General features: G+C 34.2%; 40 protein-coding genes. 21 read left to right on the top strand and 19 right to left on the bottom strand.

Annotated elements, in window-relative coordinates:
• From ACWVCY_RS00440 to ACWVCY_RS00415, 6 genes are all read right to left on the bottom strand, one after another.
• Positions 1-686, bottom strand: a 686-nt coding sequence (locus tag ACWVCY_RS00440) for a right-handed parallel beta-helix repeat-containing protein (protein WP_455139341.1), incomplete at its 3' end; no start/stop codon positions are given.
• A 293-nt stretch (positions 687-979) separates the two neighbouring features.
• Entirely contained in the window at positions 980-2,578 is a 1,599-nt protein-coding gene (locus tag ACWVCY_RS00435; protein WP_455139339.1) for an integrin alpha, read from the bottom strand.
• A gap of 89 nt (positions 2,579-2,667) precedes the next feature.
• On the bottom strand, positions 2,668-4,188 hold the full coding sequence (locus ACWVCY_RS00430; RefSeq protein WP_455139337.1) for a hypothetical protein: 1,521 nt from the start codon (positions 4,186-4,188) through the stop codon (positions 2,668-2,670).
• On the bottom strand, positions 4,178-4,654 hold the full coding sequence (locus ACWVCY_RS00425; RefSeq protein WP_455139335.1) for a hypothetical protein: 477 nt from the start codon (positions 4,652-4,654) through the stop codon (positions 4,178-4,180). The genes ACWVCY_RS00430 and ACWVCY_RS00425 overlap by 11 nt, the downstream gene beginning before the upstream one ends.
• A gap of 258 nt (positions 4,655-4,912) precedes the next feature.
• Entirely contained in the window at positions 4,913-5,440 is a 528-nt protein-coding gene (locus ACWVCY_RS00420; protein ID WP_455139333.1) for an NUDIX domain-containing protein, read from the bottom strand.
• A 5-nt stretch (positions 5,441-5,445) separates the two neighbouring features.
• Positions 5,446-6,102 (bottom strand): methyltransferase family protein, encoded by a 657-nt coding sequence (locus ACWVCY_RS00415; RefSeq protein WP_455139331.1) that lies wholly within the window; start codon positions 6,100-6,102, stop codon positions 5,446-5,448.
• A 143-nt stretch (positions 6,103-6,245) separates the two neighbouring features.
• On the opposite strand from ACWVCY_RS00415, the gene ACWVCY_RS00410 reads away from it, so the two are divergent.
• The 7 genes from ACWVCY_RS00410 (at position 6,246) to ACWVCY_RS00380 (ending at position 12,823) form a co-directional block, all read left to right on the top strand.
• A complete protein-coding gene (locus ACWVCY_RS00410; protein ID WP_455139329.1) occupies positions 6,246-6,647 on the top strand; it encodes a DUF3795 domain-containing protein in 402 nt (133 codons plus the stop codon).
• Positions 6,648-6,775: 128 nt separating this feature from the next.
• Positions 6,776-7,726, top strand: a complete 951-nt coding sequence (locus ACWVCY_RS00405) for a UbiA family prenyltransferase (protein WP_455139327.1) — start codon at positions 6,776-6,778, stop codon at positions 7,724-7,726.
• Positions 7,727-8,459: 733 nt separating this feature from the next.
• Entirely contained in the window at positions 8,460-9,134 is a 675-nt protein-coding gene (locus tag ACWVCY_RS00400; protein ID WP_455139325.1) for a DUF4386 domain-containing protein, read from the top strand.
• A gap of 35 nt (positions 9,135-9,169) precedes the next feature.
• A complete protein-coding gene (locus ACWVCY_RS00395) occupies positions 9,170-10,180 on the top strand; it encodes an NAD(P)-dependent alcohol dehydrogenase (RefSeq protein ID WP_455139323.1) in 1,011 nt (336 codons plus the stop codon).
• A gap of 34 nt (positions 10,181-10,214) precedes the next feature.
• On the top strand, positions 10,215-10,562 hold the full coding sequence (locus tag ACWVCY_RS00390; protein WP_455139347.1) for a DUF6326 family protein: 348 nt from the start codon (positions 10,215-10,217) through the stop codon (positions 10,560-10,562).
• 58 nt (positions 10,563-10,620) lie between these two features.
• Positions 10,621-10,827 carry a zinc-binding dehydrogenase gene (locus ACWVCY_RS00385; protein ID WP_455139321.1) on the top strand — a complete coding sequence of 69 codons (207 nt, stop codon included), beginning with the start codon at positions 10,621-10,623 and terminating at the stop codon, positions 10,825-10,827.
• 82 nt (positions 10,828-10,909) lie between these two features.
• The gene (locus ACWVCY_RS00380; protein ID WP_455139319.1) at positions 10,910-12,823 is read left to right on the top strand and encodes a diacylglycerol/lipid kinase family protein; all 1,914 of its coding nucleotides are present in this window, start codon (positions 10,910-10,912) and stop codon (positions 12,821-12,823) included.
• Between the two features lie 154 nt (positions 12,824-12,977).
• Here ACWVCY_RS00380 and ACWVCY_RS00375 read toward each other — a convergent pair whose 3' ends face one another.
• Positions 12,978-13,964, bottom strand: coding sequence for an amidohydrolase family protein (locus ACWVCY_RS00375; RefSeq protein ID WP_455139317.1), 987 nt, complete (start codon positions 13,962-13,964; stop codon positions 12,978-12,980).
• Positions 13,965-13,997: 33 nt separating this feature from the next.
• Positions 13,998-14,474, bottom strand: a complete 477-nt coding sequence (locus tag ACWVCY_RS00370) for a flavodoxin family protein (protein ID WP_455139315.1) — start codon at positions 14,472-14,474, stop codon at positions 13,998-14,000.
• A 527-nt stretch (positions 14,475-15,001) separates the two neighbouring features.
• On the opposite strand from ACWVCY_RS00370, the gene ACWVCY_RS00365 reads away from it, so the two are divergent.
• Positions 15,002-15,424 (top strand): DUF6265 family protein, encoded by a 423-nt coding sequence (locus tag ACWVCY_RS00365; protein ID WP_455139313.1) that lies wholly within the window; start codon positions 15,002-15,004, stop codon positions 15,422-15,424.
• A 185-nt stretch (positions 15,425-15,609) separates the two neighbouring features.
• Here the strand turns inward: ACWVCY_RS00365 and ACWVCY_RS00360 are convergent, their stop codons facing one another.
• The 4 genes from ACWVCY_RS00360 to ACWVCY_RS00345 are packed head-to-tail and all read right to left on the bottom strand — an operon-like array spanning position 15,610 to position 18,790.
• Positions 15,610-16,374, bottom strand: coding sequence for a sulfurtransferase TusA family protein (locus tag ACWVCY_RS00360; RefSeq protein WP_455139311.1), 765 nt, complete (start codon positions 16,372-16,374; stop codon positions 15,610-15,612).
• A gap of 13 nt (positions 16,375-16,387) precedes the next feature.
• Complete coding sequence (locus tag ACWVCY_RS00355; protein ID WP_455139309.1) at positions 16,388-17,128, bottom strand: sulfurtransferase TusA family protein; 741 nt, start codon at positions 17,126-17,128, stop codon at positions 16,388-16,390.
• A gap of 32 nt (positions 17,129-17,160) precedes the next feature.
• Positions 17,161-18,177: an NAD(P)-dependent alcohol dehydrogenase gene (locus ACWVCY_RS00350; RefSeq protein WP_455139345.1), complete on the bottom strand. Its 1,017-nt coding sequence runs from the start codon at positions 18,175-18,177 to the stop codon at positions 17,161-17,163.
• Between the two features lie 52 nt (positions 18,178-18,229).
• Entirely contained in the window at positions 18,230-18,790 is a 561-nt protein-coding gene (locus tag ACWVCY_RS00345) for a hypothetical protein (protein ID WP_455139307.1), read from the bottom strand.
• Positions 18,791-19,232: 442 nt separating this feature from the next.
• Here ACWVCY_RS00345 and ACWVCY_RS00340 point away from each other — a divergent pair, with 442 nt between their 5' ends.
• Both ACWVCY_RS00340 and ACWVCY_RS00335 read left to right on the top strand, forming a co-directional pair.
• On the top strand, positions 19,233-19,844 hold the full coding sequence (locus tag ACWVCY_RS00340) for a DUF4386 domain-containing protein (RefSeq protein ID WP_455139305.1): 612 nt from the start codon (positions 19,233-19,235) through the stop codon (positions 19,842-19,844).
• A 104-nt stretch (positions 19,845-19,948) separates the two neighbouring features.
• Positions 19,949-20,887 (top strand): NAD(P)-dependent alcohol dehydrogenase, encoded by a 939-nt coding sequence (locus ACWVCY_RS00335; protein ID WP_455139343.1) that lies wholly within the window; start codon positions 19,949-19,951, stop codon positions 20,885-20,887.
• On the opposite strand, the gene ACWVCY_RS00330 is transcribed toward ACWVCY_RS00335, so the two are convergent.
• Positions 20,884-22,038, bottom strand: coding sequence for a hypothetical protein (locus ACWVCY_RS00330; protein ID WP_455139303.1), 1,155 nt, complete (start codon positions 22,036-22,038; stop codon positions 20,884-20,886). The two genes, ACWVCY_RS00335 and ACWVCY_RS00330, sit on opposite strands and share 4 nt — an antisense overlap.
• Before the next feature lie 163 nt (positions 22,039-22,201).
• Here ACWVCY_RS00330 and ACWVCY_RS00325 point away from each other — a divergent pair, with 163 nt between their 5' ends.
• Positions 22,202-23,605, top strand: a complete 1,404-nt coding sequence (locus tag ACWVCY_RS00325) for a condensation domain-containing protein (RefSeq protein ID WP_455139301.1) — start codon at positions 22,202-22,204, stop codon at positions 23,603-23,605.
• A gap of 95 nt (positions 23,606-23,700) precedes the next feature.
• On the opposite strand, the gene ACWVCY_RS00320 is transcribed toward ACWVCY_RS00325, so the two are convergent.
• Positions 23,701-25,035: a neutral/alkaline non-lysosomal ceramidase N-terminal domain-containing protein gene (locus ACWVCY_RS00320; RefSeq protein ID WP_455139299.1), complete on the bottom strand. Its 1,335-nt coding sequence runs from the start codon at positions 25,033-25,035 to the stop codon at positions 23,701-23,703.
• 15 nt (positions 25,036-25,050) lie between these two features.
• Positions 25,051-25,677, bottom strand: a complete 627-nt coding sequence (locus ACWVCY_RS00315) for a glucose-6-phosphate isomerase family protein (RefSeq protein ID WP_455139297.1) — start codon at positions 25,675-25,677, stop codon at positions 25,051-25,053.
• Between the two features lie 425 nt (positions 25,678-26,102).
• On the opposite strand from ACWVCY_RS00315, the gene ACWVCY_RS00310 reads away from it, so the two are divergent.
• Positions 26,103-26,435, top strand: a complete 333-nt coding sequence (locus ACWVCY_RS00310; RefSeq protein ID WP_455139295.1) for a tRNA-binding protein — start codon at positions 26,103-26,105, stop codon at positions 26,433-26,435.
• Between the two features lie 50 nt (positions 26,436-26,485).
• Here the strand turns inward: ACWVCY_RS00310 and ACWVCY_RS00305 are convergent, their stop codons facing one another.
• A complete protein-coding gene (locus ACWVCY_RS00305; protein WP_455139293.1) occupies positions 26,486-27,025 on the bottom strand; it encodes a CbrC family protein in 540 nt (179 codons plus the stop codon).
• Between the two features lie 309 nt (positions 27,026-27,334).
• Here ACWVCY_RS00305 and ACWVCY_RS00300 point away from each other — a divergent pair, with 309 nt between their 5' ends.
• From ACWVCY_RS00300 to ACWVCY_RS00270, 7 genes are all read left to right on the top strand, one after another.
• The gene (locus tag ACWVCY_RS00300) at positions 27,335-27,727 is read left to right on the top strand and encodes a hypothetical protein (RefSeq protein WP_455139291.1); all 393 of its coding nucleotides are present in this window, start codon (positions 27,335-27,337) and stop codon (positions 27,725-27,727) included.
• Positions 27,728-27,743: 16 nt separating this feature from the next.
• A complete protein-coding gene (locus ACWVCY_RS00295; protein ID WP_455139289.1) occupies positions 27,744-29,663 on the top strand; it encodes a hypothetical protein in 1,920 nt (639 codons plus the stop codon).
• A gap of 16 nt (positions 29,664-29,679) precedes the next feature.
• Complete coding sequence (locus tag ACWVCY_RS00290; RefSeq protein WP_455139287.1) at positions 29,680-30,465, top strand: acyl-CoA dehydratase activase; 786 nt, start codon at positions 29,680-29,682, stop codon at positions 30,463-30,465.
• 17 nt (positions 30,466-30,482) lie between these two features.
• Positions 30,483-31,457: a threonine ammonia-lyase gene (locus ACWVCY_RS00285; RefSeq protein WP_455139285.1), complete on the top strand. Its 975-nt coding sequence runs from the start codon at positions 30,483-30,485 to the stop codon at positions 31,455-31,457.
• A gap of 33 nt (positions 31,458-31,490) precedes the next feature.
• A complete protein-coding gene (locus tag ACWVCY_RS00280) occupies positions 31,491-32,000 on the top strand; it encodes a nitroreductase family protein (protein ID WP_455139283.1) in 510 nt (169 codons plus the stop codon).
• Positions 32,001-32,132: 132 nt separating this feature from the next.
• Positions 32,133-33,146 (top strand): hypothetical protein, encoded by a 1,014-nt coding sequence (locus ACWVCY_RS00275; RefSeq protein WP_455139281.1) that lies wholly within the window; start codon positions 32,133-32,135, stop codon positions 33,144-33,146.
• A 104-nt stretch (positions 33,147-33,250) separates the two neighbouring features.
• On the top strand, positions 33,251-34,843 hold the full coding sequence (locus ACWVCY_RS00270) for an SBBP repeat-containing protein (protein ID WP_455139279.1): 1,593 nt from the start codon (positions 33,251-33,253) through the stop codon (positions 34,841-34,843).
• A gap of 27 nt (positions 34,844-34,870) precedes the next feature.
• On the opposite strand, the gene ACWVCY_RS00265 is transcribed toward ACWVCY_RS00270, so the two are convergent.
• Positions 34,871-37,171: an MFS transporter gene (locus ACWVCY_RS00265; protein WP_455139277.1), complete on the bottom strand. Its 2,301-nt coding sequence runs from the start codon at positions 37,169-37,171 to the stop codon at positions 34,871-34,873.
• Between the two features lie 161 nt (positions 37,172-37,332).
• Between ACWVCY_RS00265 and ACWVCY_RS00260 the strand changes: the two genes are divergently transcribed.
• Positions 37,333-37,818: a peptidylprolyl isomerase gene (locus tag ACWVCY_RS00260; protein ID WP_455139275.1), complete on the top strand. Its 486-nt coding sequence runs from the start codon at positions 37,333-37,335 to the stop codon at positions 37,816-37,818.
• Positions 37,819-37,867: 49 nt separating this feature from the next.
• Here the strand turns inward: ACWVCY_RS00260 and ACWVCY_RS00255 are convergent, their stop codons facing one another.
• Entirely contained in the window at positions 37,868-39,280 is a 1,413-nt protein-coding gene (locus ACWVCY_RS00255) for a pyridoxal phosphate-dependent decarboxylase family protein (RefSeq protein WP_455139273.1), read from the bottom strand.
• A 366-nt stretch (positions 39,281-39,646) separates the two neighbouring features.
• Here ACWVCY_RS00255 and ACWVCY_RS00250 point away from each other — a divergent pair, with 366 nt between their 5' ends.
• On the top strand, positions 39,647-40,969 hold the full coding sequence (locus ACWVCY_RS00250; RefSeq protein WP_455139271.1) for an MFS transporter: 1,323 nt from the start codon (positions 39,647-39,649) through the stop codon (positions 40,967-40,969).
• Between the two features lie 6 nt (positions 40,970-40,975).
• Here the strand turns inward: ACWVCY_RS00250 and ACWVCY_RS00245 are convergent, their stop codons facing one another.
• Positions 40,976-43,111: an N-6 DNA methylase gene (locus ACWVCY_RS00245; protein WP_455139269.1), complete on the bottom strand. Its 2,136-nt coding sequence runs from the start codon at positions 43,109-43,111 to the stop codon at positions 40,976-40,978.
• Positions 43,112-43,309: the final 198 nt, after the last annotated feature.

The raw sequence follows: 43,309 nt of genomic DNA, 5'->3' as shown, positions 1-43,309 counted from the left end.
TACAAGTAGATACCACACTCATCATTGTTATTGCAGGGGTTGTTGGCTACAGTCGAAAAACCCGAATCCTCAAGACCGAGGCCATCAAGACTATTGTTGTTGCAGGTGTTATTGGTTACAGTGGAAGAATCCGAATCCTCAAGGGAAATCCCAGAACCAGAACCCCCACCCCCAAAGGGGATATAAATATCAATATTATCATTGCAGGTGTTGTAGGTTACAATCGAAAAACCACAATCCTCAAGGCGGATGCCAGTCCCACCATTGTTATTGCAGGTGTTATTGACTACAGTCGAAAAAACCGAATCCTCAAGGCGGATACCAGTCCCACCATTGTTGTCGCAGGTGTTGTTAGCTATAATCGAAGAAACACAACCCCCAAGGTTGAGGCCATCATCACCATTATTATTGCAGGTGTTGTTAGCTACAGTCGAAAAGTTCGAATACTCAAGGACGATGCCAATCCCACCATTATTGTTGCAGGTGTTGTTCGTAATAGTAGCTGTTCCTGAGGCAACACTATCCACATAAATTCCATGAGAATTTGAGCTGCTTATCCAACAATTTTCTATTTTGAAGTACATTGTTGTCCCAATGATGGAAATACCATGACTTGGAGATTCTGCAATATTCCAGCTAGCAATAATGTATGGGGCATTAGCCGTTCCTGTCCCACTATTCGCCACAGCAGCTAGTTCACCATCGTTGGCAATGGTAATGGCGTCATGTATCGTGTAACTCTGGGATATTGATCTGTTTGCTGAAACAAACGACGTTAATAACCGAATTGGGACGGGAGAGAAATGGATACTCAGATAAAGCAAGAACACAGCTAATAACAAATGAATTTTAGAAAAGCTGTTTCTTCTCCTTAACACCTTTTCTCACTTATTACATGCTTTTCTTCTAAATAATCTGAAGGATATGAACGGTTAAGATAATTCATCATTAGAAGAATATCATCTTGAAGAATTCAACCTTACTTCATTCGTTTTCTTAAAGTAAATACTACTATTAACGAGAGAATCAGGATTATGGGAGGCCATGCTGGCGTGGTTGAAGGTGTGGTTGTAGATGTTGTATACAACGGCGGCCAAGATGTATTCCCAAAAATCACAAAAATTATTCCTTTCTTATAGTCCAAAAACGGAGCACTGATACTAAAGTCCGTGTAACCATCTTCATTGATATCCCCAAGACCAGAGACATCGAATGCGAAAAAGCTATTTGATGATGTTAAATCATAAGGGTAATCGCCTGTGAATGTCAAATTAGCTTCCGATAGTGACTGATCCATGATCCATCTATTTGCAGAACCAAATATGACATAGGCTTTTCCTTTTACATTCGCATTTCCATTAGCTGCACCAATTAAAATATCGTCATACCCATCTCCGTTGATATCTCCAGCCCTAGAAATTGAAAAACCAGCATTATCATTAATAGATTCACCGATAAATGAAGCATTGGCATAATCAGAGGCATAAACAGTGGTTGGGGTTGAGGGCCATTGAACAGCGTTTCGACCAAAAAACACAAAGACTTGCCCTGCCTGGGTTCCCCCCTCATTATCCTTGTACGCCCCAAAAGCAAAATCATCTAGCCCATCCTTGTTTACATCCCCTAATCCCGACATATATCTGCCTGCATAGATTCCATGCTCGCTCTCCGTCGAAATCAAAATAGTAATATTAGCAGCATCCTCAATAGGCACATTTTTCTGCCACATATCTGACGATCTTCCAAAAATCAGATAGATTATTCTTCCTGGGTTTTTGTTCGCACTTATTAAAAAATCGTCAAATCCATCATTATTACAGTCTCCTACCCCTACAGCATTTACTCCTAAAGTGTTGTCACTTTCACTTCCTAGGAATGATGCGGAGGCGACATCGGTAATATTAGCTACTTTATCCCAGCTACTTGAAGCCCGACCTAAAATTAAATAGGCTTTTCCAGCATTATTGCCTGCTTGATCATTATATTCACTGGTGATTACAATATCATCATATCCATCATTATTGCAATCACCGACACCATCCAGCCCATGTCCCATGTAATCACCGACTTTTTCAGCGTAAAAGGTGGCATCGGCATTAGTAACAGGAGTCCCTACGATCCACTCACTACTACTACCTCCAAAAAATAGGTATGCTTTCGCCATTGTACTTGTATTGATACCTCCTGTCGTAAGATCCCATAAAGAGGCCATTATGACATCTGGAAAGCCATCATTATTCACATCCCCGACTCCTACTGGATTACTGATTTGCATAGTTGACGTGTTATCGATTATGGTTGCATCAGCTTCCTCCACGGTATGATTAGACCAATCACCTGTATGGCCAAAAAAGATACCCATCTCGTCTCCGCCAATAAACAAATCATCAATAGCATCATTATTTATATCAATAGCATGAGCCCCTGCTTGCTTTACACCTAACCACTCTTGTTGAGTCGTTGTAATCATAATCCCCCTACCTTGCGATAGGATATCAGAAATTTTAATATCAATTCTTTCATACGATTGAATTAACCCAGTACTGGGATAAAGGAATAGACTACTACATATCACCATTAAAATACCAAAACAAATAATAGATATCTTTTTTTTCATTATTTTTCCATCCTAACTTTCTCTCTTCAGCTATAAATCAAGTATAGTCCTCATTCTAGTTTTTTGTGTCTTTTGTACCATGTTGTCAGAACTACAGTAGCAACCAAGAGTGAGATAAACCCCCATCCCGGAATGGAAGTGGTGGTAGAAGAGAGGGATTGGTCAAGCCTGTTAGTATCCGTTACCCCACAAGACTGATTCCAGGTCATCACTCCATTAGCATCTGTTTTCACTAACCACATATCATGGCCTTCGCCCCCTACACCAAATGACTCTGTCGACCCTGCCAGAGCAAATCCGCCATCTATTGTCTGAACCAAGGCAGAGGGTCTATCCTCGTTGGGGCCCCCATAAGTTTGATTCCAGGTCATCACTCCATTGGCATCCGTTTTCACTAACCAAATGTCTCTGTCCCCTACGCCGAATGACTCTGTCCATCCTGTCAGAGCAAACCCGCCATCTGTTGTTTGAACCAAGGCTGTGGGATTATCCACGTCGGGGCCCCCATAAGACTGATGCCAAGTCATTACTCCATTGGCATCGGTTTTCAGCAACAACATGTTCTTACCTTCTGGGTAGGCACCTGATGCACACAACATACAACCTGAACCATGATGTGTTTTCAAACCCCCCGTTAAAGCAAAACCCCCATCGACTGCTTGGACGATAGCTGTTACCTCAAACCATCCTGATTCTCTATAGGTTTGATACCACATCATCATTCCACTGGCATCCGTTTTCACTAACCGCATATCAGGTCCCTCTTCACCACTCGTATATCCTGCCAAGACAAACCCGCCATCTGTTGTCTGAATCAGGACAGAGCCTCCATCATATGAATCTTTTCCGTAGGTTTGATTCCACAGTATCACTCCGTTGGCATCGGTCTTCACCAACCACATATTACTAAAATAATTCTTTTCATCGGATGATGAGGTAGCCCCCGCTAGAGCAAACCCACCATCAATCGTTTGAACCAAGGCATAGGCAATATCCACGTCGGGGCCCCCATAGGTCTGATACCAAGACACATTGCCGGTGACATCCGTTTTCACTAACCACATGTCCTTATTCCCTGAACCAAATGACCTCGTATATCCTGCCAGAGCAAATCCGCCATCAATTGTCTGAACCATGGCATTTGCCTCATCACATTCAGTGCCGCCATAGGTTTGATGCCAGGTCACATTGCCAGTGACATCTGTTTTTACTAACCACATATCCTCCCTCCCTGCACCAAATGAGTTTGTCGACCCTGCCAGGACAAACCCGCCATCGACCGTTTGAATTAAAGTACTTACCCAATCCGAATTAGTGCCACCATAGGTCTGATTGAAGGGCCTTTGGAAAATCCCCTCCGATTGTGATTCAGGATGGAGCGTGGGTGGTAGAAAAGTTGTACTAATGAGTACTAATGACGCTATCAGTACAAGTAAAATTACTCCCGTTTTTCCTTGCATAGCAATTGAATGCCTCTTTTTCGGATTTCGACAGGCCATCGAATATCTCCCCTCACCACCTTGAGAGGATATTTTAGGTTTGATCGTTTTTGTTACCATTTTAAATGGCACGTTCATCCCACCGTAATTTTTGTTTGATGGTCTCAAAAAGATACAGAGCGATTTGTGTGGGGCTGTCGGAGGTTCTGGGGAGAGAAATCTTTCTCTCTTCCGCCTCTATTTTGAGTATCCAGAGGCATTCAGCCAGAGCATCACACTGTGTACAATCACCCTCCTGTTCATGCCAGACTTGGGTACCTGTTTTGGGGCTGTAGGTGATGTAAACATCGGATTTGAATGCTGGAGAATACCCCCAAAGAAAGCCTTCCACATCGCTATAGCGATACACCCGTATCCTGTTGGTTTTAGCAGTTGTTAATAGCAACTTTTCGATCTTGGAATTCTTGCTACTCAATGCTTTGTATACTGCTTGCACCGATACCGCGTTTTTTTTGGCAATGTCGGAAATTGTGACCCCACTCCGTCGTTCTTTCCAGAACTGGTCCCAACGCTTTCTCGAAAGAGTTACATTGCTCATGCCAACTATCAACCATTGATGGTTTAAAAAGTTTACCTTTTTTTCTGCTTTTAGAGATAGATTGTTTGATAATCAAGTGAAATTCATAATATATGATATTGAATTAATCAATGTTACAAGCTAGTTTCCATATGTTTTTACGTAAATATATTGCATATCCAACGTTAAACGATACATTAGGATATTTACAATATAAAATTTCATGAAAGCAAGCTTTAACAAGGATAACAGTAGTTTGATGATTTAAATCTTTGTTTGTCACTTCTCTAAGATCATCTGCTGAAAAAATTCTTTTGACTCTAGATGAAAAAGTGTGTTATAGACCTCCTCCTTAGAAAATAAAGCTATTTGATCAATTTCTTGATCAGGGGGTTTTAAATCAGAAAGGTCTCCATTAAATTCTACTAGGAACATGGTAGTTTCTTGATGAGTAAAACCAGTTTGTTGAACTTCCTTAGGAAACACAAATCTGAGTTTCTCTGAATATTCCTTCACTATACTAAAATTAATTGAACCAGTTTCCTCCTTTAGTTCTCTGAAAAGGGCTTTTTCTTTCGATTTTTCCTTTGGCATTATTCCCCCTTTTACAAAATCCCACTCTCCCTCTATATCCACTGGAGAATTAGCTTTTTCCATGATTTTCACCTTATGGATAAGAATATAATTTCCCTGATATCGTATTATTGCTCCAACTGCTTGTCTTAGCAAATAATTTTCCTCAATAATAGTGATAATATCATAACAATTGCCACGAGCCAAGATTTCAATAAGTAAGCTTGCTAGCATTCAAATTAATATATAAAAGGAATCAATCGATAGGATACTGCCTTGTATTTCTGATACTCATCTCCAAAGGTTTCTTCCAGTAATTTCTCCTCATAAATCAAACGTGCCTTAAAAATCCAAAAATAGAGTATAAAGGTTACGGACGAAATAATTATTGATTGACTCACAAAGGCAAATCCAATTACGCCTAATAGAGTTCCTGAATACATGGGATGACGGAGATATTTGTAAAGTCCTGTAGTTATTAATTCATGGTTTTCCCTAAGTACTAATGTACCGGTCCCTTGTTTCCCCAAATTTACGCGTGCAATAATAATTGTAATTGCTGCTAATAAATACACAAACAATCCAATCCATGAAAACACATCAAATCTGCGACTAAATATTATGTTATGCTCCTCAATCGCTAATACAAATAGAAAGGGATTAGCAAGAAATAAAAATAGAATAAATTTAGCATAATTATTTTCTTCCCTTTTTTCTTTCTCTAAAGGTCTTAAAAGAGTATCAATTGTACCAGCGATATACAAAATAAGAATGTAAACAATATAGAAAAAGTCTTGAAATATTTCTGGTTTAAAGAAGAAAAATATAATATTATAATAAATAATATAAAAAAAGAAAATAAATATTCCTTTTCGTAGAATAGTATCCCTATCCATATAGTAACAACCTAATAATTTCTTTGAATCGAACTTTTTAAAATTCTTTATCAGATTTATTATTGAGGAATAATCGTCATAATACGAAGTAGTAGAAAACCTTAACTAGTTGGATTAATACTTTCGGCCTGTTGAGAAAAGCAATGAATCAAGATACAAAACTAGAGTGGGACCTCAGTTTTTGTGGGTTAAATTGTGCTGCATGTGAAATTTATCATGCATCACATGGTGATATTGAACTACATGAGAGATTAGTTAAATTCTTTAAAGAAAATTTTGATCCAATTATTACTTCTGTTTCTTGTGAACGATGTAGAGGTAGACCAGATAAGTGTTGGACTTCGGACTGCCACTTCCGAACCTGTGCCACTGAACAGGGATTGACTTACTGTTTCGAATGTAAGAATTTTGTCTGTGATAATTTAGTTGAATTCGGGAACCGAGCTCCACATCATGCAAAGACTATAGAAAATATGAAAAAGATGAAAGAAATTGGAATAACTAAATGGATTGCTTCACAAAGAGAGGTAAAATTTTGTCCTTAATACATTCTTCACCGACATGACTAAGGTATAATTACCTTTCTAACTTAGGATCAATAATAAATAAAAAAATAGATCAAACTTCATAAAGCAATAAAAATGTTAAAGCTAAAGGTTGTGTGGTATGCTGAATGAGTATTCTTGGTGATTTTTCTGCTTTATTGAGAACACGAATCTGCTTGGTATCTGCTCTGATCGTGATAATCGCAGGGTATTTGACTCATAGATTAAATGTGGTTGCAAGTTCTTCTCTTAGAGCTCAAACGTTTTTGGATTATTTATTCAACAATCCTATTCTTCCATTAGAAGGGATCGTAATAGGGATGATTATTCCGTTTTCACTGGTTGCTGGAACATATGTAATGAATGATTATTTCGACTATCAGTCTGATTTAGAAAATGGACGAGTTGATAGACCTCTGGTGAGAGGTGAGATCCGTATGTGGGAAGCAAAGTGGTTATCTATCATTTTGTTCTCTTGTTCAATTCTTATATCTTTCATAATGGTAATTATTTATCAACTCTCTCCTCTTATTCCCCTGTTAGCAGTTCTATTCATCGAAATTGGCATTATATACAATCTGGGAGTAAAGAAATTTGGGATTATTGGCCATCTTTTGATTAGTCTAGCTCTAGTGGCTCCAATTTTACTTGGGGTTATTATTGTTGAACCTATTTCGGAGTGGGTTCTCTTAAATATGATTATTCTTTCCTTATTTTTCCTGTTCGTGGCTTTAGGTCGAGAAACTATCAAAGACATATTTGATATTAAAGGTGATCAAAAAGCAGGAAAACGATCGTTTGCCATTCTTTTAGGCTTAAATTGGGCTGCTCGGATTTCAGGAATAATATTTGTTTTCGGAATCATTACAGGAAGTCTATTGCTATTTCTCGGTTTCCGTAATAATTTAATTTATTTTGGAGGTTTTGTTGCTGTTTCTGCCTTACTAATTTGGACAGTAACCATGATAATTCGGAATACTGATCCTGAAACAGCCACAAAAGCGCGAATCTATTCACGATGGGCTTTATGGTTGTACGTATCTGTGATTTTTATTTCTAGTTTCTTTATAACCTTATAATAATACGATAGCAACAGACTCAGTTCTATGATAACATTTTAACATATGATTGTTCATAAGATTGATGAGAGATCTGACAGTCAGTCTTAACTTTTGCATTGAAAGATGAAAAGGCTGCACATGATTTTTATATTTAAATGTCTAAAGCTGCAATTAATAAAGAGCATGTGCTAATATTTCAGAAACTAGCTCAAATGGAATTGATCCACAAGAATAAAATAGAATCTCTCTATGACGATATGTTCTATTCTGATAATTAGATGCTTAAAAAACCTCTTAAAAACCATGAAATCAGTAATAAAAACAATCTCATGTTAATCGCTTCTGTACTATAATACTAACTAATTTTATCTCACAATAATCCATTATAATAAATTAAATCTTTTTTCTGAATTGAAAAAGCCAAAAAATCTATAGTAAGGATTATGATAACAAATAAATGAGATTTTCTCATTTAATAATCTAAATAATTCTAGTTCATCTGAAGAGTTTTAGATCGATTTCATTTCCTCTTTTCTGCCATCTTTATTCTTCTAAGTATTAATGTATTTAAGAATTAAACTATTTGAACGTCTTCTAAATCATTCTTTCTTACATTAAAATGGAGCGATATTTTTTGGTCCTAGATTTCTATTTTGTAATAAAATTTTTGAATAAACAATAAATCTTGAGTAAAAATAATTCCTTAACAAAAGCTTAACAGTATTTCAATTAAAAGAAAGGAGAATCAAGAATGAATACATACAAAATTAATGCAAGGATTACAGGATTATTATTTATAACAGCAACGGTTGCTGCTATAGTAAGTGGAATTTTTTTGTTACCGATTCTAGAGACTTCAGATTATCTGACCGAAATTGCTGTAAATAGACCTCAGGTGATGATTGGAGCTCTTTTTTATTTTATTATGGCTGCTGCAGGTGCTGGTATAGTAATTCCGATGTATCCAATCTTAAAAAAGTATAATGAAGGAATGGCTCTTGGGGCCGTTGCTTTCAGACTTATTGAGGGTGCAGTCTTTATGGTTGGGGTACTTTGTGTCCTAACACTCGTGATATTGAGTCAAGAATATCTTGTAGCAGGAGCTCCATCTGCTTCCTATTTTCAAACGTTGGGTGAATTATTAGTCTCAGGATATACTGTAGAGCAAGCTGTTCTACCAGGGGTATTTGCTTTTAGCATCGGTGCTTTGATATATTATTACATTTTTTATCAATCAAAACTCGTTCCACGATGGTTATCAGTCTGGGGGCTTATTGGAATCACGTTGGGGGTAATAAATGGCTTGATCTATATGTTCAGTGATATACCTAATGAGATGATCACGATGTTGTTGGATCTACCAATTTTCGTGAATGAAATGGTTTTAGCGGTCTGGTTGATCATTAAAGGATTCAATTCACCATAAGATACAAAATAAAAATCTAATTTTATGTGAAAAAAATGACAAATAGTGGTAAAATGAACGCAGTAATCTGTACAAAATTTGGACCTCCAGAAGTGTTGAAATTGATGGAGGTCGATATACCTACGCCTAATGCGGATGAAGTCTTGATAAGAAATTACGGTACCTCAATCAACACTGTAGATTACATACATCGAGGCGGGAAAGCTCCGAAAGTAGCTTTCTGGGGTATGAGACAAATATTAGGACTTTTCTTAAGACTATCATTTGGGGGATTGAGAAAACCCAAACAGAAAATTCCTGGTTGTGGTTTTACAGGTGAAATTATATCTTTAGGAAAAGAGGTATTAGACTGGAAAGTAGGTGATCATGTCTATGGATATTCCGAAAAAGGAGGGGCTAGTGCTGAATATATGACTGTTCCTGCCTCTGTACTAGCCAAGAAACCTGAAAATTTGAGCTTTCAAGAAACAGCTGCTGTTCCTGGAGGTTCCACACCCGCTCTAATAGCATTTAGGGATTTAGCCACACCTAAGAAAGGGGATAAGGTTCTAGTTATAGGAGCTTCAGGAGGAATTGGAACATTTGCAGTGCAAATAGCTAAAAATGTCTATGGTGCTGAAGTTACCGGGGTATGTGGTCCTTCGAATATTGAAATGGTTAAAGAGATTGGAGCAGACTTCGTAATAGATTATACAAGGGAAGATTACACGAAAAGTGATATCAAGTATGAAATAATTTTGGATATTGTTTCTGCTCAAAATCTGTCAAAATGCAAGAATATTCTAGCATCTGATGGAACCTATATTGCAAATAATCCCATCAGTAGTCCAAGAAGCATTTTCCATATGATGACTAATAATAAGCAATTTAAAACTGGAACCGCAGATGAAAGTGCAGCTGCTATGAATTTAATTTGCGAATGGATTGAAAGTGGAAAAATTAGACCAATAATAGATTCTGTATACCCCTTAAGTCAAACAGCAGAGGCTCATCGGCATTACGAGACAGGTCATAGTAAAGGTAGAGTGGTAATAAGTATAGAGTGATTACAGGAGATAATATGGTTATGGAAGATAAAAAATTGTTCTTTCTGCAATATGGGTAGCTACAGTGTTATGTTACTTATATGGCGATGTTTTTTCCATATTAGCTGGTGATTTTAAACCAGGAGAAATAAATGGAAAACCATCAACTTCGATTATGGTATTGGTAATGGCAGCAATAATGGTGGTTCCTATTATTATGGTTATTTTGACCGTAACATTGGATTATTCTGTGAATCGCTGGGTAAATATTATCGTTGCATTAATCTATTTTGGATTCAATCTCTTCTCAATTAGAGGATATCCTATCTATGAAAAATTTCCACTACTCGTGTCTATGGTATTTAATCTCTTAATTTTATATAATGGATTAAATTGGATCTAGGTAAATAGCCTAATGACAAATAATCTGGAAGATCTGCAAATTGATGTGAAGATAAAACTTGACCAAGAATGGAAAATTTTTAACATCCCGATCATCGACTAAAGAAACAAACGAAAAATTAAAATTCCTCAAAGAGCTTATTGAATCGGGAAAGTTAACATCAGCAATTGATAGAAGCTATTCACTGGATAAAGTCCCAGAGGCTTATCGTTATGTCAGTAAAGGCCATAAAAAAGGAAACGTAGTAATCAAGACACAAGTTTAATTTAAATAATAGTAGTATGCTTTAGACAGAAATTACAGTCCTTATAAAGACATTTTAACATTTCTTTCAGGTTTGATAGAACATGATTCCTGATGCTTCTCCCTCTGAATTAGTTACCCAAGAACTTGACAGTGATGAATTAAGGAAGAAAGAGATTTTTCTAGTAATTAATCCTGTTGCAGCTGGTGGACGAGTTGAAACAATTTGGAGGGATCAAATTAAACCATTAATGGACAACTTAGATTTAGAATATGATTTTGAATTTACTTCGTCTCCTCAACATGCAATTGAAATCGCTAGAACCCGAGTTGATGAAGGATATAAGATTCTCTGTTCTGTAGGAGGTGACGGAACAGCAAATGAGGTGCTAAATGGTGTTTTGAAAGCAAAGAAAAAAGGAATTTTCGCTGCTATTCCTGTTGGAACTGGAGATGATGTTCCTACAGCCTATGGAATACCAGAAGGAGATTTAGACACGGCAGTACAATGCTTAGTGAAAGGTCAAGATAAAACTTTCGATGTAGGATACTGTGAGACTGCAGATCGATATTTTGCTGGTGTAGCTTCAATGGGATTCGATGCTGAGGTAGCAGATCGGACAAATAAAGGATCAAAAAGAATATTAGGAACAAGAAGTTATCAATTAGCTCTTGGAAGAACTCTGGTGAAATTTAAGCCTTTTGATTTGTCAATTCGAATAAATGATGGAGAACAGGTTATCAATGGTCAAAAAATGTTACTAGCTATCGGTAATGGAAAACGATATGGAGGGGGAATGCATATCTGTCCTGATGCAGATGTAACAGATGGTAAATTTGCTGTAACAACTGTACGAAAAATTAGTAGAATCACTCTCCTAAGATTTTTTTCAACAGTATACAATGGTGATCATATCGCCCATGATAGTGTTACAACATTTGAGGCAAGATCAATCCACGTGGATTCTCCAAAAAAGAAATGCCTATATCAGGTGGATGGCGAAATCATAGGACATTTACCTGAAACCTTTATCACTAAGCCAGATCATCTTACTATTCGAGTACCTATCCCCTGGTTGTCATATGCAGAAATTTGGAAAAGTAAAAAGTATGGGAATCCATTTACAGGAAAGAAACTTCTGTTAGCTAAAATCGCTTATCTTAACCCAATTTCTAATTATCGGAGGGGCCTTAAATGGAATCAATACAAAGATAAAGAGATTAACGGAGAACAATCAAAGGATAAAGGTCAAATCATTGAAGAAAGCAATAATCTATATGTAAGAGAAAAGCATTTTTCGAAAAGGTTTATTTTTTTCCTGTTAAGAACTTTTTTCCAAACAATTGGGGTCTCAATTGCTTTTACTGCGCCTATAACGTTTCCTTGGTTTTTTGACATCGTTATTCCAGACTTTTTAGACCTAATTCCACCAGAGATAACTGCATTTATACATAGATTAATAGATACAATCCAATCATTCTTTACCCCTCTGACTAAGTTATTTCCTTGGTTAGAACCTCTAATTAGGTTTATGATGGATCTTTCAGCATTATTTAATCCCTTTCTTGTATTCTCATTATTTATGATCATTTTTAATAGGATTGGTATACTTTCTGATGAAGAGTTTATAGATCCATTCAAATCAATTGAAAAAATCCCTACATCGACGGGATATTTTTTAGAATCAATTCAAAAAAAATTTAGGGTTGATTTCTCATCAGCAACCCTCCTTTTATTTGTAGTTTCTAGTTTTGTATCTTTCTTTTTAGTAATTAGAAGGGCCAGAGGTATTTTATTTGAAGTTATGACAACGAAAGAAGAAATAAAACACTTAGAAAAAGTAAAAAAAGTTTTCCTCAAATATTGCAAAGAAGGAACCTATACCGATATTGATTATACTAAAAATAGGTTATCTGATTCAAAAAAGACAAAGATTTTTGCAAATCTAGTAAAATTTGGGCCAATAGTATCAATGATTATTCCAGGTTTACTTGCTATTGTATATATTTTAGTTTAATGACGAAATAGGCTTATTTTAAATTTATGTAAAATTATCTGTTTTTAAAATCGTTATAATTTGGAGATTGCTATTCTACAGAATACCAATTAATATTTCATAAATTTGAAACTTAAAATATGAATTAAATTCCTCAGAACTGTTATATTATAGCCTATTCTTTACCCAATAACTTCATTGCATTTTTATAATACATTTTCTCTAAAGTCGATTGAGATAACTGTAATCCATTTATTTGTGTCCAATTTGGATTATCTTTATCTTTAAACGGTAATGGAGTTTGAAAAGATGTTTCCCAAAATAATCGTTGAGACCAGTACCGACTACCCCAAAAATATTCACGATTTTGTTTTTTAAGGAAGAATTTTATATTGAATTCGAAATTTCCAAGATCAGAGCCAAATAATATCCGATCTTGATATTTCTCAACCCATTCCTTAGAACTTTTAACATCTTTCCCAAGTTCACGTATTATCCAACGAGTTGAGGCTGTATCTAAGTTCAATTGAGAATGTTGATCCAACAACTCCCCTAATCTACCTAAATTTTCAGGCCAGCATCCTAGATGAGCAGAAATTATTGGAATTCTAGGGAATTTTTCAAGAATATTTGAAAAATCATTAATTCTGTTCTTTTTTAATCCATATTTGTTTACATTTCGGTATTTTTTCACATATGTAATATCTGGATCTGCTACATGCATTACGACAGTCATACGATAATCTTCTATGCAAGAATAAACAGGATCCAATCTCGGATCATTGATTCTAAATGGAGTTTTATTGCGAGTAAATAATTGAAACATTGGACCCAAGAAAATCTTTAAATGTCTAATATCTTTTGTATGAGACTTGTCAATCTGGTTTTGGAGCTTTTGAACCTTAAACTTTAAAAAATCATAAGAATTTAAATAATTACAAAAAATAATATCATTGGCTAGACCTTTAGATTCTAATTTAGTCTTTAGGTTTCCATCTCCAATTCCTAATAATTTCTCCACACCAAATTTCTTAATATATTCTAAATATTCATTAAGATATCTATGTCCCCAAATATGGACATGAGAATCAAGAATCTTGTATTGATGTTTATCTTCAAGATTGGTTAATGGGTTTGAAACAGAAAATATATTCTCTACCATCCACTATATTAAACTGGAATTAAATGATATGAGTTAAGTAACACTCTTACTCTTTTCAACTAGTTTTTTCACCCAAGTTTCAGCACGCTCTAATTCTCCTTCTTTTAATGGCCCCTTTATACCTTCCACTACAAATCCTTCTGGTTGAATTAATAGAATCCCTCCCTTTTTTTTCAAACTATCAGCAATCCTTACAGCAGCACGGCCAAAAACCTTTTCTATCGCACCAGTAATGCCTGTAGAGGACGTTCTGGTATCAAAGGCTGCTACATTGATATCTTTGATTGAAAGTTTCTTATCTTTAAAGAACTTCTGAATTAATTCCGTATACCTACCTCCATGAGTTGGGGAACCAACAATTAATAAGTTTAATCCTGTTAAATGATCAGTCTTCACTTCATTTCCTTTAACTACTTTAACATCCATTTCACTATTCAGAGCTTTTCCCATTACTTGAGCAATTTGTTCTGTATTGCCATGAACTGAATCATATACTATTAATACTTTCATTGAGAAGTAGCTCCAATCTGAATCCATCGATCTTTAAGAAATTTGTTCAAATATGTAATATTTAATAATATACATAATGGAAGAATATCTATTGAATTACGACAGCATTTCTATTATTATCAGCATTTTTTCTTCTAAATTGGATTTAACAAATTCTAATAATTGAAATTTCCTTTTTACCGATTATTAATAGATGTCCAACTAATCCAGCATCAAATTATTAAGGTTGGCTAGTATAAAGATCTCCTAGAATCATTCATTTTTTACCTGAAGTTCCACAAGAGTTTTCAAAGCGATTGATTCATGCAATATCAATTTTTTTCACAATGGAGTATAACTACATTATAATAAAGCGATATTCTTTAGTCATAAACATTAAACCAAGACATAAACATGATAAAAGTAAGGGTATGTTTTTTATTACCCTTTCATAAATCGTTCTCATAACATTATTCTAATGTTTCAGCAATGGATAAGCTTTTGAAAAGGGTGGTTGATATTTTTAGAAAAAGGAGTTTAATTATACTATGAGAGATTTAGATAAAATTGGTAAGTTTTTAATCGGAAATTGGAAAGGCAAAATTGGTGAAGATATAGTTGATGAGGTTTGGTCTTTAGCAATGGCTAATAGTATAATGGGTATGTTTAGATGGATTAAAGATGGTAAAGTTTATTTTTATGAATTTGTTGTTATTGATAATGTTGATGAAATTATTAAATTGAAGATTAAGCATTTTAATTCTGATCTTTCAGGGTGGGAGGAGAAAAATGATTTTGTCTACTATATCTTAAAAGAAATTAAGGAAAATGAGGTGATTTTTGTTTCGGAAGATCCAAAAGAGGAAGGAAGGCTTATTTATAAGAAAACCAATCAAAATACTCTCATTGCCATTTTGGAAATGGCTAAAAGCTCTCGGATCTTGAAATTTGTGTTCAATAAAGTTGATTAGTGATATTCTATGGATTTATATTTTTTAACTCATTACTTATTTTATTATAAAGCTTAAAAATTTAGAATTAGATACCTCGTTCTTGCTAAGTTAATTTTTTTTAAAAAAATTGGTATTATTCAAAAGAATGAGACTATCTCTGTTAAACGTTGGGTACATCAGAATATATTAATTATAATTTAACCTTACTTCATTCTTTTGACAAGAAAACGGAAATCTTTAGAATCGCGTTCTTCAAAGCTTAAAAGTTCCTGACCAGTAGAACGTATCCATGCAGGTATATCAGCTTTACTACCTGGATCGGTAGTATAAATTTCTAACACTTGATAAATCTCCAGTTTTTTTAGGGCTTTAATAGATTTCATGATAGGTTGAGGACAATTAAGACCACGGGCATCAACAGTAGAATGGACTGGCCCATCATATTCATCTTCAAAAAGCAATGCTTCTTCATTTACTGTTGAAGCACTACTAAAAGATCCAAATTTAATTTTATCAGGAGGAAGCTCTGATTCATTTGATTTAATAAGGGGGTATCCTTTCTTTTTCCAACCTTTAATCCCGCCTTTTAGACTTTTCACATCAGTAAAACCTGCTTCTATCATAATTTGGACTGCAACCAAAGACATTCCTCCACCTTGACAGATCGTAACAATTTCTTTATCTTTAAATTCTTCTAAATCATCGAAATGAGATGAAAGTTCCATGAGGCGAATCCATTTAGAATTTGGAATATGTCCATACTTTTCATATTTAAATTCTCCATTACCATAAAATTCTGCAAGATCACGGAGATCTAGTAAAATCGGAAAGGAATTAGAATCAAAATGATGAAATAATTCATCATTTGTAATTTCGGGAACATCAGGGAGATACCAACCCCGTTTTATAATAGACCACAACCATAATCTTGCCAGCTTAAGGAACATTCTACGATTACTAATTTTCATATCAAACACCAAGTTATTTCATTCGCTGAATAATAAAACGAAAATCTTTAGAACCGCGTTCCTCAAAGCTTAAAATTTTCTGACTAGTGGAACGTACCCAAGCAGGAATATCAGCTTTACTACCTGGATCAGTTGTTAGAATTTCCAAGATTTGACCAATTTCTAATTTTTTCAGCGCTTTAACAGATTTTAATATTGGATGCGGGCAGCTTAATCCACGTGCATCAACAGTAAAATGGACTATATCGCTATATTTTTTATCTAGAGACAGCATTTCTTGAATAATTTTAGCTCTATCCTTTTTAGAAGGATAAAAAAATGCATCATCAGCGGTAATAGGGTATTCCTTTTCGGTCCAAAAATCCATACCATCCTTTAAACTTTTAACGTCTTTGAAACCAGCGGAAACTAATATATCAACAGCAACTAATGATAACCCTCCTCCAGGACAGATAGTGACAATTTCTTTTTCTTTGAATGGCTCAAGATTTTCTAAATTGAGTTTTATATCAGTAACATAAATCTGTCTGGCATTTGGAATGTGTCCATCTGTATATTCCTTTATGGTTCGAATATCAAGTAATAATGGTGGTTTATCAGAATTTAAACACTCATGTAATTTGTCTACCGTAATTTCAGACCATTCAGACCTGTTGTAGAAGAACATCATCTTGAATGTCTTTCTCCAATATCTAAAGATATTTTTAAAATAATAGCCCATTACAGACATATTATTTCCATATTTCTTCTCCAATTCTATTTCACCAGCTATTGAATAGTAAAATTCTAGGGATTGGTATTATGGTCAATTGTAATGACTATATGTCCTTTTTTGTGTCCATTTTCAACATATCTGTGAGCCTCAGCCATTTGAACGAATGTAAACTGTTTATCAATGACTGCTTTGATCTTACCCTCTTCAATAAGTTCTTTAACTTCCCTTAAATCTTCACCCTTTTCAGGTAATAAAACACAGATTACCTTCTTATTATCAAATATTTTGGTCCTTAACATCTGGCCAATCTGTCTCATCTTAAAGCTAGTCAAAATATAGCGGCCATTTTGCTTAAGAGAGTGTTTTACTTTAGAAAATGAAGTCTTACCTAAACCGCCAAACACAATATCATATGTTTCACCACTTTCTGTAAAGTCTTCTTTGGTATAATCAATCACCTTATCCGCTCCTAGTGACTTAACAAATTCCAATCGTGGAGTACCACATACTCCAGTCACCTCTGCTCCAAAATGGTTCTTAGCCAGCTGAACGATAGCTGAACCAATCCCTCCAGAAGCACCATTGATCAAAATTTTTTGTTGTGGTTGAAGATTTACTTTATCTCTAAGCAAAGTCAATGCCATTATTGATCCATAAGGAATGACAGCAGCTTCTTCATAAGTCATATTGGAGGGTTTCAGTGATAACACTCCATCTTCCGGGAGACATATGTACTCAGCATATGCCTTCATACTCTGGCCAGTGTAACCAAAAACTAGGTCACCTTTCTTAAATATTGTTACATTTTTGCCGACTGCTTCTATTTGACCAGAAAATTCACTACCTAAAATCTTATTACGCGGTTTTTTGATACCAAATGCTATTTTTGCGAATAACCAGAATAATAAAGGCATCGCGAACTTGTTAGGGGAAATTTTCTTAAAATTTCGAGCTATAAGATCTCCGTAACCTACTGTTGTCGCATAAATTTTTATTAGGACTTCATTGTCCTTGGGGATCGGTTTTTCAACTTCTGCTAATTTAAGAACCTCTGGAGAACCATATTCAGTATATATAACTGCTTTCATTTTTTCTCTATAATCCATTCATTTCACCATTTTACTAATTTTTTTTGACCTGTTAAACATTAGTTTTTTGTGTACGCGCCTTGTAAACGGCTAATCGTAATATCAAGGAATAAACTGCTGCAACTAGATGAAAGATGAAAAGAAACACCATCAGTACGCGAATAATATCATTAGAAACCCACTGTACTAGAAATCTGAAAAATTCAGGTATTACATCAGCAAAATAAGTAAAATCAAAAGGAAATACGATTAAAAGCCAAATAATGCTGAAAGTGGCAAAAAAAAGTCCACCAAAAGAATCAAGATCGCGAGAAGGGTTTTTGTAACCAAATAGCAAAAAAGAAGAGGTAACAATCCAATATAGCAAAAATCCATAAAGTAGAATGAATTCTAACGTACCAAATGTAGTAGTGAAAAAACCTGTTGACCAAACCTGATGAATAATGAAATATAGTCCAATAAAGATACCAAACACAACTAATGCAATGGACATGATTATATCATCAAGTGCAATTTTATCATCTTGCTCTTCCTCAACACTCCTAGAAAACCTCTTTTTAATATTCTCTAAAATCTCCTGTATTTTCTTCTTTTTTAGACCTTTATTTTCCATTTATTTCACAAATCTTCCAATCTTAAATTATTAATATTTAAATTTCTTTCTTGATATTGAACCCTTTTTTTTTATATTTATAGGCGTTTAGAGCTAGTTAATCTCGAATAAGCCCAATTTCATCTTCTGAATGTTAGCGTGAAGCGTTTTCTGTAACTTAGAATCTAAATTCTGTAGGTCATAGATAGTTGGTATTCACTTTAATAGATACCCAAAACGCATTGTTATGTTTAAACAGGGCTTAAAAAAGGAAAGGTAATAATAATTATTTACTCTACTAATAAAGCTATAAGAAATATGACAAAAATTGAAAGAAATTTATAAATCGGAAGGATATAAGTGAAAGCATTTTTAATGAACAGATTATTTTGAAAGAAAAGAATTACAAAGCACCACCTTAACAGTTTTCCAATTGTAAAGTAAAAAAAAGAGAGTAGTAAGTATGAATTCAGAGAAAATAACTGCAAGGATAGTAGGACTATTATTTATAACTGCTTCAGCAGCACCTCTTCTAACTTATCCTTTTCTAAGATTTCTTTATGAGAGAGCTCAAGATTATCTCATTACCGTATCTGTGAATGAAACCCAAGTATTAATAGGAATGCTCCTTGAAATAATTTGCACCCTTGCTGTTCTTAGCATACCAATAATGCTGTTCCCAGTTTTAAAAATGCAGAATGAAGCAGGAGCTCTTGGTTTCCTTGGTTTTAGGTTTATTGAGGCTATTGGTACTTTTTTTACAAGTATCATCCTGCTATCACTAGTAGTATTGAGTCAGGAATTTGTAGAAGCAGGAACTCCAGCTGGATCCTATTATCAAACATTAGGTGCTATATTATTATCATTACATGACGCAGTTTTTTTGCTTGGACTTGGATTCGTTTTTGCCCTATCAGCTCTAGTTTTAAATCATGTTTTATATCAATCCCAACTCATCCCTCGATGGTTATCAGGTTGGGGTCTTGTAGGTGCTATTCTAATGATCACAGGGTATTTGATACAATTATTCATAATCGATCCTGAAGATATTTTATTTATTCCAATAGCACTGTAGGAAATGGCTTTTGCTGTATGGTTTATAGCTAAAGGATTTAATCTATCCATTAATACATAATAATAATTAAATTTGAGGTTGAATAAATGGAAAATAGAGATAAAATGAAAGCAGTTGTATGTACAAAATATGGCCCCCCAGAAGTTCTCCAAATTAAAGAGATATCTAAACCAATTCCCAAGGACAATGAAGTCCTAATAAAAATTTTTGCGACAACAGTGCACAGAGGGGATTCTAGAATGCGTGGTTTCGATATTCCAGGTCCTCGCTGGCAATTACTTCTCGCACGCCTGTTTTTAGGAATTAGAGGACCGCGAAAAGCAATCCTTGGTATGGAACTTGCTGGGGAAATTGAAGCAGTAGGCAAAGAGGTTCAACAGTTCAAAAAGGGTGATAAAGTTTATGCCTCAACAGTTTGGTCTGGTTTTGGAGGATATGCTGAGTACAAATGTATGGCAGAAGATGGAGCAGTGGCATTAAAGCCCTCTAATATGACCTTTGAGGAAGCTACAGTTATTCCTTCTGGGGGAATTACTACATTAGGTATTATAAAACAAGCAGACATACAGAGTGGACAGAAAGTTTTAATTTATGGAGCCTCTGGTAGTGTGGGTTCCTTTGCGGTTCAACTCGCCAAAAATTATTATGGAGCAGAAGTTACTGGAGTTTGTAGTAGTGCAAATTTAGAACTAGTAAAATCATTAGGGGCAGATAGGGTGATTGATTATACTAAAGAGGACTTTACTCAAAGCGACGAAACCTATGATGTAATCTTTGACGCGGTAGATAAATATTCGGGTGATTTTAAGAAATCTTTAAAGAATACAGGAATCTATCTCAACGTGGATAAAAATTCGGATAAAATAAAGAAAAAAAATGTTAATTCCCTACTCAAAGAACTCACAGAGTTGATAGAGGCTGGGAAGCTCAAAGCAGTGATTGATAGAACCTATCCAATGGAACAGATTGTCGAGGCCCATCGTTACGTTGATACATGGCGAAAGAAAGGTAATGTAGTCATTACTATGAAACCCAATGATTAAGCCAACGAACTCGAATTATTATTTTCCAAATACTCCTGTAATCGAATGGTTAGGTATTTTAGTTCCAAGAATTTAAAGTACTGCTCAAATTGTTCATAAGCGTGATAAATATCTTGAAAAAAGCCGAGTAATGACATTTTATCCTCGCCTATCTCGATCTGCTGTGTCATTTTGATTAGATTGCTGATTTTTTTTTTCATCTCAATTGCATAACCTATATTTATCTGCAATCTATTGATCGTTCTAGCATCCCAAGATTGAACAATCATGTAATATTTTTTTCGATCGCCAGATTTCTTGATAATTTGAATCATTTTCATGTTTAATAAAGATTTCAAAGTTTCTGAGATTATACTCCTTTGAAAACCGGTCGCATGTTCCAGTTCTTCTTGAGTCAAAGGTCGATTTTCTAATAATAATTCGGTACCAAGTATGGTTCTAGCAATCGCGGTTTGTGCTCGTGCTGAGGTTAAATTTTCTCTAAATTTTGTGTAGAACTTATTTTTGAGTTCAATATAGATTTTAAATAATTTTTTATCTTCCATATGTTGAATCAAGTCTGTTTTTGGTATTTTGGAAAAATTAAATAGACTTTTAATGTATTTTTGGTTTTCAGGGGAATTCACAAGATCAACGTTAATTAAATCATTAATATCAATTTTTCCTTTCTTAATAAAATTATTAAACTCTTCAGCTGTTTCTGTTAGTAGACTGATATAGATAGAGGCATATTTATAGGAATTTTTAAGAAATTCTTCGAAATTTTGAAATTTCTGATGTTTTTTAATATGTGGTTGAATCTCTTCAATTAATTGAAGAATAAAATCCGCCTTATCTGTATATACATCTATTAACATCCTTAGAAACGTAATCATGAACTCTCTTGTCGGAATATTTATTGAATAGTATTTTTTCCTCATTTTTGGTTTTTTAATTAGAATTAAAGGGAAATTAAGTTGAAGAAGTTTTAGCATTTGGGAAATTGTTGTTTTAGAATAACTTGTAAGTTTCTGTATTTTATCTTGTGTTGTAGGCTTCTGTTCTACAAACACTGCCATCATACAGCCAAAATAATTTTTAGGAAAAAGAAGACCAGTGTGTTTCTCTTCCATAACGTTAATAAAATCTTTCTTTATATCAATAATGTTCATAATATGTCATAAACTTTCACAAACTAGTATAAATACTTTTCTGAATTTTTGTGTTTTTATGAAAATATTTATAAAGTTCAAAATTTAGTATCATTTGATCTGCTCGAATCACATATAAAAAGTGATTCAGATTTATAAATACGTAAACAAGGTCTTGCAGCACATGCTAGAAATAATAAAGCTTAAGAAAACTGTAAGAAAGGTTAGTCCTTTAGAACGTATATTTAATCGATCCCCTTATGCGATCGTTACAATGATAGCTCGGATAAAAGGTAATATTTCTGAAAATTTACTAAGAGATGCTCTTAATAAAGTCCGACAGAGACATATGAACCTCAGGGTTCGAATATATGAAGATGAAGAGCATAATCTATGGTTTACACCTGAAGGGGTTAAAGAAATCCCAATAGAAATCATAACAAGAAAATCGGATGATCACTGGATTGATATATATCATAATGCTAGCAAAATTCCTTTTGAGTTTGAGAAACGTCCTGCTATTCGGTTTATTCTAGTACAATCTCCAGAAATATCTGAATTAATTATTATATGTCATCATATTATATGCGACGGAATGTCATTGGCATACCTTGCAAGAGATATAATGATGTATCTTGGGGACCCATCTAGAGAAGTTGAAGTATTACCCGACCCACTTCCAGTTGATTTAAATAATTTCCCTCGAGATATTTCCATTAATTTTATTGTAAAATTTTTTATTAATAGAATCAATAAGAATTGGAAAAAGGAGGAAATTTACTTTGATCAAGATGATTACAAAAGTCTGAGTAAAGCTTATTGGCAAAGGTACAGTCATAAAATCCTCCTAATTGAGCTTTCCAAAGGACAAACTTCTGCATTAGTGGACAGATGCAGGAAAGAGAGGGTTACAGTAAATACTGCATTAGCTACTGCGTTTGCAGGTGCTCAATCTATTATAAAGGATGGCAAAGTCAATCCAAATATGGCTATTGCTGGTAATGTTAGAGATCGTCTTTTGCAACCTACAGGGGAATCTATGGGATATTTTGCTAGTGGTATTAACTTCAAGTTTAAGTATGATAAAAAATCCTCATTCTGGGAAAATACTCGAAATCTTCAGAAAAGAGTTAAACCGCTCTATTCAAACAAAAATCTATTCAAAGAGCTTATTACTTGGTGTCATCTTGAACCAGGCATTATGGAATCGCTTAGTTACAAGATGTTAGGAGGACTCATCCCATCAGATTCTTCACGGTACCATAAACTATCAACATTCAGCAAACGAAATGATGTAGTCTTCTCGATTCTTAAAAGAGAAAAAATGGACTCATTAGAAAAGCCTTTCCTAGGAACTGCTATAACAAATCTTACACGTTTAGATTTCCCGCAAATATATGGTACATTAGAATTAGATCGTTTAATCATGAATCCTGGTGGTATGTTTCCTTTAGCATTGGTTGATTTAGTGATAGGAGCCGTGACATGTTCTGAAAAACTAAGTTTATTACTAGAGTACGTAGAAGAGACTGTTGATACCATTACTATTGAAAAAATAAAAGAAAAGGCAATGGAGTTATTGCTATAATAATTCTTACAAGAGTGTGGTTATAACATCATCCAAACTATCAAATTCCAAAGTGGTTAAAATAAAGTGGTTAAAATAATGTCTAAAACAATAATTCAAACTTTGGATAATAAATCTAAGAAAGCATTTTCTAATACCTTATCACTACCTCTAACACCTGTAGCTATAAAAGATTCATAATTTTTTTCTCTAAATCCATAATCAGTAGGAATATAGCTTAAATAACCATTAGTATGACCTACTATGATTACATTTGGGTCATTAGAATACTTCTTGACATTTAATGCTATTGCCGAATAAATCTCAAAAGGAGCAAATAAAAATTTTATATTTCCGATTCTAAGAGCTTGTAAAGGCACTTTAGCTGTTTGATTAGCGAATATCATCTGTTCTTTTTTACTCAAAGCAGCAATTCGTGTTCGAAAAAGTGCTCCTTTTGCATTATCCTCCAATTTTTTGACATAAGCAGACTCAAGATTGCTATTTCTTGCGTTCTCAAGCAATTTATTTGCTTCTTCTAATTTTTGTTTTTCAATGTGTAGGTCAGTTATTTGGTTTATATGCAGCTCCATTTCACTATTAATGAAATTAATATCCATTTCTGTAAATTTCGTTAATAATTCAGCTGATTTAACTATTTCTAAACCTAATATTCGACCTAGTCTATCAACTTCTGCAAAACTATTTTCTTTTCGTGTAAAGCGAGTTGAAACATCTCCTAATGCTCCTGATGTATAAATGATTTGTATATTATTCCCCATAATTTGTTTGACTAGAGCTTTTGAGGCCCCAACTAGATCACCACTAACTAATTTTGTTGCAGGAGGGCCTACAGTGGGATGTACATTAAAATTAGTCATCAATATAGGAGCAGATCCATTTTCAGGCTTAAATCTCACAACAGAGAGTTCCTTATCAATAGGTCCATTAATTGGATCATTTCTGTTAAGCGCTATACCTTCAATAATATCTTTACCAAAACCAACTTTACAGGGGATCATGTTTTGATTAGCTATTTCGGATGCAGCAGAAATTAAGGTAACTAAACGTTCTCTCCTTGGTTTGGTTTCTTGTCGTAATGCATCAGGGTCGTCTCCTGGCATTACGACCATTGGAAATTCATTTGGACTAGCATCAGGAATGGTGGTAGGTGAGCAGTGAGGATGATTTGTACCAATTGCTATATTTTCAGTTTGTATGCCAGTTCTTTTTTCGATAGCCCTTTTAATTTCATTCGCTAGTTGGTTGTCGATTATCCATTCATCCAGCATTATAACTGAACATATTAGATCAGGGATCTCCATTATTAGAACAGTAGCGAAGATTGGGTCTCTAACACCTTCAACTCGCTTATCATAATACCAATAACCACCCATCATGTCACCTATCTTAGGAGTAATATCCACAGCATGAGTACCTATCAATAACACATTTATTCCTCATTATTATTGTTTTAATGGCAAAATTTGAGATAGTTTTTCCTTATCTCGTTTTGGATTAGGAATGATTTTGTAGGGTATTCGTGAAGATTGATTTCTCACAACTAATATCCCAAATCCTTCTCTTTTGACTTTCTCATAATCATGAGTACTATTTGCTAAATAAATTGCTATAAAAATCAGGGGAAGTTTCCCGACATTAACTACCCGGTGGCCAAATCCAGGAGATATATATGCTATTGAACTTTCTGTAATATACATTGGATGAATGATTCTCGTTTTCTGGTTTTCTAAAATGAGAATCCCTTCCCCTTCTTGGCAGAAGTATATCTCTGCTTCATTAGGGCCATGAAAATGTCCTTTGGTCATATAAAATTCATTTCCAATCAATCCGGGATTTATCTGTGTCCATCCTAGATTAAGTTCTCCTACAACTTTTGGTCGTTCAATATCGCAAAATGAATAAATTTCAGGATCATTTCCTTTTTCTAAGATCTTTTTTACAGTGTTTTCATCGTAAAAGTATTCTTTTAAATCACTTAGTTTCCTAACACTTTTTTTTGTATAAAAACTTAATTCTTTTAACGTTTTATTAAATTTCACCACAAATGGTGATAAATTTGAGTCTTTCATTAAATAAATTTCATCCAAGAATCTTTTTTTTGATTGAGTTATCACCATTCACTGATTTTTTCCTTATTTAAATATAATTTCCTATCTATTAAGATAATAGTTTAATAAATTACTAAATTAGTCTCAACTTCTCCTTACTGTTGAACATCCATAAAAAGATGTGAAGAAGGAAAATAAAGATTGCTTTTTAAAATTCAAATGATTTAACTTTGTTCAATAATCGCAGGATTTAAATGGGAATATTGAGCTCCAGCTATTAATTCAGAATAAAAACTTCTGCAGGATGAAGATTGAGAGAAACTAAGATTATTCTAATTAAAGAATATTAAATAAGGAATGTTATCTCTCAACTGCAAATTAGATTTAATCGTTAGAAAGTAAGTGACACTTAAATCAATTTCTAATTAGTTGGTAGGTTTAATACTTTGATTACTTGGGATGATTTTAAAAAAATAGATATTCGGGTAGGAACAATAATTGAAATCAAGAAATTTGATATGGCAAGAAAACCTGCCTTTAAACTTAAAATTGATTTTGGACCATTGGGAATTAAAAAATCCTCTGCACAAATTACCACGCTATATTCTGAATCAGAATTATTACAAAAACAAGTACTGGCAGTTATAAATTTCCCTCCCAAACAAATCGCCAACTTTTTGTCTGAAGTCTTAGTTTTAGGTCTGATAAACGAAAAAAATAATGAAGTTATTTTACTACAACCCGATCGTAAGGTGGAAAATGGATTGAGAGTTGCTTAAAGTAATAAAGAATTGTAATTTATTTTTCTTCTTTACTGATTCTTATAATTCTACAAAGTGTCACATGATAATCTATACTTCCCACATTTGAGGCATTGGAATAAATAACCTTGAGAAAATCCTCCATCATATAGTGATTTTTCGAACTCATCAAGTTTTAATCCCATTTCAGTTCTCAGCTTCTCAATATCAGCTTTCAATTCATCCTTTAATTCATTAATCTCCTCCCATCGTACATATCCTAAAAATTGGCAGAAATCCTCACAATGGCTCAACCAATATTCTTGTTGCCACCCCTTGTAACCAGGTGTTCTATAGATTAGCTCATCAAGATTTCTTGAGTTTCCAAAATCCTTTTCAACCGATTCACTGTCATGAAAAGCTCCATTATACTTCTTAGCAGCACTTCCATCTTTTATACACCATGGACAGAGATTTTTTACCTCTTTTTCTGAGTAGAAGGGGCCTACATATATAATTTCGCGGTATTTTTTACAGATTGGACATTTCTCTTTCTTTTCCTTAAACATTCTTGTTTTTAATGGTTCAGGATGATACTTGAAATAAGGTAGACTCTCAATATTTTTCATTAGGCGTTTACCAGCTCTATTTGTTTTATCACATTAAGATAATGAAAAATTTGTGTTATTAGGATATATAATTACTTTAATATGATCTTTTTTTGAGTCATTACAACTGTATTGCCTGTTTCACAATCAAAATTTCAACTAGAGCGTGGATTTATAAGAGTAATTTAGCTAAATTCTTATCGTGATTTAATCTGAATATTAATTCAATCTAAAAATTTTTAGAAGAAAATTGATATTTTATTTGTAAAACTCATTATCCAAACTGATTGGTTACCCTTTTATTAGATAAGGACTTTGAAGGGATTTTAATTGGATGATTCAGTGAAAAATACTATTCAGAAGGTCATTGAAGAGACGTTTGAACAAAATGCCCAGATTATGATGATTTCACTATCCGATGAAACAGGATTGCCAATATCAACTTATTCGAAGGATGAGGATGGGAAAATTTCTGAAATTAATGATTATGGTATTACAAACCGATATGCCGCGTTAGCAGGAGCTAGTACAACCTTAGGAGAACGAACTCTGTCTACTATTTCTCAACAAGAAAGAGTAAGATTAATTCATGTTCAAGGAAAAGACCGCGATGTAGCAATTTCTGTATCACCTCAAATGATCTGTCTAGTAGTGACCTACCCAAGCGGTAGTTCCAATCTTATTGCAGAAAAATTGAGTTCCCAATTGAAATCAGTATTATAGCAGGAGATCATTCACAATGGATGAAACAAAATGGTGGGAACTTTTGAAAGCTTCTGTCCGATCAACTATTGACGAATTGGATGTAACTCGAATTTCTGCTATAGGATTGTTTTCATCAGATAATTATTTTTTTCCGAATGAAACTCAACTAGAACCTAATGTTTCAAAAAACTTAATACTACTCGGAAGAGCATGGTTATTCCTATCAAGGATTCTACAAAATGAGCTTCAGCTTAGCTATTGGGACTCAATTGCCATTAGTGGTCGTTCAACAACGCTTTCATTTTTTTCCTTAGGATTTGATATTTATCTTTTAGTCGAACACGAATCTACTGTAGATCCACTTGATATTATCAAAACGGTCTTGAAATTTGTATTTAAATATGGCTATCAAGAAGAATATGAAACAGTAGGATTAGTTGCTGCTGAAGGTTTTCCAATCTGGGTTTCTTCTATATATGATGTTGATGAATTTTTATTTGCTATATCCATTACTTCGTTACTTACTCTTATAGAGCGAATAGATATGGAAGTCAATGCTGGAGGGGTTATTTCCTGTATCCTTCAAGGCACTGAAAGTCTACGATTACATGTGTCATTCAATCCTTCTCAAGATATTGTTTTAGCAACAACGTTGTCGAAACATAGCTCCATTGTCTCTGAAGAAATTCCTGAAGTTAAATCTCTCCTTGGGATAATTAAAGATCCTGCGCTGTACCCAGCATTTGTTCCTGAGTTAAAAAATGAAGAACGAGAACGAATGCTGAAAGAAATCCGTCAAGATTTTAATGGTGAAATAACGGAAGAAGAAATTGAGTCACTCACCTCCTTCAAAGAGGAGACTCTTCTTTCCATTGAAGAGGAAATTACATCGGTAGCTAGGAAATATAGAGCAAATGAGATTTCAGTCGGCTATCTAAGGAAGAGGATGAGACTTCCCAGTGAAGTCTTAAGCATGTCTTTGGAGTACTTAATAGCAACAGGAAAAATTTTAGGACGGATTGGACGGTCAACTATATCTGGCCAAGAAATACTTGTCTTAGATCATTTTACCCAAAAACAATCCATAGAAATTGATAGAATAAAAATAGTTCAAAGTCAGATTACTGATCTTTTCTTACCACTAGAGAATATAATATCCCAGCTCCCTGAAATTACACTAGAAGCTCAAAAACAAGAAATTCGGGATGCTCTATCCGAATATCAAATTATTCAGACTCTAGCTGATTCAGATCCTCTGTATCTTCTTACAAATGAGATTCGTACAACAAATCAACAATTAGAAAATCTAGTTAAGGGATTAATCTTTTTAAAAAAACGTCTTACGAAGGTAAAAGAACAGGATATCTTACAAACTGAACTGAATAGAAGATATACTTTGTTAAATGACCGAATATATGCATTACAGATTGGTATTTATGGAAAAGTAGCTAGATATTTTGATGATTTGAAGAATCATTATCAATTACTACTTAGATTAATTCCAACTCCTACATCATTTCCAATAGACTCAAATGAAGCGGAATCTAATTTAATTTTAGTTGAATTTCGTTGTCAAGCTCATAATTGCCTTCATAAGGGACAAATTCAAGACTATTATACGACATGGATTAAACTAGGTGTATTTGCCCGTTTCCTTGGTATAATTGAAGAATTTCCAGATGCAAATAACATAAAAATCATCCAGTTGAAAAATAACCTGATTTTATCAATAGAAAATCTTGAAAAGATGTCAAACGAAGTCGAAGTTGAAAAAGAAGTTGAATTTTATCCGTTTTTAAATGATTTAGATGATTTAATCATCTCAAATAACGAAAGAGAACGTTTAATTTCTCTTTTACAGGGAAATGCTTTAACAGAGTTTTTTCAATGTAGCACCTGCAATAAGTGGTACTGTAACAAACACATTAAAGAGAATAAATGTTTATATTGCTAATGGAGGTATTAATTCTTTGAGTACCGTTGCAGGTTTAGATATTGGATCACTAACTGCCAAAATTGTTGTATTAAAGTACGAGAATTCACATTTAATTAAAAAATTTTCACAACTCCAAAAAGTGGGTTATAATCCATCAAAGATTGCTCAAAAATTGAAAAAAGAAAGTTTAAATGCTCTCAAACTTAAAAATTTTGATTACATTGTCTCAACAGGATATGGTAGACGATTAATTGATGCAGATAAGACTGTAACTGAGATTACATGTCACGCAAAAGGTGCACATTACATTAATCCGAAGGTGAGGACAATTATTGATATTGGGGGCCAGGACTCAAAAGTTATTCGAATAAATGAAGTTGGGCAAGTGCAAAATTTTGAAATGAATGATAAATGTTCCGCAGGGACTGGAAGGTTCTTGGAAGTTATGGCAAATGCTCTTGAAGTTGATATCACAGAATTTGGAACTCATGCCCTAGAATCAACAAATCCTGTTGCTATCTCAAGTACATGTACAGTTTTCGCAGAATCTGAAGTGATAGGACGAATTAATCAAGGTGTAAATCGAAATGATGTAATCGCTGGAATTCATAGTTCAATAGCATCAAAAATATCTATGCTTGCTGCACGGGTAGGTGTTCAACCAGAAGTAATCCTAACTGGAGGCGTAGCTTTAAATCCAGGAGTAAGAATAATGCTAGAAAGAAATCTCGAGATTCCAATTCTATTACCAGAAAATCCCCAAATTATTGGAGCCCTAGGTGCTGCACTCATTGCTGCTCAAAATATTGAAAAGACCTAAATTGATGTGACACATTTATGTCTCAAATATTTTCTGGATTAACAATCAATGATGTTCAAAATACTTACAAGCAGATCCGACCTTATATTCTCAAAACACCATTAATTAGATCGTTCTATTTAGAACGTAAAATTAAAAAGGAAGTATATCTTAAACTAGAATATTTACAACCAACCAGAAGTTTTAAAGTGCGAGGGGCTTGTTCAAAAGCCTTGTCATTAAGTCCTGAGGAACTTAAACAAGGTTTGGTTACTGCTTCGGGAGGAAATCATGGTTTAGGGGTCTGCTATGCTGGTAAAGAATTAGAAGCTCCTACTACCGTTTTCTTACCCAATGGAACAAATCAAGAAACCATAGAAACAATTAAAAAATGGGGAGCAAAAGTTTTTTTGCATGGGAAAGCATGGGATGAAGCAAATATTGCAGGTCAGAAATATGCAGTTGATAATGCAAAAACATATATACATGCTTTTGACGATATTGCAGTGGTAAGAGGACAGGGAACTATCGCCTTAGAGATGTTAGAACAAAATCCTTTCCTTGATGCAATTATTGTTTCTGTTGGTGGAGGAGGATTAATAAGTGGAATTGGATTAGTTGCACGGCAAATGAAGCCCGAAATTAGGATTTATGGAGTTGAAACTGTTGGTGCAGATGCTGTAACTCAAAGTTTTCATCAAGGAACACTTGTTGAACTTCCAGCGATTACAAGTATCGCTAAAACTCTTGGAGCAAAAAAAACCACTCAAGCAACCTTGGATCGTATCAATGCTGTAGTTGATGACATGCAGACTGTAACGGATCAGGAAGCACTCGATTCATTGAAGATTATGCTGAACTATGAAAAAATCCTACTTGAACCTGCAAGTTCCTGCTCAGTAGCTGCATTATTACTTAATAAATTTAATTTTGAAGATATGGATCGCATCGGAATTATTCTATGCGGAGCTAATGTTACTCTTAATGAACTTAAAAAATGGAAAGTTGTATGAATATATATTGACTTAAAAAGGAAAAGAACTGTTATGGATGTATTACAACTACTTAAAGGAAGAAGAAGTATTAGAAAATATTTAAACACACCTGTTGAAGACGAAAAAATTTTACAATGCCTTGAAGCAGCTAGATGGGCTCCTAGTGCTTCCAACAAACAACCATGGGAATTTTTAGTTGTGAAGAATAAAATGATTAGAGAAAAATTAGCTGAATTACATCCCTATGCTAAATTTGTTGCACAGAGTCCTGTGGTCTTTGTTCCATTGACAAATCCGAAAATTCACCCGAAATATCACCAATCAGATACAGCATTAGCCACTTTACAATTTATGATAACTGCACATGCCTTAGAACTCGGTACTTGTTGGGCAGGAGTCATTGGCACATCATTTGAAAAAGAAATAAAAAAATTACTTCATATTCCTGACCACCTCCATGTATTAGCTATTATAGCGCTGGGATATCCTGATCAGAAGAGAGAGTCAACACGAAAGGAGTTAGATACCCTTACCCACTGGGAATCCTACGGATTAAAATAGTAAAAATAATAATATGATTATGGACCCCTAATGGTCGCAAGGCATATGTCTGAATTCGTGATGACTAAACAGTTCAGATTAAGGGGTTCATTCTATCTTTTCTTGAAAATAAACCCTAAACAGTGATTAATAATGGGAAAGATAGCTTTCTTTGGTATTCTAGTAATAATATTATTAACTTTTTTTACTTTAAATAATTCTCTAGATCAAGTAGGATATTCGACTATTCTATATGACAATAAAAGAACTTTTTTTGTTTCTGCTGATTATAGACTGAATATAACTTATCCTAATGGTGGAGATATTATATCTGGAGAAATAACAATCAGATGGATAATGTTAGAAGAATTGGTAGATGACTCAATAAGTTATCAGGTTCATTATTCACCTGATGGAGGAAATAATTGGCTTATATTATCTGGAATTATATTCGAAACAATATTTGTCTGGAATACTACATTGTATGAAAGCTACTGTCCAGATTGTACCCTTAGAATTACTGCTCAGAGTAAGCTCTTTGAAGCTTTTAGTGTCGTTTCAGATAGTTTTACGATTGATAATAGAGAAATAAATAAGATAAATGAAGTTATAACATTTATCATAATTACTGGGATTTTAATCCTTCTCGGATTTGGTATATTTCAATATCAAGCTAAATTTAGACAAAAAACATTTTTACAGGTAATTCAATCAGAAAAACACGAATGGATAAAACTATTAAGTCAAAAAGTAGTTATTGGATTAGATAACATAAAAAATAGCTTTGTTGAAGAGCTTCCTGATTCTTTTTCTAATGAATCTTTATCACTTTCTTCTTCTGTTATAGATCTTTTTCCAATGAATATACGTTATGATTTACAGCATAATATTAAGGGGAGAACTATATTAACTTTAGTAGAAATAGCCTATCAAAATCCCAGTGAAACTAATCCATCCAAAATTTCTAAAAGCCTTAATATTCCTCTTTCGACTCTTTCCAAGGAAATTAAGAAGTTAATTGATTTGAATTATGTGGAATCCTATCTCACGAATCAAATGATACTTGATGCAAGATTTAAAAGCTTTAATATCACACCAAAAGGATTTAAATTTTTACTTAGTTTGGATAAAGTATTAAAAATTACTATAGATCGTTCAAAAAATTAGTTTCTAAAATGAAACTACCCACATTATTTATTTTCTCATTTTTATATCTCCTTAGTGATTAGATCAAATGGTTAAATCTGATTTAGAAGTAAGGAGAAGAAATTATGAAAATAAATCTACATTCATTAAGGTTTGTGTTAGTGCCCCTAATACTGTTCACAATATTTTTGCAAACCTCTATTTTTGCTACTAGCAAGATATCTGCGAATACTGATAACTATATTCATTGTAGCTTTCTTGGTGGAAGTCAGGATGACCTCATCAGGGATATCGCAATAGATTCTGAAGGTAATTTCATTGTCACTGGAGATACAATGTCTAATGATTTTCCTATTACAGAGAATGCCTTCCAAAGTACCTTTGCTGGAGGAATACAGGATATACATACAGTTAGCGGAGATACTTTCATTTCTAAATTTAATAAATCAGGAGGTTTGATATGGTCCAGCTTTCTAGGAGGATCCAGTAACGATGGAGGAATGCATGTGGTAGTAGATAGTTTTGATAATATTTTTGTTGTTGGAGTAACAAATTCGTTCGATTTTCCCACCTCAGAATCTGGTTATAATGGCGCTACTGATGGATTTATCACAAAATTAGCTCCAAATGGAACAATGTTATTTTCTAAGTGTATTGGAACAACAGGCGAGGAATATATTGAAGGATGTGTACTTAAGGGGGATGTTATTACCCTTACTGGTAGTACTAACTCACAAACATTTACTATCACAACAGATGCCAATCAAAAAGACTTTGGAGGTATAACTGACGGTACAATCGTACAAATAGATTGTAATAATGGATCAATCATTTATTCAAGTTTTCTTGGTGGAAATAATTTTGATGTACTCGGGGAAATTTCAGTGAATACTAACGGTAATTTTATTCTAAATGGAATTTCTGAAAGTAATGATTTACCAATTTCAGATAATGCTTACTCTCAAGATATGTCAGGGCCAGGTAGAGATTTTTTTATTGCTGCGTTGAACCAGAATTTGATGATAGAATATTGTTCTTTTTTTGGAGGATCAGGAATAGATGACTCTTTTGGATGTACAATAGATTCTGATAATAATCTGATCTTTAGTGGAAGGACTTGGTCTATTGATTTTCCAATCACCAATGCATATCAAGCTGTCTATGGTGGAACAGAAGGAAGTTTTGAGGGTGTTGATGCATTCATAGCTAAAATTGATCAGGTTACAGGTGATTTACTCTTCTCGAGCTATTTTGGAGGGCCAGAATGGGATACATTACATCACCTAGCTGTAGATGATGAAAAAAATGTTTATTCATGTGGGATAGCACCAACCGATGATTTTCCAATTATCAATGGATTGCAATCGGAAGTAACTGGCTTATCAGATATAATATTACTCGCTTTGACCCCTGAAGGTCAGCCATTTTTTGGTACTTATCTAGGAGGTAATGGAATTGATCATCCATGGAATATGAAACTAATCGACAATCTATTTTATATTGTTGGTCATACAAACTCATTCGATTTTCCTGTATCAGATGAGGCTTACCAACAAGCTAAAAATGGATTTGATGATGGATTCTATATTCGGTTTGATCTAAAGCAATATCTAGAAGACATAAGTCAAACTAGTAATACCTCACATAGCACTAGCCTAGAATTTTCAATTATTTTCGTAATAATCATCTATTATATAAAGGGAAAGAAGAATAATTGAGATTAAATTACTATTTTTTTTCTTTTTTTATCGGAGGGCCTGGGGAAAAGTCTGGTCTTCTAATATCAATTTTTCAAACCCAATCATATCCACTTGTCCCTTTTTTAATATGGTTTCAGCTCTTTTTATATCAAAATCCCCTTGGAGAATCAAAGGGATCATGGGATGAACTGATTTAATTTCATTAACTACTGAAGAAATATCTAGAGCTTCTAAGTTTTTAGAATATCCAATACTTAACAAATCTATTCCTGCATCTCTCAACATTCCGATGAATTCTAAAATCTCCTCATTAACTAATCCTGGTATGGGTAAAGTCAAATGAAATGAAAGTATGGTTTTCGGAGAAAGATGTTGTTTTAATGATTTTAGAATTTCTATTATAAAACGAGATCTATTTACAAGACTTCCTCCATATTGATCCTCTCTTTTGTTAAATTCGCTTGAAAGGAATTGTCCTATCAAATTAGATTCTTTGTAAGGAATTAAACAAGCTGCTAATTCAATAATATCAAAGCCAGCACGATCAGCACGTTTTCCAGCTTGAACAAATTCGGATTGCAGATCAATTATCTGCGATTGAGTTAGTTCTACTAGCATTTGATTTTTATCAATAGGAATCGCTGAAGGAGCAAGAAGAGTTTCTCCTGTTAAAGATACAATTGCTGCAGCACCAGCGTGGTTCAATCTTAACCCAGCAAGCGAATTAAGCTGGTGAATTTGAGTAACAGTTTCCTCTAATCGGGGAATTGTGTAATCATCATGAATCCCAAGCTGATAAGCATGACTCTTGCCAGAACGAGAAATATATGCTGGTTCAAAATAAATGAGTGCTGTTCCTCCATCTGCTGTTGAAATATAATGATGACTTGCTTCCCGTGTTAATTGCCCCGAAACATCTTCTGCGATATTGAATTTTCTTTGATTTGAAAGTGAAGGAAGAACAACTCGGTTACGTGTTTTTAATGTCCCTAACTGGTATGATTGACTTAACACTGACTCTTTAGGAACACGATTTCGAATGGTCAATAAGATTGATGTTGCTATTGTATAAAGAGTCGCTGTAAAGAGAAATACATAGATAAATCCAAAAGTATCTACAATAAATCCCCCAATGCTTGCAGAGACACTCCAGAACATTCCCCAGGCCAAAGTCTCTAAGCTATTCCATTTTGCCCGAGAGGATGCTGGTACCACATCCATTACAATACTACGAGAAATGGGGCCACTAGCATTCATTAAAGCGTTCCGAGTAAGATAAAAACCTACAAGAATTACCACAGAGAGCTCCCATGTTATTATTTGATTCTGAAAAAGAAATATATTTACCACTAATCCGAGTAAGCAGATAATAGCTAAACCTTGGACTAAGAACATAGAAATAATTCGTCCAAAGAATTTTATCATCCGTTGAGCAACTAAACCCATAATACCTGTTGCGATATTAGTAATACCAACCACTGAATAAGTAAAAAGAGGTTTTAATCCATATCCGATAGTTTCACTGGCAAAAAGAATAGGAAAAAATGCAACAGTAGCTCCAGCGCCAAACCCAATGATTATTCCACTTATAACAATAGTGATGGGGACTACCCAATCATAAGATGGTCTAGAAATATCGAAACTCTTATTAAACACCTGAAAGCTCTTCTTTACTCCAATATCTTCAATCTGATCATCTTGGGATAAAACTTTTTCTTTTCCTCTTTCCTGAACTGAAACTAAGGCTTTATCATCTGATGCAAAGATCACTGCAGCATTTCCAATGATATTTGCAAAGGCACCAAAGAAAATAATTACTTGTAGAACACTAAATTCCCAGTTATCTCCTAGGAAAATCGTTAAGGCAGCTGCAAGAAAGGGCCCTGCAGCAGCTGCCACGAGATTGATAAAGTGCATATTTGCAAATACTTTACTTCGATTACCAGGTTCAATACTGTCTGCAATCAAAGCCTGAGAAGCTGGACCGGATAATCCCCAACTCAGACCCCCAAATAATTGCGCAACGAAGAGAAGTACTAGAGCTGAAGAAGGAACTTTTGTCGTTGAATAAATTAAAATGATCTGCCCTAAGATACCAAAAAATACAGAAATTCGTATCAGAAAATCTCTACGATATTTATCTGCAAAATAACCTGAAGGGAAAACGAATATTGTGGAGGCAAGACCTGAAGTCGTGAAAAGATTACCTAATATTAGATTTGGAGTAAGAATGCCTACTTCCCCACTCAATAAATATACATATACTGAAAAAGCGGTTTGTATGATTCCAAATCCAATTGCACCTGTTATCGTTTGAATATAGGCTAGCCTAATGTTCCAATTCATGCCAGTTCTCTTCTATAATGATCTAAATGAAATAGATTTTACAATTTAAGAGTAAACCTATAAGTAAATAAATTATTAATTAGTGGTAAAAATGTCAATAAGTGATCATTAAGATAAAAAAGAAAATCCCAAGATGTAAAAATATTTCTGGAGATTAGATTATGACCCAAGCAGTAATTCAGACTAAGTATGGGGAGATTGTTATCGAATTTTACGATTCTGTGATCAATACAGTGAAGAATTTCGTTTCTTTAGCAGAATCTGGTTTTTATAATGGCTTAACCTTTCATCGTGTGATACCCAATTTTGTAGCCCAAGGAGGATGTCCACATGGAACAGGAACAGGAGGCCCAGGATATGTTATTCCTTGTGAAACAGAAATTAACATGAAAAAAGGACATAAACACGAAAGAGGAGTGATTTCAATGGCCCATGCTGGAAAAGATACTGGAGGATCGCAATTCTTTTTGGTCAAAGCCCCACAACCTCATTTAGATGGAGTTCATACTGTATTCGGAAATATTATTGATGATGAGGAAATAATTGACCAACTTAAACAAGGAGATAAAATAGAGAAAGTAGTAATCCGCAATAAAAGCTCAGCCATCGAAAATCATACTTTAGTCAAACTACCATCTAGACGATAATGCTCCTGATTATAATTTATCCTGCTCCTCCTTAAAATGAGAAAGCTAGCTAGAGGTTTTGGGACTGCTCTTGTATTAATGCCCAAGCTTTGGCCACATGCTTCTCCTGAACCGCAGTCTGGCCAATGACAAATCTTAGAGTAAAATTTCCATCTAATTTTGTGTGTGTCATGAAAATTTTCCCCGTCTTGTTTATTTTCTGTAATAGCTCTTCATTCATTCGGTTTAATTCTTCCTCCGTAGACACATCAGGGGGATGATATCTGAAACAGACTGTATTCAGCGGTACTGGAGCTAATAGTTCGAAATCTCCCGAGGTTTCAATTTTTTTCTTCAGATCCTCTGAAAGATTGAGATGATATCTAATCTTCTGTTGTAATCCTTCCACTCCATAATGTCGAATTACCCACCAGAGTTTTAAAGCCCTGAAGCGCCTTCCAAGCTGCAATCCCCAGTCTCTGAAATTTTTCACACCCTCTGCTGTTGTCTTAAGGTATTCTGGCAAGATTTCAAAAGTGTGGACTAATGCCTCGGGATCCTTGATGAAGTACGCTGAACAATCAAAATTGGTAAACATCCACTTATGGGGATTGAATACAAATGTATCAACATATTCTATTCCCTCTATCATCCATCGTTTTTCTGGCAGAAGCAAAGCTGTCCCCGCTAATGCTGCATCTACATGAAGCCAGATGTTATATTTTGAACAGATTTCTCCAATTTTTTTCAAAGGATCGATGGCTGTGGAACCTGTAGTTCCAATTGTTGCAATAACTGCCATAGGTTTCATGCCTTTGTCAATATCTAACTCAATAGCTTCTTGGAGAGCTTCTGACTGTAAGCTATACTTTGCATCAACTGGTACTTTCCTTAAATTCTCTTTTCCTAATCCAATTATTTTTACAGCTTTCTCAATACTTGAATGAGTCTCGCTTGAACAGTAAGTTGTTAAGATACCTTGGTCAAATAGTCCTGACTCATTTACTTTGTAACGAGTATGCTTTTCTCGGGCAGTAAGCAGAGAACAGAGAGTGGATGTTGAAGCGGTGTCTTGGATCACTCCACAAAAATGTTTGGGTAGGCCTATCATATCACGTAACCATTCCATAACACGTTCTTCCAATTCAGTGGCAGCAGGAGAAGTAACCCAACTCATGCATTGAGCACCAATAGCTGCGGTTAGCATTTCAGCAAGTACTGAGGGAGGAGAACTATTGGCAGGGAAGTACCCAAAAAAATTGGGACTTTGCCAATGAGTAATTCCAGGAATAATGATTTCTTCAAAATCTGAAAAAATCTGACTAAAAGACTCACCTTTCATTGGAGCATTTAAAGGTAGTTTGTTTAAGATTTCTTTAGGTTCAACTTGCGATTTTACGGGAAAATTTTCCACATTTTCTAGATAGTTTGCCATCCAGTCTACTATCTGGTGTCCATATTTTCGAAACTCATCTAAATCCATTTTCAAATCATCCCTTTGATTGAACTTCAAATATTTATAAAAATTTTATAGATATACTGTTTTTTTCTCGCTATTCTAAAAATTTGATAATAGTTTATTGTAGGGTATTAAAAAGTACAATCGAAATTTGTATTATAAATAACACCTCAAAGAATAGATTTGTCATATCCATCATAAAGTGAATATAAATCCCACTTGATGTAATATACTTATGTTTCGGCTTCCAGAAGGAAAAACAGGTTAGTATTAATGCAAGAGATTCATGAAGCTTATTTTTCTCAAGTTTAGATTGATCTAGAAATCCTTTTTAACAAGCTATTGTTGATGAGTTAAAACTTTGTTTTTAAGGAAAAAGAAGGTCTTTCAATGTCGTATGAAGTAAAAAAAGCCCAGAAGTTCAACGTAATTATTGCAGGAATTATTGGATGGGCACACGATGGCTTTGCATTAGTGTTGGTGTCATTATTAGCTAATGATTTAATGGCTGCCTATAATGTAGGCAAAGCTGAGCTTGGTTTTGTCATGAGTGCCCAATACATCATGACAGTTTTTGGTGCTGCCTTTTTTGGGTTTTTAGCAGATCGATTTGGTCGTAAAAATGTTTTACTTATTTCTGTCCTATGGGATTCCATATTTACTGCTATTTCTCCCTTGGCACCGAATTTTATAATCTTTGCAATGTTAAGGATGATTTCTGGACTTGGTGTTTCATGGGGAATATCCTTTTCCTTGCTTTCCGAGAGTTTTTCCCCTAAAAAACGTGGAATGGCTGGTGGACTTGTTCATGCGACATTCGTTGTTGGTTACATTGGTGCAGTGATCACCACTATGATTCTTAAACCAATGTCCATAGTTCTTGGCTCCTTTGTTATATATGGTTGGCAGTTATGCTTCTTATCCGCCCTCTTCCCAGTTCCCTTCTTAATTTACCTTGAACTCACTCTCTCAGAGTCTCAGATGTGGGAAAAAGTAAAACAGGAAACTCCTGAGATAGAACGAGTGAGGTTCACCGAATTATTAGAATCTCGATGGCTTAGATATATGATTCTCCTAACCTTCTTATTCTGGTTATCTGAGTTTGTTTATCATGTTTTAGCAGATTGGGCTCCTACATACTTTGAATATGTTTTTATCAATCAACTTCAAACTACAGGAGGAAATGTCGACTCTGCAGACACTCTTGCATTAATGGTTATGCTTGTAATAATGATTGTCGCAGGTTTCGCTTTATTTTTCACTGGATGGATTAGTGATCATATTGGCCGTCAAAATGCGTTTATTGGATGTTCTTTGATTGGAATTATTGGAATTTCTATTTTTATTATCGGAAATTTTGTAACCTTTGATCTTATTATAATTATTCCTGCTGTATTAATTCTTACTTCATCCTTTGGTGTGCATGGAGTTTTTGGAATCTGGTCCAGTGAAACTTTCCCTACCAGGTTGCGTGCTACAGCCACTTCAATTATTTTTTCACTAGCCAGAGCATTGGGTCTGGGCGCATTCATTGTTGGCATAATTTCTGATTCTTTGACTCCTTCTGTCTCAGAATTTATTGATCCTATTGGATGGGCTAGAGCACTTGCTTTTGGGATGTCTTTAAGTATCATTGCTTATATCTTGATGGTATTTGTTCCAAAACTTATCCCTGAGACAAAAGGAATTGATATTTCAAAAATTGCTGATTAAGAAGTTCTACTGAAGCTGAATCTTACCAGTTAGGAGCTGTTGCATTAATCCTATAGTAAGTTTTTCAGTTTCAGTGGAAATATTTTTTGTTGTTATGAGAGTTTGATTTACAACACTCAAAATCTTTGTAATTCTTTTCTGCTCAGACAGAGGAGGAATAGGTATTCTTATTGTCTTAAAATCCACTGGATTTATTCCATGAGAACCCCCAGAAAATCGTTTTTTAATTTGATCTTGTACTAAAGCTGATGAGAGCAAATAAAATAGATATTTTTGTTCTAATTTGTTCGGATCCTTTGTTCTAACAATTAGAATTTTTTCATTGGCATATAATTGCTTATATGGGAGTTCTTTGATAAAAACTGTATTTCCAGTGGTCTCTCCACTTTTAGAAACCAAAATATCGTGCAAGTGAACTTGTCCTTTCGTATTATCTTCTAATCCATCCTGTGTTGTAAAATCCAAGCTATCCCATTTAACTGTTCCAAATTCACCAAATTTTTTCTCTGAAATTATCGCAATATTTCCATTTTTAGACAATTTAACTGTCTTTCCATCTTGAAGTTCTATCATTTCACCCAAATTCAACGAATACCAAGTTGCTGGAAGATTCCCCTCCTCAGGTTCTTTAAAGCTGTCGAGCTCTGAAAGGACATTAATCACCTCTTGGCTTAAATGTGACCTTTCCATCTCTAAATGTAATAGATTAGCTTTACTCAATGATAAATCAATTATTTCATCTTGTAGAGATTTCTCAATATAGAGGGGAATATTAAGGTTAAAGGAATAATTTATTATTTCCTTAATGGTAACTAATTGGGAATAATCCTTAATTGTTCGAAATTGTTTGAAAGTAGAAACAATTTTTTCAATTGAATGCTGACTAAGAAAATTTTGAGGATTAGATTCGATAACATCATTGAAGGCATCTATAAATAATATTTTTCCTTTTCGTTCTTTTAATTTGGATTTAGATAGGATTAGAATACACGCAGCAACTTTGGAATCATAAAAGAGATTGGGGGGAAGACCAATTATTGCTTCAATCAAATCTTGCTCAACAAGCTTTTTACGAATTTTTCGTTCCTCACCTCCTCGAAATAAGACCCCTGGTGGAAATACTGCTCCAAGTCGACCATTGGGTCTTAAAATTGCCAGTAAATGTTGTAAAAACATTAGATTTCCATAATGTGAAGAAGGTATACCAAACTGGAATCGTTCAAAAGGATCTTCGCTAGCTAATTGCTGCCATGATCCTCCTATTCTAAAGGGAGGGTGAGTTAGTACCAAATCAAATTCTAGGAGTTGATCTCCTTGCATAAACTTGGGATCAAAAAGAGAATTACCTTTTTCAATTCTGATTGTATGCATATTATCTAGTAAAAGGTGTATTTTTGCCAAGGCGAATGTTTCTAAATCTTTTTCTTGACCATAAAGGTGTAAACCTTCAGTTTTACCTCCTTCTGCTTTTATATACTCAATACATTGAAATAAAGTCCCTGCAACTCCTAAGGCTGGATCGCAGATCCATTCTCCCTCCTTAGGATTGAGCAATTTTACAAGTAAATCATTTACTGTAGGAGGTGTAAGAGAGGAATTTTTTGTCCCAATAGACTCTTCAAATTTGACTAATAAATTTCGATAGACTTGCCCTAAAACACTTGGATTTTCTAAATCTTGATTTCCTAAGCTAAAAGCATCAAAATGATTTATCAAATTAAGTAAAATTCTGTCTATTTTCTTAACTTTAATATCAAAATTGAATATAGTCAAGATATTTTTTAAAGATTCATTATTATCTTCAATGATTTTGCAAGACTTATTTAGAAATGATCCAAGGTTTGTATCGCGCTTTCTTAGCCTCCTCCAACGTGCCTCAGGGGGAATATAGAAATCTATTCCCGCTATATTGCCCCAGGCTGGAGATGTATCTCCAGACTTTTTCTTTTCTCGTTCTACCTCAGAAAAAAGATCATTAAGTCTTTTTAAAAACAATAATCCTATTATTAAATGTTTAGATTCTTTTTTATTCTCAAAACCTTTTAAAAACTTTAAACTATCCCAGATATGCTGTTCTAAATTAGAGGGGGTTATTTTGATCCCTAAAAAACTATGTAATTTTTGTTTTCCCTGATCTACCATTTTCTCCCTCGTACTCCTACCATAAATTTATAATTTTTGAGAAAATAATTGAGAAATGAATTCCGATGAATCTTTCAACCACGTATTTCGAAAAAGTGGGAAAATTAAACACTCATCAAACGCTTGAATTAGTAAGAAATACCTTTGAAACCTTAAAAATCAAGACTGTTGTTGTAGCTAGTACTACAGGAGAATCTG

Source organism: Candidatus Hodarchaeum mangrovi (genome assembly GCF_975850365.1).
The sequence above is the reverse complement of the archived record's forward strand: the minus strand, read 5'-3'. Positions and strand labels throughout refer to the sequence as shown.

What these genes read in the sequence shown, in the direction of transcription:
- ACWVCY_RS00435 (WP_455139339.1), bottom strand. Translation starts at nt 2,578, where the DNA reads ATGGTGATATGTAGTAGTCTATTCCTTTATCCCAGTACTGGGTTAATT.
- ACWVCY_RS00425 (WP_455139335.1), bottom strand. Translation starts at nt 4,654, where the DNA reads ATGAGCAATGTAACTCTTTCGAGAAAGCGTTGGGACCAGTTCTGGAAA.
- ACWVCY_RS00420 (WP_455139333.1), bottom strand. Translation starts at nt 5,440, where the DNA reads ATGCTAGCAAGCTTACTTATTGAAATCTTGGCTCGTGGCAATTGTTAT.
- ACWVCY_RS00415 (WP_455139331.1), bottom strand. Translation starts at nt 6,102, where the DNA reads ATGGATAGGGATACTATTCTACGAAAAGGAATATTTATTTTCTTTTTT.
- ACWVCY_RS00410 (WP_455139329.1), top strand. Translation starts at nt 6,246, where the DNA reads ATGAATCAAGATACAAAACTAGAGTGGGACCTCAGTTTTTGTGGGTTA.
- ACWVCY_RS00405 (WP_455139327.1), top strand. Translation starts at nt 6,776, where the DNA reads ATGAGTATTCTTGGTGATTTTTCTGCTTTATTGAGAACACGAATCTGC.
- ACWVCY_RS00400 (WP_455139325.1), top strand. Translation starts at nt 8,460, where the DNA reads ATGAATACATACAAAATTAATGCAAGGATTACAGGATTATTATTTATA.
- ACWVCY_RS00395 (WP_455139323.1), top strand. Translation starts at nt 9,170, where the DNA reads ATGACAAATAGTGGTAAAATGAACGCAGTAATCTGTACAAAATTTGGA.
- ACWVCY_RS00380 (WP_455139319.1), top strand. Translation starts at nt 10,910, where the DNA reads ATGATTCCTGATGCTTCTCCCTCTGAATTAGTTACCCAAGAACTTGAC.
- ACWVCY_RS00375 (WP_455139317.1), bottom strand. Translation starts at nt 13,964, where the DNA reads ATGGTAGAGAATATATTTTCTGTTTCAAACCCATTAACCAATCTTGAA.
- ACWVCY_RS00370 (WP_455139315.1), bottom strand. Translation starts at nt 14,474, where the DNA reads ATGAAAGTATTAATAGTATATGATTCAGTTCATGGCAATACAGAACAA.
- ACWVCY_RS00365 (WP_455139313.1), top strand. Translation starts at nt 15,002, where the DNA reads ATGAGAGATTTAGATAAAATTGGTAAGTTTTTAATCGGAAATTGGAAA.
- ACWVCY_RS00360 (WP_455139311.1), bottom strand. Translation starts at nt 16,374, where the DNA reads ATGAAAATTAGTAATCGTAGAATGTTCCTTAAGCTGGCAAGATTATGG.
- ACWVCY_RS00350 (WP_455139345.1), bottom strand. Translation starts at nt 18,177, where the DNA reads ATGAAAGCAGTTATATATACTGAATATGGTTCTCCAGAGGTTCTTAAA.
- ACWVCY_RS00345 (WP_455139307.1), bottom strand. Translation starts at nt 18,790, where the DNA reads ATGGAAAATAAAGGTCTAAAAAAGAAGAAAATACAGGAGATTTTAGAG.
- ACWVCY_RS00340 (WP_455139305.1), top strand. Translation starts at nt 19,233, where the DNA reads ATGAATTCAGAGAAAATAACTGCAAGGATAGTAGGACTATTATTTATA.
- ACWVCY_RS00335 (WP_455139343.1), top strand. Translation starts at nt 19,949, where the DNA reads ATGAAAGCAGTTGTATGTACAAAATATGGCCCCCCAGAAGTTCTCCAA.
- ACWVCY_RS00330 (WP_455139303.1), bottom strand. Translation starts at nt 22,038, where the DNA reads ATGAACATTATTGATATAAAGAAAGATTTTATTAACGTTATGGAAGAG.
- ACWVCY_RS00325 (WP_455139301.1), top strand. Translation starts at nt 22,202, where the DNA reads ATGCTAGAAATAATAAAGCTTAAGAAAACTGTAAGAAAGGTTAGTCCT.
- ACWVCY_RS00315 (WP_455139297.1), bottom strand. Translation starts at nt 25,677, where the DNA reads ATGAAAGACTCAAATTTATCACCATTTGTGGTGAAATTTAATAAAACG.
- ACWVCY_RS00305 (WP_455139293.1), bottom strand. Translation starts at nt 27,025, where the DNA reads ATGAAAAATATTGAGAGTCTACCTTATTTCAAGTATCATCCTGAACCA.
- ACWVCY_RS00295 (WP_455139289.1), top strand. Translation starts at nt 27,744, where the DNA reads ATGGATGAAACAAAATGGTGGGAACTTTTGAAAGCTTCTGTCCGATCA.
- ACWVCY_RS00285 (WP_455139285.1), top strand. Translation starts at nt 30,483, where the DNA reads ATGTCTCAAATATTTTCTGGATTAACAATCAATGATGTTCAAAATACT.
- ACWVCY_RS00280 (WP_455139283.1), top strand. Translation starts at nt 31,491, where the DNA reads ATGGATGTATTACAACTACTTAAAGGAAGAAGAAGTATTAGAAAATAT.
- ACWVCY_RS00275 (WP_455139281.1), top strand. Translation starts at nt 32,133, where the DNA reads ATGGGAAAGATAGCTTTCTTTGGTATTCTAGTAATAATATTATTAACT.
- ACWVCY_RS00270 (WP_455139279.1), top strand. Translation starts at nt 33,251, where the DNA reads ATGAAAATAAATCTACATTCATTAAGGTTTGTGTTAGTGCCCCTAATA.
- ACWVCY_RS00265 (WP_455139277.1), bottom strand. Translation starts at nt 37,171, where the DNA reads ATGAATTGGAACATTAGGCTAGCCTATATTCAAACGATAACAGGTGCA.
- ACWVCY_RS00260 (WP_455139275.1), top strand. Translation starts at nt 37,333, where the DNA reads ATGACCCAAGCAGTAATTCAGACTAAGTATGGGGAGATTGTTATCGAA.
- ACWVCY_RS00255 (WP_455139273.1), bottom strand. Translation starts at nt 39,280, where the DNA reads ATGGATTTAGATGAGTTTCGAAAATATGGACACCAGATAGTAGACTGG.
- ACWVCY_RS00250 (WP_455139271.1), top strand. Translation starts at nt 39,647, where the DNA reads ATGTCGTATGAAGTAAAAAAAGCCCAGAAGTTCAACGTAATTATTGCA.
- ACWVCY_RS00245 (WP_455139269.1), bottom strand. Translation starts at nt 43,111, where the DNA reads ATGGTAGATCAGGGAAAACAAAAATTACATAGTTTTTTAGGGATCAAA.